Source organism: Aliiroseovarius sp. S1339 (assembly GCF_023195695.1).
In the GTDB taxonomy this organism is placed as follows: domain Bacteria; phylum Pseudomonadota; class Alphaproteobacteria; order Rhodobacterales; family Rhodobacteraceae; genus Aliiroseovarius.
Genome location: NZ_JALPQG010000003.1, coordinates 55,192 through 111,057 on the forward strand (window position 1 = coordinate 55,192; position 55,866 = coordinate 111,057).

At 57.4% G+C, this 55,866-nt stretch carries 57 protein-coding genes (1 of these 57 only partly in view); 25 read left to right on the forward strand and 32 right to left on the reverse strand.

The features are described from left to right. The 3 genes in view from MUY35_RS05090 to MUY35_RS05100 are tightly spaced (at most 10 nt apart) and all read right to left on the reverse strand, a layout consistent with a single transcriptional unit that may run on beyond the window. Positions 1-302, reverse strand: the beginning of a protein-coding gene (locus MUY35_RS05090) for an alpha/beta hydrolase (RefSeq protein ID WP_248364421.1). Its footprint begins 616 nt before the window's first position; only the first 302 of its 918 coding nucleotides appear in the window; the start codon lies at positions 300-302; the stop codon falls past the left edge of the window. A 10-nt stretch (positions 303-312) separates the two neighbouring features. After that, the gene (gene arsJ, locus MUY35_RS05095) at positions 313-1,575 is read right to left on the reverse strand and encodes an organoarsenical effux MFS transporter ArsJ (RefSeq protein WP_348984500.1); all 1,263 of its coding nucleotides are present in this window, start codon (positions 1,573-1,575) and stop codon (positions 313-315) included. After that, complete coding sequence (locus tag MUY35_RS05100) at positions 1,572-2,576, reverse strand: ArsJ-associated glyceraldehyde-3-phosphate dehydrogenase (protein WP_248364423.1); 1,005 nt, start codon at positions 2,574-2,576, stop codon at positions 1,572-1,574. Before MUY35_RS05100 ends, arsJ begins: the two co-directional genes overlap by 4 nt. 274 nt (positions 2,577-2,850) lie before the next feature. On the opposite strand from MUY35_RS05100, the gene MUY35_RS05105 reads away from it, so the two are divergent. The 9 genes from MUY35_RS05105 to MUY35_RS05145 all read left to right on the forward strand — a co-directional run bounded on the left by MUY35_RS05105 (position 2,851) and on the right by MUY35_RS05145 (position 11,254). Next, positions 2,851-5,676, forward strand: coding sequence for a molybdopterin oxidoreductase family protein (locus MUY35_RS05105; protein ID WP_248364425.1), 2,826 nt, complete (start codon positions 2,851-2,853; stop codon positions 5,674-5,676). Continuing rightward, positions 5,676-6,407, forward strand: coding sequence for a 4Fe-4S dicluster domain-containing protein (locus MUY35_RS05110; protein ID WP_248364427.1), 732 nt, complete (start codon positions 5,676-5,678; stop codon positions 6,405-6,407). The genes MUY35_RS05105 and MUY35_RS05110 overlap by 1 nt, the downstream gene beginning before the upstream one ends. Positions 6,408-6,419: 12 nt before the next feature. Next, on the forward strand, positions 6,420-7,289 hold the full coding sequence (locus tag MUY35_RS05115; protein ID WP_248364429.1) for a DmsC/YnfH family molybdoenzyme membrane anchor subunit: 870 nt from the start codon (positions 6,420-6,422) through the stop codon (positions 7,287-7,289). A gap of 65 nt (positions 7,290-7,354) precedes the next feature. Further along, positions 7,355-7,966 carry a ribonuclease D gene (locus MUY35_RS05120; RefSeq protein ID WP_248364431.1) on the forward strand — a complete coding sequence of 204 codons (612 nt, stop codon included), beginning with the start codon at positions 7,355-7,357 and terminating at the stop codon, positions 7,964-7,966. 84 nt (positions 7,967-8,050) lie between these two features. Beyond that, positions 8,051-8,674 carry an LPS export ABC transporter periplasmic protein LptC gene (gene lptC / locus MUY35_RS05125; RefSeq protein ID WP_248364432.1) on the forward strand — a complete coding sequence of 208 codons (624 nt, stop codon included), beginning with the start codon at positions 8,051-8,053 and terminating at the stop codon, positions 8,672-8,674. Beyond that, positions 8,674-9,168 (forward strand): LptA/OstA family protein, encoded by a 495-nt coding sequence (locus tag MUY35_RS05130; RefSeq protein ID WP_248364434.1) that lies wholly within the window; start codon positions 8,674-8,676, stop codon positions 9,166-9,168. Before lptC ends, MUY35_RS05130 begins: the two co-directional genes overlap by 1 nt. Beyond that, positions 9,168-9,929, forward strand: coding sequence for an LPS export ABC transporter ATP-binding protein (gene lptB, locus MUY35_RS05135; RefSeq protein ID WP_248364436.1), 762 nt, complete (start codon positions 9,168-9,170; stop codon positions 9,927-9,929). The genes MUY35_RS05130 and lptB overlap by 1 nt, the downstream gene beginning before the upstream one ends. Before the next feature lie 246 nt (positions 9,930-10,175). Continuing rightward, entirely contained in the window at positions 10,176-10,751 is a 576-nt protein-coding gene (gene raiA, locus MUY35_RS05140) for a ribosome-associated translation inhibitor RaiA (RefSeq protein WP_248364438.1), read from the forward strand. A 38-nt stretch (positions 10,752-10,789) separates the two neighbouring features. Then, the gene (locus MUY35_RS05145) at positions 10,790-11,254 is read left to right on the forward strand and encodes a PTS sugar transporter subunit IIA (RefSeq protein WP_248364440.1); all 465 of its coding nucleotides are present in this window, start codon (positions 10,790-10,792) and stop codon (positions 11,252-11,254) included. 7 nt (positions 11,255-11,261) lie between these two features. Here the strand turns inward: MUY35_RS05145 and MUY35_RS05150 are convergent, their stop codons facing one another. The 7 genes from MUY35_RS05150 to cysQ all read right to left on the reverse strand — a co-directional run bounded on the left by MUY35_RS05150 (position 11,262) and on the right by cysQ (position 19,216). After that, a complete protein-coding gene (locus tag MUY35_RS05150; RefSeq protein WP_248364442.1) occupies positions 11,262-12,680 on the reverse strand; it encodes a sulfotransferase family 2 domain-containing protein in 1,419 nt (472 codons plus the stop codon). A gap of 4 nt (positions 12,681-12,684) precedes the next feature. Beyond that, the gene (locus MUY35_RS05155) at positions 12,685-14,382 is read right to left on the reverse strand and encodes a beta-1,6-N-acetylglucosaminyltransferase (protein WP_248364444.1); all 1,698 of its coding nucleotides are present in this window, start codon (positions 14,380-14,382) and stop codon (positions 12,685-12,687) included. Further along, complete coding sequence (locus tag MUY35_RS05160; protein WP_248364445.1) at positions 14,379-15,389, reverse strand: glycosyltransferase family 2 protein; 1,011 nt, start codon at positions 15,387-15,389, stop codon at positions 14,379-14,381. The genes MUY35_RS05155 and MUY35_RS05160 overlap by 4 nt, the downstream gene beginning before the upstream one ends. 40 nt (positions 15,390-15,429) lie before the next feature. Beyond that, complete coding sequence (locus MUY35_RS05165) at positions 15,430-16,467, reverse strand: glycosyltransferase family 2 protein (RefSeq protein ID WP_348984501.1); 1,038 nt, start codon at positions 16,465-16,467, stop codon at positions 15,430-15,432. A gap of 6 nt (positions 16,468-16,473) precedes the next feature. Then, positions 16,474-17,370 carry a UTP--glucose-1-phosphate uridylyltransferase GalU gene (gene galU, locus MUY35_RS05170; protein ID WP_248364447.1) on the reverse strand — a complete coding sequence of 299 codons (897 nt, stop codon included), beginning with the start codon at positions 17,368-17,370 and terminating at the stop codon, positions 16,474-16,476. Positions 17,371-17,610: 240 nt separating this feature from the next. Continuing rightward, the gene (locus tag MUY35_RS05175) at positions 17,611-18,414 is read right to left on the reverse strand and encodes a manno-octulosonate cytidylyltransferase (RefSeq protein WP_248364450.1); all 804 of its coding nucleotides are present in this window, start codon (positions 18,412-18,414) and stop codon (positions 17,611-17,613) included. 4 nt (positions 18,415-18,418) lie between these two features. Further along, positions 18,419-19,216: a 3'(2'),5'-bisphosphate nucleotidase CysQ gene (cysQ, locus tag MUY35_RS05180; protein ID WP_248364453.1), complete on the reverse strand. Its 798-nt coding sequence runs from the start codon at positions 19,214-19,216 to the stop codon at positions 18,419-18,421. Here cysQ and MUY35_RS05185 point away from each other — a divergent pair. Next, a complete protein-coding gene (locus MUY35_RS05185; protein ID WP_348984502.1) occupies positions 19,189-20,169 on the forward strand; it encodes an ABC transporter permease in 981 nt (326 codons plus the stop codon). The two genes, cysQ and MUY35_RS05185, sit on opposite strands and share 28 nt — an antisense overlap. Here MUY35_RS05185 and MUY35_RS05190 read toward each other — a convergent pair. Then, positions 20,166-20,810 (reverse strand): alpha-ketoglutarate-dependent dioxygenase AlkB, encoded by a 645-nt coding sequence (locus MUY35_RS05190; RefSeq protein WP_248364456.1) that lies wholly within the window; start codon positions 20,808-20,810, stop codon positions 20,166-20,168. The two genes, MUY35_RS05185 and MUY35_RS05190, sit on opposite strands and share 4 nt — an antisense overlap. 193 nt (positions 20,811-21,003) lie before the next feature. Here MUY35_RS05190 and dnaK point away from each other — a divergent pair, with 193 nt between their 5' ends. From dnaK to radC, 3 genes are all read left to right on the forward strand, one after another. Then, positions 21,004-22,917 (forward strand): molecular chaperone DnaK, encoded by a 1,914-nt coding sequence (dnaK, locus tag MUY35_RS05195; RefSeq protein ID WP_248364459.1) that lies wholly within the window; start codon positions 21,004-21,006, stop codon positions 22,915-22,917. 63 nt (positions 22,918-22,980) lie between these two features. Continuing rightward, entirely contained in the window at positions 22,981-24,126 is a 1,146-nt protein-coding gene (gene dnaJ, locus MUY35_RS05200) for a molecular chaperone DnaJ (protein WP_248364461.1), read from the forward strand. Between the two features lie 52 nt (positions 24,127-24,178). Next, on the forward strand, positions 24,179-24,952 hold the full coding sequence (gene radC, locus MUY35_RS05205; protein WP_248364463.1) for a DNA repair protein RadC: 774 nt from the start codon (positions 24,179-24,181) through the stop codon (positions 24,950-24,952). A gap of 2 nt (positions 24,953-24,954) precedes the next feature. Here radC and MUY35_RS05210 read toward each other — a convergent pair whose 3' ends face one another. Both MUY35_RS05210 and secA read right to left on the reverse strand, forming a co-directional pair. Next, positions 24,955-26,514 carry a phosphate ABC transporter substrate-binding/OmpA family protein gene (locus MUY35_RS05210; RefSeq protein WP_248364464.1) on the reverse strand — a complete coding sequence of 520 codons (1,560 nt, stop codon included), beginning with the start codon at positions 26,512-26,514 and terminating at the stop codon, positions 24,955-24,957. A gap of 87 nt (positions 26,515-26,601) precedes the next feature. Next, positions 26,602-29,274, reverse strand: a complete 2,673-nt coding sequence (gene secA, locus MUY35_RS05215; protein WP_248364465.1) for a preprotein translocase subunit SecA — start codon at positions 29,272-29,274, stop codon at positions 26,602-26,604. A 179-nt stretch (positions 29,275-29,453) separates the two neighbouring features. Here secA and MUY35_RS05220 point away from each other — a divergent pair, with 179 nt between their 5' ends. From MUY35_RS05220 to MUY35_RS05235, 4 genes are all read left to right on the forward strand, one after another. Next, the gene (locus tag MUY35_RS05220) at positions 29,454-30,350 is read left to right on the forward strand and encodes a peptidylprolyl isomerase (protein ID WP_248364467.1); all 897 of its coding nucleotides are present in this window, start codon (positions 29,454-29,456) and stop codon (positions 30,348-30,350) included. 18 nt (positions 30,351-30,368) lie between these two features. After that, on the forward strand, positions 30,369-31,670 hold the full coding sequence (gene argJ / locus MUY35_RS05225; protein WP_248364469.1) for a bifunctional glutamate N-acetyltransferase/amino-acid acetyltransferase ArgJ: 1,302 nt from the start codon (positions 30,369-30,371) through the stop codon (positions 31,668-31,670). 19 nt (positions 31,671-31,689) lie between these two features. Next, positions 31,690-32,088, forward strand: coding sequence for an 8-oxo-dGTP diphosphatase MutT (mutT, locus tag MUY35_RS05230; protein ID WP_248364470.1), 399 nt, complete (start codon positions 31,690-31,692; stop codon positions 32,086-32,088). An 89-nt stretch (positions 32,089-32,177) separates the two neighbouring features. Then, positions 32,178-32,318: a hypothetical protein gene (locus tag MUY35_RS05235; protein ID WP_248364473.1), complete on the forward strand. Its 141-nt coding sequence runs from the start codon at positions 32,178-32,180 to the stop codon at positions 32,316-32,318. 87 nt (positions 32,319-32,405) lie between these two features. Here MUY35_RS05235 and infB read toward each other — a convergent pair whose 3' ends face one another. From infB to pip, 5 genes are all read right to left on the reverse strand, one after another. Next, positions 32,406-34,916, reverse strand: a complete 2,511-nt coding sequence (infB, locus tag MUY35_RS05240; RefSeq protein ID WP_248364474.1) for a translation initiation factor IF-2 — start codon at positions 34,914-34,916, stop codon at positions 32,406-32,408. Continuing rightward, positions 34,913-35,551 carry an RNA-binding protein gene (locus MUY35_RS05245; protein ID WP_248364476.1) on the reverse strand — a complete coding sequence of 213 codons (639 nt, stop codon included), beginning with the start codon at positions 35,549-35,551 and terminating at the stop codon, positions 34,913-34,915. Before MUY35_RS05245 ends, infB begins: the two co-directional genes overlap by 4 nt. Before the next feature lie 22 nt (positions 35,552-35,573). After that, positions 35,574-37,199, reverse strand: coding sequence for a transcription termination factor NusA (gene nusA / locus MUY35_RS05250; RefSeq protein WP_248364478.1), 1,626 nt, complete (start codon positions 37,197-37,199; stop codon positions 35,574-35,576). 4 nt (positions 37,200-37,203) lie between these two features. After that, positions 37,204-37,788 (reverse strand): ribosome maturation factor RimP, encoded by a 585-nt coding sequence (gene rimP / locus MUY35_RS05255; RefSeq protein ID WP_248364479.1) that lies wholly within the window; start codon positions 37,786-37,788, stop codon positions 37,204-37,206. 132 nt (positions 37,789-37,920) lie between these two features. Beyond that, positions 37,921-38,910: a prolyl aminopeptidase gene (gene pip / locus MUY35_RS05260; RefSeq protein WP_248364481.1), complete on the reverse strand. Its 990-nt coding sequence runs from the start codon at positions 38,908-38,910 to the stop codon at positions 37,921-37,923. A gap of 56 nt (positions 38,911-38,966) precedes the next feature. Here pip and ubiG point away from each other — a divergent pair, with 56 nt between their 5' ends. Continuing rightward, positions 38,967-39,719 carry a bifunctional 2-polyprenyl-6-hydroxyphenol methylase/3-demethylubiquinol 3-O-methyltransferase UbiG gene (gene ubiG / locus MUY35_RS05265; RefSeq protein WP_248364483.1) on the forward strand — a complete coding sequence of 251 codons (753 nt, stop codon included), beginning with the start codon at positions 38,967-38,969 and terminating at the stop codon, positions 39,717-39,719. An 11-nt stretch (positions 39,720-39,730) separates the two neighbouring features. On the opposite strand, the gene MUY35_RS05270 is transcribed toward ubiG, so the two are convergent. From MUY35_RS05270 to MUY35_RS05290, 5 genes are read right to left on the reverse strand one after another with little or no spacing between them, the layout of a single operon-like run. Then, positions 39,731-40,516: a GNAT family N-acetyltransferase gene (locus tag MUY35_RS05270; protein WP_248364484.1), complete on the reverse strand. Its 786-nt coding sequence runs from the start codon at positions 40,514-40,516 to the stop codon at positions 39,731-39,733. After that, positions 40,513-40,959, reverse strand: a complete 447-nt coding sequence (locus tag MUY35_RS05275; protein ID WP_248364486.1) for a MarR family transcriptional regulator — start codon at positions 40,957-40,959, stop codon at positions 40,513-40,515. The genes MUY35_RS05270 and MUY35_RS05275 overlap by 4 nt, the downstream gene beginning before the upstream one ends. Further along, positions 40,959-41,777, reverse strand: a complete 819-nt coding sequence (locus tag MUY35_RS05280; RefSeq protein ID WP_248364488.1) for a carbon-nitrogen hydrolase family protein — start codon at positions 41,775-41,777, stop codon at positions 40,959-40,961. Before MUY35_RS05280 ends, MUY35_RS05275 begins: the two co-directional genes overlap by 1 nt. Before the next feature lie 3 nt (positions 41,778-41,780). Further along, positions 41,781-42,038, reverse strand: a complete 258-nt coding sequence (gene grxC, locus MUY35_RS05285; protein ID WP_248364490.1) for a glutaredoxin 3 — start codon at positions 42,036-42,038, stop codon at positions 41,781-41,783. 48 nt (positions 42,039-42,086) lie between these two features. Next, positions 42,087-42,803, reverse strand: a complete 717-nt coding sequence (locus MUY35_RS05290; RefSeq protein WP_248364492.1) for a ComF family protein — start codon at positions 42,801-42,803, stop codon at positions 42,087-42,089. A gap of 30 nt (positions 42,804-42,833) precedes the next feature. Between MUY35_RS05290 and MUY35_RS05295 the strand changes: the two genes are divergently transcribed. Next, on the forward strand, positions 42,834-43,667 hold the full coding sequence (locus MUY35_RS05295; protein WP_248364494.1) for an SAM-dependent methyltransferase: 834 nt from the start codon (positions 42,834-42,836) through the stop codon (positions 43,665-43,667). 51 nt (positions 43,668-43,718) lie between these two features. After that, entirely contained in the window at positions 43,719-44,753 is a 1,035-nt protein-coding gene (hemH, locus tag MUY35_RS05300; RefSeq protein ID WP_248364495.1) for a ferrochelatase, read from the forward strand. Positions 44,754-44,756: 3 nt separating this feature from the next. Here the strand turns inward: hemH and MUY35_RS05305 are convergent, their stop codons facing one another. After that, positions 44,757-45,677, reverse strand: a complete 921-nt coding sequence (locus MUY35_RS05305) for a hypothetical protein (protein ID WP_248364497.1) — start codon at positions 45,675-45,677, stop codon at positions 44,757-44,759. A 97-nt stretch (positions 45,678-45,774) separates the two neighbouring features. On the opposite strand from MUY35_RS05305, the gene hslV reads away from it, so the two are divergent. Genes hslV through MUY35_RS05320 form a run of 3 tightly spaced genes read left to right on the forward strand, consistent with a single transcriptional unit; the run spans position 45,775 to position 48,787 of the window. Next, positions 45,775-46,332: an ATP-dependent protease subunit HslV gene (gene hslV / locus MUY35_RS05310; protein ID WP_248364499.1), complete on the forward strand. Its 558-nt coding sequence runs from the start codon at positions 45,775-45,777 to the stop codon at positions 46,330-46,332. Continuing rightward, on the forward strand, positions 46,329-47,636 hold the full coding sequence (gene hslU / locus MUY35_RS05315; RefSeq protein ID WP_248364502.1) for an ATP-dependent protease ATPase subunit HslU: 1,308 nt from the start codon (positions 46,329-46,331) through the stop codon (positions 47,634-47,636). The genes hslV and hslU overlap by 4 nt, the downstream gene beginning before the upstream one ends. Before the next feature lie 56 nt (positions 47,637-47,692). Further along, on the forward strand, positions 47,693-48,787 hold the full coding sequence (locus MUY35_RS05320; protein WP_248364505.1) for an alpha/beta fold hydrolase: 1,095 nt from the start codon (positions 47,693-47,695) through the stop codon (positions 48,785-48,787). 3 nt (positions 48,788-48,790) lie between these two features. Here MUY35_RS05320 and MUY35_RS05325 read toward each other — a convergent pair whose 3' ends face one another. Genes MUY35_RS05325 through MUY35_RS05335 form a run of 3 tightly spaced genes read right to left on the reverse strand, consistent with a single transcriptional unit; the run spans position 48,791 to position 51,074 of the window. Next, positions 48,791-49,384: a Smr/MutS family protein gene (locus MUY35_RS05325; protein ID WP_248364506.1), complete on the reverse strand. Its 594-nt coding sequence runs from the start codon at positions 49,382-49,384 to the stop codon at positions 48,791-48,793. Positions 49,385-49,386: 2 nt separating this feature from the next. Further along, on the reverse strand, positions 49,387-50,415 hold the full coding sequence (locus MUY35_RS05330; protein ID WP_248364507.1) for an MltA domain-containing protein: 1,029 nt from the start codon (positions 50,413-50,415) through the stop codon (positions 49,387-49,389). Beyond that, positions 50,415-51,074 carry a Tim44/TimA family putative adaptor protein gene (locus tag MUY35_RS05335; protein ID WP_248364508.1) on the reverse strand — a complete coding sequence of 220 codons (660 nt, stop codon included), beginning with the start codon at positions 51,072-51,074 and terminating at the stop codon, positions 50,415-50,417. Before MUY35_RS05335 ends, MUY35_RS05330 begins: the two co-directional genes overlap by 1 nt. 105 nt (positions 51,075-51,179) lie before the next feature. On the opposite strand from MUY35_RS05335, the gene MUY35_RS05340 reads away from it, so the two are divergent. Continuing rightward, complete coding sequence (locus MUY35_RS05340) at positions 51,180-51,680, forward strand: FxsA family protein (RefSeq protein WP_248364509.1); 501 nt, start codon at positions 51,180-51,182, stop codon at positions 51,678-51,680. Here the strand turns inward: MUY35_RS05340 and idi are convergent. Further along, entirely contained in the window at positions 51,660-52,181 is a 522-nt protein-coding gene (gene idi / locus MUY35_RS05345) for an isopentenyl-diphosphate delta-isomerase (protein WP_248364510.1), read from the reverse strand. The two genes, MUY35_RS05340 and idi, sit on opposite strands and share 21 nt — an antisense overlap. 104 nt (positions 52,182-52,285) lie before the next feature. On the opposite strand from idi, the gene secB reads away from it, so the two are divergent. Then, entirely contained in the window at positions 52,286-52,777 is a 492-nt protein-coding gene (gene secB / locus MUY35_RS05350; protein WP_248364511.1) for a protein-export chaperone SecB, read from the forward strand. Positions 52,778-52,792: 15 nt separating this feature from the next. Here the strand turns inward: secB and dnaQ are convergent, their stop codons facing one another. From dnaQ to MUY35_RS05370, 4 genes are read right to left on the reverse strand one after another with little or no spacing between them, the layout of a single operon-like run. Beyond that, entirely contained in the window at positions 52,793-53,524 is a 732-nt protein-coding gene (gene dnaQ, locus MUY35_RS05355; protein ID WP_248364513.1) for a DNA polymerase III subunit epsilon, read from the reverse strand. Then, a complete protein-coding gene (gene coaE, locus MUY35_RS05360) occupies positions 53,517-54,116 on the reverse strand; it encodes a dephospho-CoA kinase (RefSeq protein ID WP_248364515.1) in 600 nt (199 codons plus the stop codon). The genes dnaQ and coaE overlap by 8 nt, the downstream gene beginning before the upstream one ends. Continuing rightward, on the reverse strand, positions 54,113-54,949 hold the full coding sequence (locus MUY35_RS05365) for a shikimate dehydrogenase (protein ID WP_248364517.1): 837 nt from the start codon (positions 54,947-54,949) through the stop codon (positions 54,113-54,115). The genes coaE and MUY35_RS05365 overlap by 4 nt, the downstream gene beginning before the upstream one ends. Beyond that, positions 54,946-55,545: a Maf family nucleotide pyrophosphatase gene (locus MUY35_RS05370; RefSeq protein WP_248364519.1), complete on the reverse strand. Its 600-nt coding sequence runs from the start codon at positions 55,543-55,545 to the stop codon at positions 54,946-54,948. The genes MUY35_RS05365 and MUY35_RS05370 overlap by 4 nt, the downstream gene beginning before the upstream one ends. Between the last annotated feature and the right edge of the window lie 321 nt (positions 55,546-55,866).

Genomic DNA, 55,866 nt, shown 5'->3' on the forward strand with positions numbered 1-55,866 from the left:
CAAAGCTCGGCGCAGACATCATCATGGCTGTCCAATCCGCCAACGACGAAACCGCCGCCGTGGAAATAGATCACCGTGACATCATGTGCCCCACATTCGTAAATGCGGATTGGCACTGATCCTGCGCGATCGTCCTGCGCTGAAACGCCGTCTGGATAGCCTGTGAAAAACGCCCTGCACATGCGGTCATAGGTGGCCCGCTGCGCGGCAATACCTGCCGAGATCGTGTCGGGGGGGTAATAGCCCTCGGTCTCGTGGATGAAGGCCCAGGTTTCGGCGTCGATCAGTGTGTCGTAATCCATGGTGGGAAGGCTAAGATGCACAGTTCGCTTTCGCAAGGCGTCCCATCGACAGCCAGCTTGCGGTTGCCATTGCGGCCGCAGTGGCCAAACACAGGGCCAGCCCGCCTTGTTGATAGCTGAACCCGGACAAAAGCGTCCCCAACAGGCGTCCGGCGGCGTTCGACATGTAGTAAAACCCAACATCCATCGTCACACGCTCGGCCTTGCTGAACGCCAAGATCAGGTAGGAATGAAGCGAGCTGTTGACGGCAAAAACAAATCCGAAGACCAGCAAACCGGCAACCAATAGCGGGGCCAACAGCGGGCCGGGAAACAGCGAAAGGATCGCCAGCGTCGCGATTACCAACGTCAAGATTCCCGCCCAAACCACCGCTTTATGCACCATGTCGGCCTCGGACCGCATTCGGGCGTTCAACAAGCGTGGCGCCCAAGCTTGAACCGCGCCATAGGCGATGATCCATATCGCCATGAAGGAGCCGACGAAGAAAAACGCCGCCCGCTCACTGATCGCGGCACTGTCAGAAAGCACACCATAAAAATAAACGGGGATGCCAACCACGAACCAAACATCCCGCGCGCCAAACAGGAACATTCGGGCAAGTGACAGCCGATTGATACGCCCGTCTTTCGACAAGACTTGCGAGAATTTTGCGGACTTGGACCCCGCTGGCAGACCTGTCGGCATGAATCTGATCAAGGCAATCAGGATTACCAAAAGAAGAACCGCCATCGCAATCAACGAAGGCGCGAACCCGATCAGACCCAACAATCCGGCGCCCAGCAGAAATCCCAGACCTTTCACGGCGTTCTTGGAACCAGTCAGCACAGCAACCCATTTGAACAGCCCGCCTTGCCCCGTTGGTGCCAGCAGTTTAACCGCACTTTTTGCCGACATCTTTGCCAAGTCTTTTGCCACACCTGACAGTCCCTGCACCGCCATGACATAGGCCACTGATACCCCCATCGCCCAGATAGGTGACAGCTGCGACAGCGCAAAAAGGGCCATAACTTGCAAGGTTAGACCCGCATATAGCGTTGACGCCAAGCCAAACCGGGCCGCAATCCAGCCTGCGGACAGGTTGGTGACGATCCCCATAAACTCGTAAAGCAGGAACAGCCATGCCAGCGTAAACGGCGAAAAACCAAGCGAATGAAAATGCAGCAGAACCAACATGCGCAACGCACCATCGGTCAGCATAAACGCCCAATAGGCTGCGGTGACGGCGATATATGCGTTAAGGCCGCCGGGCCGATCCGTCTTGCTTGTCGTCACATTGACGCCCCGACCAGACGGGCCACGTCTGCAAGGCGGCAGGCATAACCCCATTCGTTGTCATACCATGCATAGACTTTAAGCTGCGTGCCGTTGACCACCATCGTCGACAAAGCATCAATGATCGCGCTGCGCGGATCATTGGTGTAATCGGCTGACACCAAAGGCCGTTCTTCGTATCCCAGAATATCTTTCAAACCGCCTTTAGAGGCTGCTTTGAACAGGCCGTTGACCTCCTCCACTGTGGTTTCGCGCTCAAGCTCGAACACGCAATCGGTCAGCGATGCATTCAGCAGCGGGACGCGTACGGCGTGGCCATTCAGACGACCCGTCAGTTCGGGAAAAATCTGGGTGATGGCTTTGGCCGATCCAGTGGTCGTTGGGATCAGCGAATTCAGCGCCGAGCGGGCGCGACGCAGATCTTTGGCCGGGCGATCCACAATGGTTTGTGTGTTCGTCACGTCGTGAATGGTCGTGATCGACCCATGCTTGATACCAAGATGTTCGTGGACCACCTTAACGATCGGCGCCAGACAGTTGGTGGTGCAGGACGCCGCCGTTACCAGATCATGGTCGTCATACAGGTCGTGATTCACGCCATAAACGATGTTCAGCGCGTTCGACTCCTTTACCGGCGCTGACACAACAACCTTCTTCACACCGGCCGCGTAATAAGGGGCCAACTTCTCATTCGTTTTGAACGCGCCGGTGCAGTCGATCACCAAATCAACGCCAAGTTTTTGCAGCGGCAGGTCCTTAATTGACCATCCGCCCGTCATCCTCATCTTCTGCCCGTTGACCGAGACGCTGTCGTGATCCGCGTCGAATGTGGCATCCCAACGGCCATGGACCGTGTCCCATTCCAGCAAATGCGCGTGTTGCTCGGCGTCGCCAACCGGGTCATTCAGCAGCACGACCTCGCCCGGTGCGCCATTGTCAATCTGCTCACGCAGCACCAGCTTTCCCATGCGTCCAAGCCCGTTGATTGCGATGCGTGTCATGGTGGGGCCCCTTGTGCGGTTGGCAAATAATCAGCCTTCGCGGGATAAACCCGCCGGGTAACAGCTATATGACACCGCCATCAACAGGGCCAGAGCGCTGACGTCGCGCAATGTCGCGAAGCGTTCTGGCCCTAAACCCATCGTCATCTGGACCTACCGATAAGGGGGGCTGGCTGTTTGGCTCTTGGAACCAGTTTAGAAAGCGGCGAACATCCCGTTTCTTCACAATGATTTGTCTTCGAAGAAAAGACCTCGCGACAGGGCCATCAGGTATATGACCAAACCGGAAAGCATCCAGATTGATACGTCGCCGCCGGTTTCGGACGAGGTGCGCAAGACGACTTGTTATATGTGTGCCTGCCGTTGCGGGATCAACGTGCATATGAAGGACGGACAGGTGGCCTATATCGAAGGCAACCGCGATCATCCTGTGAACAAGGGCGTGCTCTGTGGCAAAGGATCCGCCGGGATCATGCAGCATTATGCCCCGTCACGGCTGCGCGCGCCTTTGAAACGGGTCGGTCCACGCGGATCGGGCGAGTTTGAAGAGATCAGTTGGGACGAGGCCTTGGACATGGCCGCCGGGTGGCTGGGCCCGTTGCGGGAAAACGACCCCAAACGGATGGCGTTTTTCACTGGACGCGATCAAAGCCAAAGCTTCACGTCATGGTTCGCACAAGCTTACGGCACGCCCAACTATGCAGCCCACGGGGGCTTTTGCTCGGTCAATATGGCAGCGGCGGGTATCTATACGATGGGCGGCGCATTTTGGGAGTTTGGACAGCCCGACTGGGATCGCACCAAAATGTTCATGCTTTTTGGCGTGGCCGAAGATCATGACAGCAACCCCATCAAGATCGGTCTTGGCAAGCTGAAAGAACGTGGCGCGCGTATCATCGGCGTGAACCCGATCCGGTCGGGATATAACGCGATTGCGGATGACTGGGTGGGCATCACGCCGGGGACAGACGGGCTGTTTATCCTTGCGCTGGTCCACGAATTGCTGCGGGCGGGCAAGGTCGATCTGGCCTATCTGTCGCGCTACACCAACGCGGGTTTTATCGTGAATGAAGAGCCTAACTCGCCTGAAAATGGCCTTTTCTTACGTGGTAAGACTGGTAAGCCACTAGTCCTTTGCCGCGACACTGGGAAGCTTGCCGATTACGACGCGCCCGGTGTTATGCCTGATCTGGCGGGAAGCTATCGCCACGCAGGCATCTCGCATCGCCCCGTGTTCCAGCTTCTCGCCGAACGCTATCTGTCGGGCGACTATGCCCCCGATGCGGTGGCCGAGCGGACGGGCATAGCGGCAGATCGCATCCGATCAATCGCGGCAGAGCTGGCGCGAGTCGCGTTCGAGGAAGAAATTGTGCTCGACCAGCCGTGGACAGACTGGAAAGGGCAGAAGCACGACAAGATGATCGGACGGCCGGTCAGCTTCCACGCTATGCGCGGCATCTCGGCGCATTCAAACGGGTTCCAGACCTGTCGCGCGCTGCATATGCTGCAAATCCTGCTCGGCTCGGTCGAAGTTCCGGGGGGATTCCGGTTCAAACCGCCCTATCCGAAACCACCCGAGGCGCACCCAAGGCCGCATGCTGGCGTCACGCCCGGCCAACCACTGGATGGCCCGCATCTGGGATATCCGATGGGGCCGGAGCATCTGCTTTTGGACGACAACGGAAACGCCAAACGCATCGACAAGGCGTTCACATGGGAAAACCCGATGTCGGCGCATGGCTTGATGCATATGGTGATTTCAAACGCCCATGCTGGCGACCCCTACAAGATCGATACGCTGTTCATGTATATGGCGAACATGGCGTGGAATTCGTCGATGAACTCGACCGAGGTCATGGGGATGCTGACCGACACGGATGATAACGGCGAATACGTGATCCCGCACATCATCTATTCCGATACCTATAGCTCCGAAATGGTAGCGTATGCCGACCTGATCCTGCCTGACACGACCTATCTGGAGCGTCACGATTGCATCAGCCTGCTGGACCGCCCGATTTGCGAGGCGGACGGGGCCGCCGATGCGATCCGCTGGCCCGTGGTTGAACCCGACCGCGATGTGCGAGGGTTCCAAACCGTGTTGATCCAGCTAGGGGCAAAGCTTGGTTTGCCGGGTTTCGTCACGGATGACGGGTCCGCGAAGTTTAAGGACTACGCCGACTATTTGGTCAACCACGAACGCCGTCCGGGAGTTGGCCCGCTGGCTGGATGGCGCGGGAAGGATGGCACGGGAAAGGGGCGAGGAGAGCCTAATCCAGCCCAAATTGACCGATATATCGAAAATGGCGGATTCTGGGTCGATCATATTCCGACCGAGGCGAGCTTCTATAAACCGTGGAACAAGGCCTATCAGGAATGGGCGGTGGACCGAGGTATTTTCGACGCTGAAGCGCCCTATGTCTTCAATCTTTATGTCGAGCCGATGCGTAAATTCCAACTGGCCGCTGAAGGCCACGGCGACATCCAGCCGCCCGAACATCTGCGTGCGCGTATTCAAAAGACGATGGACCCGCTGCCGATCTGGTATCCGCCATTTGAGGACAGCAATGTCGATACGGATGAATTCCCGATCCACGCCCTGACCCAGCGCCCGATGCATATGTATCATTCATGGGGCTCGCAGAACGCATGGCTGCGCCAGATCACCGGCAAGAATTTCTTGTATCTGCCCACCGATCTTTGGGCCGAACATGGCTTTGCCGACAGCGACTATGCGCACGTCACCTCGGCCCACGGATCAATCACAGTGCCTGTCGCCCATCACGCGGCGCTAAACCCAAAGACGGTCTGGACATGGAATGCCATCGGCAAGCGTAAAGGCACTTGGGCTTTGGATGACCACGCGCCGGAAGCGACCGAGGGTTTCCTTCTGAACCACCTGATTCATGAACTTCAGCCACCGAAAGGCGACGGGCTAAGATGGGCGAATTCGGACCCCGTAACCGGACAGGCCGCGTGGTTCGATTTGCGCGTAAAGATTGTCAAAGCAGACCCTAAACCAGCGGAAAGCCAGCCAGCGCACCCACCGATCAAGTCGCCCGTTGGCAAGGGCCCAAATGTTGTTGCAAGGAAGATCTAATGACGGCACTTCCTGAAAAGACCGACAAGAAACTTGGGCTGGTCATTGATCTGGATACCTGCGTGGGTTGCCATGGCTGCGTGACCGCGTGCAAGGGCTGGAACACACAAAACTATGGCGCGCCGTTGTCGGATACGGACCCTTACGGCGCGGACCCCGGCGGAACCTTTTTGAACCGGGTGTTTTCCTATGAAGCGCAGGCTGAGGGGCAGCCTGCCCAAACCGTCCACATGCCGCGATCCTGCCTGCATTGTGACGATGCGCCCTGCGTGACTGTCTGCCCGACCGGGGCTAGCTATAAAAGGTCCGAGGACGGGATCGTTCTGGTCAACGAAGATCGCTGCATCGGCTGCGGACTATGCGCCTGGGCCTGCCCCTATGGCGCGCGCGAGATGGATCGCGATGCCGGTATCATGAAGAAATGCACGCTGTGCGTCGATCGCATCTACAACGAGAACCTGCCGGAAGAGGATCGCGTTCCCGCCTGCGTGCGCACCTGTCCCTCTGGCGCGCGGCATTTCGGGGATCTTGGCGACCCGGACAGCGATGTTTCAAAACTGGTGGCGGATCGTGGTGGATACGACCTGATGCCAGACCTTGGCACCAAGCCCGTGAACAAATACCTGCCACCGCGCGCCAAGGATACGCTGAACACCCAACCGCTTGAGGTGATCGCGGACGAGCCGCAGGGGTTCCTTGGCTGGCTAGATAAAGCGCTCGAAAAGCTCTGACGGAGGAAACGGATGCATCCCGCACCCAGTGTTATCATTTTCACCACGCTGTCAGGGCTTGGGTTTGGCCTGTTCTTTTGGCTGGGGCTGGGCGTGCCGGATGTCAGCGGTGGGACCGCGTTCGCGTTTTTCGCGATTGCCTATGCGCTGTCTTGTGCCGGGCTGCTGGCCTCGACCTTTCATCTGGGCAATAAGAAGAACGCGATCTATGCGCTCAGCCAATGGCGCACAAGCTGGCTGAGCCGTGAAGGGATTGCGGCGATCCTGACCTTGTTCCTATTCGCGCTGGTTGCTGTGCCGCGCATCTTTCTTGGGGCAGAAATGGCGATTTCCGGTGTATTAGGATCTATTTTTGCGCTTCTGACCGTTTTCACAACCTCGATGATATACGCGCAACTGAAAACCATTCGGCGCTGGCACCAGCCGCTTACGCCCGTCATGTTTCTGCTGCACGCCTTAGGCGGCGGTGCGCTATTGGCGGGTGAGGCGAAGATCGCCGGTTGGTTACTGCTGGCGCTGACCCTTGTCCTGCTCGCCATGTGGCGGATCGGCGACCAACGCGCCGCCGCGCGCGGCACAACCGGGGACGCCACCGGGTTGGCCCATCTGGGTGAGGTGCGGATGCTGGAGAGCGGCCACACCGCGCGCAACTACGTGGTGGACGAGATGGTCTATCGCGTTGGCCGCAAACACGCCGCGAAACTGCGTATGATTGCGCTGGGTCTGGCGGGCGCATTGCCCGCAGCCATATTGCTTCTAACGCCGCCCGGTCACATCACCGCCTTTCTGGCGCTTGCCCTGCATCTGACAGGCGCCGTCATTGGCCGCTGGCTGTTTTTCGCTGAAGCCGAGCATGTCGTGGGCCTGTATCACGGCAAGTGATCCCTTCTTATTGAACCCGGCCCCCTCTGCGCCTATCAGGGGGGAAACGGATAATGAGGGCACACATGGCCAACCATCTTTACAAGCGCGACCTTCCCGATGGGCTGGACCTTGGTCCGGTCGTCGCCATTGACTGCGAAACGATGGGCCTGAACCCGCATCGCGACAGGCTGTGTGTGGTGCAAATGTCGTCGGGCGATGGGGATGCGCATCTGGTGCAGGTCGAAAAAGGCCAGACCAGCGCGCCAAACCTTGAACGGATGCTGGCGGACCCGGATGTGCTGAAGCTGTTCCACTTTGGTCGGTTCGATATCGCGGCGCTTCTGAACGCGTTTGGCGTGGTCACGGCCCCTGTCTATTGCACCAAGATCGCGTCGAAACTGATCCGCACCTATACCGACCGCCACGGGCTGAAAAACCTGCTTGAACAACTGCTGAAGATCGACATTTCAAAGCAACAACAGATGAGCGATTGGGGCGCGGAAGAGCTGACCGCCGCCCAGTTGGACTATGCCGCGTCGGATGTCCTCTATCTGCACCGGTTGCGCGACGAACTGAACCAGCGGCTCGACCGCGAAGGCCGCACCGAGATGGCGCAAGCCTGCTTCGATTTCCTGCCGATGCGCGCGCAGTTGGATTTGGCGGGCTGGCCTGAGATTGACATTTTTTCCCACTAACGCGGCCAATCCGCGCCCCGGTTGCTTGGATCAGCCGGATTGGTGCCTAGATAACAAACACAGCTAAGTCATTTCCGAGGTCGCATGGACCGCTCCGACAACAGTTATTCGCGCTTTATTTCCTGGCTGAAGGTTCTTCTGCCGGTCAGCGCGCTTGCGCTTTTGTCGACGATGTTCCTGATCTCGAAGTCCGTCGACCCGACCACGTCGCTGTCTTATGCCCGCGTCAATCTGGAAGAGCTGACCGGCGAGCAACGCATCGACAGCCCCCGCTTCTCCAGTGTGACGGACGATGGCGCGGCGATAACGTTTTCAGCCAAAAGCGCCGTGCCTGACCCTGATAAAACAAATGTGTTTACCGCCGAGGTGCTTTCCGCCCGAATTGAGACGCCAGATGGCGGTGCGGTAGACATTGATGCGGCCAAAGCACTGATCGACGGGTCGTCAAACATCGTTGATCTTTCGGGCGGCGTTACGCTGGTAACCTCGACCAACTATGAGATTGCGACCGACGGGCTGACCACCGCGATGGACACGACCTCTGCCAAAACCAACGGTCCGGTCGAAGCAGAGGGCCCGATGGGGCACATCATCGCCGGGCAGGCCGAACTGACGCGCCAAGGGGATGACAACGCCACCTATCTTCTTGTTTTCAAAGAGGGTGTAAAACTGGTATATCAACCCCAGACAGAGGGGGAAGTTAAGTGATGAAGTGTGCGCGTATCGCGGCCTGCTTGCTGGCACTAAGCCTGCCTGTCACGGCAAATGCTCAGGCTCAGGTCGCCTTTGGCGGTCTGAAACATGACAGCACCCTTCCCGTTGAAATTGCAGCCGACCAACTGAATGTCGATCAGGCCGATGGTTCAGCCACGTTCTTAGGCAATGTGCAGATCGGACAGGGCGAAATGCGCCTGTCGGCGGGCAAGGTTAGGGTCGAATACGCAACCGGAGCAGACACCACGGGCGAGATTTCGCGCCTGTTGGCCTCGGATGGGGTGACCTTGGTCAATGGCGCTGAAGCTGCTGAATCCCGCGAGGCGATCTATACCATCTCAAGCGGTGTGATCGTGATGACCGGGGGCGTGATCCTGACACAGGGGCAGAATGCGCTGTCTTCGGAAAAGCTGACGGTGAACCTTCAGGCGGGCACCGGTACGATGGACGGTCGGGTCAAATCGATCATCCAGACGGGCGCTGACTGATGGCTGATGCACCCGATCTGACGGTTGAAAACGGTGATGCCGGGCTGCGCATCATCGGATTGCGCAAAAGCTATCGCAAAAAACCTGTGATTCGCGACGTGGATCTGGAACTTCACCGCGGCGAGGTCGTGGCGCTGTTGGGGCCGAATGGCTCTGGCAAGACAACCACCTTTTACGCCATCGCCGGGCTGATCACGCCGGAAGCCGGACAGGTCATAATCGACGGGCGCGATGTCACTTTATTGCCGATGTATCGCCGGGCGAAATACGGCATCGGCTATCTGCCACAAGAGATGTCGATTTTCCGGGGCATGTCGGTCGAAGATAACATCCTGGCGATCCTTGAAATCTCGACCCCCGACCGTCACAAACGGCGCGAACGGCTGGAAGAGCTTTTGAACGAGTTTTCGATCAGCCACCTGCGCCGCGCGCCAGCATTGGCCCTGTCAGGCGGCGAGCGTCGCCGGGTTGAAATCGCCCGCCTTTTGGCATCGAATCCCAAATATTTGCTGTTGGATGAACCTTTTGCGGGTGTGGATCCAATTGCCGTTGGTGAAATCAGATCACTGGTTCATGATCTGAAAGATCGTGGCATCGGCGTGCTGATCACCGACCACAACGTGCGCGAAACGCTCGAGATCGTGGACCGCGCCTATATCCTGCATGACGGGCATGTTTTGATGAGCGGCACGACCGACGAAGTGGTGCGCGATGAAAACGTCCGGCGGGTCTATCTTGGGCAGAATTTCTCGATCAAATAGAGAAATCGCGCGGTCATATGGTTGACAAGCCCCCACGACTCGTCGCCAAATGAAGGTAATGCGTCAACACTTCATCTTTCGTGACAGCCGCCCCCGCAAGGGGGCAAAAACGATGGATTGCCCAAGTGAGTTTGGGCGGGAAAGGTTGTGTAAGTCGCTTATAACACTATATAATTTTGACAGGATTTCGCGCCTTCCCGGTCGGGGCAGGCGTATTGGAGCCTGCAAATACCATAGGAGGTATGGATGCAATATCAAATCAGTGGCAAGCAAATCGACATTGGTGACGCGCTTCAGGTTCACGTGAAAGATGAACTGAGCGGTGTTATTCAGAAGTATGCCGAACGGCCGACCAATGCGCAGGTGATCTTTTCGAAAAGTGCACATGAGTTTGTGTGTGAAACGATCGTGCATCTTTCCACTGGACTGACCGCGCAGGCAAAGGGAACGGCAACCGAAATTTACGCCGCTTTTGACCACTGCGCCGACAAAATGGAAAAGCAATTGCGCCGCTACAAGCGTCGATTGAAAGATCATCACAAGGATCGTGTGGACCCTGTTGAAGTTTTCGGCGGAGCCTCGTATATCCTCGCCTCAGAAGAAGGTCAGGACGAAGCGGACGACGCAACACTCCAGCCCATGATCATCGCCGAAATGGAGACGCGGATTCCGTCGCTCTCGGTTGGCGAGGCTGTCATGCAGATGGAACTTGCGCATGCGCCCGTCTTGGTTTTCCGCAACGAGAAAACCGAGGGGATGAATGTGGTCTACCGCCGTGATGACGGCAATGTGGGCTGGATTGATCCCAAAAACGCAGTGTAAACCTCCCGCCCGATGGTGGGCGGGGAAAGTTGTTGGCAATGGAACTTTCAAGCATCCTTAAGCCGTCGGCCGTTAAGGTCGTATCAACGGTATCCTCCAAGAAACGCCTGTTTCAGGATCTTGGGGATGTGGCGATGGAATGTTACGGCATCGACGGGGGCGACGCCTTCGCTGCGCTGCAACAACGCGAAACCCTGGGGCCCACCGGTGTGGGCCGCGGGGTGGCTTTGCCACATGCGCGTCTGCACGGCTTGAACGAAGTCGTTGGCTGCTTCATCCGCGTTGAAACACCGTTTGATTATGACGCGGTGGACAAGCAGCCTGTTGATCTGGTCTTTGCCCTGTTCGCCCCGGAAGGGTCGGGTGTCGACCATCTGAAGGCGCTGGCGCTGGTGTCGCGGACTATGCGGGATGCGTCGATCTGCACAAAGCTTCGGGCCAATTCGGACGCCGCGACGCTTCACGCGCTTCTGACCGACAGCCTGTCAAACAAAGCGGCCTGATCGCGCCTTAGTCCTGTTTGCCCCAAGGGCGAAATCCGAACATCACATAATCGCGCTGATACAGTTTGCGTACGGCATCCTCGATGTCGTCCGAATAGACCTGCGCTAACGGGAACGGCGCGTCTGGTTGAGTTGCAGGCAGGTCGGTTGCGGCATCAACGGCCACTTCGGACAGAAGGTTGTCTAGCCCGGCGGTGAGCTGATCTTCTCGCAGGATATGATCCGGCAGCGCAAAATCAGCAAAGCCCTTTATCGTTTCTGTTTGCGAGGCCCAGCTTGGATCGACACTGACCCCGGTCTGGCCGCTCAGGGTTTTGCCAACAAAGCCTATGAAATTCAGGAAGGCCGCCCGGTGCGCCGCCAGCGACCACGGCGCGTCTGGCTCGTCCGGCAGCGCCACGTCGTAGTTGTTTCGAAGTGCGTGTTTCAAGTCCCATTGGGGGTCGTCACCCCGCACGACAAGAAGATCACAGAAGGCCGTATGCAGCCGCGCGACCGGATGGCGCAGCACGGTGAAACTGCGATGCGTCTTGTGTCGCCGCTTCCACTGGCGCAGCGTCTTTTGCGAAAAGTCGCGGGTTATCGGCCCGGTGCCGTCCATCCAGCCCGCTATCTGTTCTGTCGGGCCGCCTGCGATCGGTAAGAACACAAGCTGCAAGACATCCGACGCCAGATAGGATTTCAGGGCAGGGGGGCGGCTTGGTTCGAAATTCGGGATCTTGTGCAGATCGAAAACGTCAATCCGCCCAACGGTCGAGGCCAGAAGCTCGAACTGCTGCACCTTTTCAGATAGGGGTTCGGGGTTTTGTTTCTTGAACGTGGTGGCAAATTCGGTGATCTGGGTTTTTTCGCCCAGATACCGCGCCAGACCATTGATTACCTCTAGCTGCTGCGCTTCTTCATAGTCGATATAGAAGGCCGTCTGACCCGCGCGCTGCAATCGGTCTTTGATTTTCAACTGGAAGCTTTTAATTCGATAAAACAGCTTTTCGAATTCTTCCGGGATGAACCGAGCCTGCGCCTTGCGGGCATCTTTTGCGTCGCTCAACTGCCATTGATCCGTGGCCATCGCGATTCTGCGCGATACATAGGCGTCGACCATATTGCGGGTCAGGACGATCTTGGCGCAACGCGGATCGTCGATCAGGGCGTCAAAGACGCGTGGGTCGTGGTCATGAAAAAAGCGAAATCCGGGCAGGCCGTCGGTTTCTGATTTCATCCGGGCCAACAGCGACATGGGGTCGGCGTCGCGCATCTGCACGGTGACGCCAAATAGCTCGTCTGTTTCTGGGGTGACCATGAAATAGGGGTTGAACGCCTCGCCATAGCATTGAAGGCCGGGGAGCTGGTCCAGATTGCTTTCCAGGAAGTTAGAGCCTGTGCGCATCTCGGCGAATATGATGAAACAATCGAACGGGCTGGTCATGGGGTCATTTCACCAAAAACGGTTTGTGCTGAACTTGACTGTCAGGGACAAGATCGTGTCCGGCCGGGAAGTCGCCCATCAAATATGGGTGCATACCTTGGTTCTTCAAATCTTGCAGGAACTGGCCAAACCCATGAAGGGGCCTCATCTTCGGAAAGTTGGACAGGCGGGTGGCGGTGCGGGGTCCAATATCGTCCACAACAGCCTGCAATGGTTCTGCTGGTTTCAACACAAAGTCCGCCAGCGACCAGACATGCGTGCGTGCGCGTGCATAGCCGGATCGCAACGCGTTAAGGTGATCGCTTTCGATCTTCTGCAAGCGCGCAGCCTCGCGTCGGATATCCGAGAAGTTCTGGTTTGAATGAAACAGTTGCACAGCCCACGCGCCGGACACCACATAGACGCGCGCGTTCGGGTCCTTGGCGATGACCCAGGACACATCCTGATTGTCACGCGGGCCATATTGGAAGCATTGGCGCTCGCCTCGGGTGTTCCAGATCAAATTGGTCAGAAAGGCTTTGGCGTTATAATCCCGCAAACTTGCCGCGTCGCCGAGCGCACCAAAATAGTCAGGCGTATCACCCGCAAAATGGACCCTATCCCGTGCGAACAGGTGGCCGTGGACGCGCGCGCTTACTGTGTCAGTCAGCCAGGTGTCGAAACCGTCGAACAGCTCTGAAAACCCTTCCAGAACGGTGTAGCGGGCCGCCGTTACGTTGCCTTCATAACCGTCTTTGGGAAAGCGGCTGGGCATGTACAGGCCCGGACGACCCTTGGTCCGCCGTTCGATCGCTTTAGTAAAAATACGGTCGATCTTGCCGGGATTTGGTTCCGCCCCAGTGATGACGTCATTCTGGTCTGACAAAAAGCTGTCATACAGCTTGTCAGCGTTACGCCACGCTTTGCGCGCCACAAAACAGTCTGATCGGCGCAGAAGTTGAAGATGATCGTCGTAAAAGATGTGCGGTTTCCCTTGGAAGTCAAACTTCGACAGCGTCAGCGACCGGCTTTCGATCCGCGTCGAATGACGGCGGGCCAGGGTCTGATAATAGCTTTCGTCAGGGATCCAGACCCTTTTGAAATACCGGTCATAACCCGCGCGGTTGGGGTCGTTCAGGATCTCAGACAGGGTTTTGCGCGTCAAGCACCACCACTGGCTGCCAAGATGCGGCACAAGCCCGGCGGGGATGGTGCGTTTGGTGCCAAGCCGGCGTTGAATTTCGACATAACGGTCAAACAAGCGCCGATGGCGCTTCCACGAAAACGGAAACCGCAGGGTGAAGCGTTCAATGTCCAGCCCGCCGATAGTCCAAGGCACATCCTCGGTCGTGACGCTTTCGATGAAGTCGGTTTGCGGCCGGTTGCTCAGATAGTCCAGCATTTCGGAAATCGGGCGTAACGGCAAACAACTGCCCGAGGCCAACAGGATATGGCGCACATCCGGGAAGGCCTTCAACATCAGTTCAGACGCTGTCTGGCTGGCCTCCACCAACGACCACCTACCCCATTCGCAATGTTGGCGTTTGCAAAACCGCACGTTGTCCAAATCACTCAGCGCCGTCACGAAATCGGTGTAGTCGTCATCTGAAACGCAATCATCAACGTGGATGACCACGGGACATCCGTTTTTCGCCCAGTGACGCACCAATTGCTCGGCCCGATCCAGCGCGTCGTGCACCAGCATGACGATTCCCAAGCTCATGCCCAGTTCCCCTTGGACATGAGCCCCAGCATTTCCAGCTGACGCCAGTTCAGATACTTCTCGCTCCAGTTGCACCACAGGTCCGTGTCTTCCTTGGTGCCGCTGTGATAGGCGCGGTATTCATAGCTGTTGGCATAATGTTGGCCGCGCTCCAACTCCTCCACCGACTTCGCGCCGAACGTGTCGAGGAACTTGGCGTGTAGCAAACAACCCGACGCCTTTTCGCCCCCCCATTGGTCGTAAACAAGGTTCAACCCGCGCGGCAATAGAGCGTGGGTCGAGCTGACATAGGCATAGTGCCGGTTCCATTTGACCAAAGGGATTTTGTTCAGCGCAGGGGCCTTGATCGGGTTGTCGCGAAAGAAGGCACGTGCGCGCGGGCCGCCTTGAATCCACAGATTTCCGTATTTCGGATTCTTGGTGATGGTGTAGTTGCCGCTGTCAAACCAATTGGCGATTTCGAACGGATCTTGCCCGGCAGCATAGGGCAAGGCGTCCATCGGACCCTTAGGGTACATGTCCAGAAGCATCGTTCCAAAAGACCGGACCTGAGAGGTGTCAAGCCAATCGGTCAAAGCCCGCAAGGGGCGCGTGTCGCAGAACGGATAGACTAAAAATTCGTCAGGATCGACCACCAGCGCCCAATGGCCATGTGCGTATTTGCGTTGCAGCCACCCCAGCCAATGCACACCAAAATTCGCATTCTTATAGCTGGCATTGGTGGTCCAAAGCGAGACATCGGGTTGCTCGGCCAGATATTCGCGCCCGCCATCGTCCGATCCGTTATCGACCATGAAGAAATGATTCACACCAAGGTCACGGTAATAGCTCAGGAAATACGGCAGGCGAATGCATTCATTGCGGATCGTTGAAAAGGCCAGAATATCGTCCGACCCGACCGCATCCGTGCGATTGGCGACTTCGGTCAGCTCGCGGCGTTTGCGCAAGGCGCGAAGGTGGCATTGCTTGCGTTTCAACCGCAGTCGGTATGATGTCCAGACGCTCAATACTTTCCTCGTATCTGACCGGTTTCACGCTAACACTTGTTTAAGCCCAGCCGCCATTGGAAAGAAGCCCCAATTCCATCAACTGACGCCAATCCTGATAGGCTGTCGCGCGGTCGTGCCACAGATCGGGGGCGGTCGCGAGCCAGTCGTAATAGGCATTGAAGTCGTCTGGTTGGCCGAAATGTTCTTTGCGCATCTTCTCTTCGCGTGATCGGGCGACAACATCGGGCATGAACTTTGTGTGCAGCAAAACCCCCGACAAGCGCGTGTCGCCAGAAATGCATTCGGGGCCGTCCCACTCAAGATTCAGGCGCGGCGGAAGAAGGGAATGAGTTGAATTCATATAGGCGAAGCGTCGATTCCAATGCACAAGGGGCAGCTTGTTCAGGGTCGGGGCACGTGCGGGTCGATCTGCAAAAAACACCCGATCACGCGGGCCGCCTTGCACCCAAAGGTTTTGCGCGGGCAACTGCCGTTGGACGCGATAGGGGCTGGCATCAAACCACCGCAGAACTTCAGTTGGATCTTGATCGGGCGTATGGGTGTGCTGATCCAGCGGTCCTTTGGGGTAAATGTCCAGCATCAGGGCGCCCAGCGCTGTCGCGCTGGTCTGTTCCAGCCGTTCGGTCAAAGCCTGAAGGTTTCGGGTGTCGCAATGGGGATAGATCAACAACTCATCCACATCGACGCACAGGCACCACGCACGGTGGCCATAGCGAAACTGAAGCCATGTGGTCCAGTCCACACCAAAGCGCGAGGCCTTATAGCTTGCGTCGGTGCGCCACAGCGAAACGTCGGGTTGGCGGGCGAGATACGCCTCGGACCCATCATCGCTGTTGTTCAGGACAATGAGGAAATGACCCACACCCAGTTTGCGATAATGCGATAGGAAATGCGGCAATCGCGCGTATTCATTGCGGGCGGTGGTGAAGGCGCGAACCATCCCCGGCTCGATCTGATCGGTGCGGTCCACGACAACCTTCAGATCGCGACGCGACCGGATGGATCGCCAGATAAGGCGACGACGTTTCAGCCGCATCCGATAGGCCGTCAAAAGGTCCAAACGTGGCTTCGGCACAGGCGGCTACTCGGCTGCCTTTTGTTGCGCAACGATGTCATGCAGATAGCTTGAAAGCTCTTCGCGCAACTCTTCACGCGCGAGCCCGAAGGCCACGGTTGCCTGCAAAAAACCCGCCTTAGAGCCACAATCAAAACGCTGGCCGCGGAAGCGATAGCCAAATACATCCCGGCCTTTCTTGATTTCGGCTGCAATCGCATCGGTCAGTTGAATTTCGCCGCCCGCACCGGATTTCATCCGGTTCAGGCTATTGAGCACACTCGGGGTCAGGATATAGCGGCCGATCACCGCGAGGTTGGACGGCGCCTCTTCAAGGGTTGGCTTTTCAACCATGCCTTTGATCGAAACCAACGCGCCCCTATCTTCTTTCACGTCAAGCACGCCATAGGCGCTGGCCTTTTCAGCGGGCACTTCCATCGCGGCCACCATGCAGCCGCCGGTTTCTTCATAAGCCTCAACCATCTGTTGCAGGCAGGGCTTTTCGGCCGCAATCACGTCATCTGGCAAAATGACGGCAAACGGTTCGTTGGCGATCAGGCGATGTGCGCACCAAACCGCGTGGCCCAGACCCAGCGCCTTGTGTTGACGCATATAGGCAATCGCGCCGCTTTCCATGTTGGTGTCTTTCAGAATCTCCAACAGGGCGTCCTTACCCTTTTTGCGCAGCTCTTGTTCCAATATCGGGGCGTTGTCGAAGTAGTCCTCCAACGCACCTTTGCCGCGCGAGGTGACGAAGATAAATTCCTTGATCCCGGCCGCGCGCGCCTCGTCAATCGCATATTGGATCAGCGGGCGGTCAACCAACGTCATGATCTCTTTCGGGATCGACTTCGTGGCGGGCAGGAAACGCGTTCCCAACCCGGCAACCGGGAAAATGGCCTTCGTGACCTTTTTGTGCGTCATTAAAACACCTCTGTTGTTACCAATTCACCCGAATGAAAATACAATGGGCAACCAACTACTTTACCTATGCAGGCTTAACTTACGTGCTGATCACCAATGGGCGAAAAATCTGACAACTTCATGGCAATTGTTTACGATATTGGGTCAATAGGCTGGTTTTCTCAAGATCATTCCACTTTTCGTTGAAAAGGCGCGGCCCCTTGCCGCTTGCGAAAGTTAGGCTATCGACGGCGATCATTTTCACGCCACCCCAAGGTCGTTCAGAATACTCTCGATTCTTGTGACATCTTCGGGGTTGTTCAGTTCCCAGAACTGCTGGCCGCGCGCGTAGACCTCGATACATTGCACCGGGCGGTCGCGTTCCAGAAAGCGAAGCTGCTCTAACCCTTCAAGCTGTTCAAGCGGCCCCGGCGCCCAGCGGGCATAGGCTGCCAGCGCGGATGGGCGATAGGCATAGACGCCCACATGGTGAAACACCGGGGTCGGGTCATGATCGCCCCAATCATTGCCCGTGGTGTATGGTATCACCTCTTTCGAGAAGAAAAGCGCTTTGCCCTCGGCACCGAACACGGCGGTCGTTGCCCCAACGCGACCTGCGCGACGATCGTCCAGAAACCCTGCCAGCGCGCGGCCATTGCACCGCAAAACGGGTGTGGCAACTTCGGCGGTTGGGTGGGCCTTCATGCCGGCGATCAGGTCTTCGACGAACCAAGGCGGGGTCAGCGGGGCATCGCCTTGCAGGTTCACCACAATGTCATAGCCGCCGCCCAGCGCATCCAATGCCTCGGCACAGCGTTCGGTGCCATTTTTGCAGGTGGACGAGGTCATCACCACTTCAGCCCCGAAGCCTTCAGCCTCGGCGCGGATCCGGTCGTCATCTGTGGCCACAATCACGCGATCCACGCCCTGAACCGCCTGCGCCGCATCCCAACTGCGCTGGATTAGAGACTTTGCCTGCCCCTTCGCCCCCCGCAAAGGCACCAACGCCTTGCCCGGATATCTGACCGAGGCATAACGCGCTGGAATGACGATCAGAACACGCATCGTGTCAGGCTTTCTTCAGCGTCACACCCGGCGCATAGGCAATGAAAAACGGGTTCTCATAGATCGGTTTGCCATAGGTCAGGGGCGTGTGGTCATCAAAACGCACCACGTCGCCGCCCGCGCCTTTTAGCACTGCATGACCCGCCGCCGTATCCCACTCCATCGTGCGACCGACGCGGGGATAGATGTCAGCCTCGCCCGTTGCGACAAGGCAGAATTTCAACGAACTGCCCGCCGATTTCATATCTTTCACGGCATATTTGTTGATGTAGTCATCAGTGGCCTGATCACGGTGGGATTTGGACGCCACAACCATCAGGGCAGCATTGTCTGGGGATGACACCGATATCGGTGACAGCTTTCCAACCGTGTCTTTGTCGAACGGCCCTTGTTCCTCGACGCTGTTACCGTCGGCGCGGGTAAAGAACATCCGACCCTTTGCGGGGGCATAGACCACCCCGCGAATGGGCGTTCCGTCGACGACATAGGCAATATTCACCGTGAAATCGCCGCGCCGGTGGATGAACTCTTTCGTGCCGTCCAGAGGGTCAACAATCAAAAACGCGCTTGCCTGTTGGCCGTGGCTATCAGCTTGTTCTTCGGTGACCAAAAGCACATCCGGGAACACCGCACGCAACCCCTTTGAAATCAAAGCGTCTGCCGCTTCGTCAGCGGCCGTCACCGGGCTGTCATCCGACTTTGAACGCACGTCAAAATCATCCGAGTCGTAGATTTTCATGATCACGTCACCGGCGTCCAGCGCCAGGGTCCGCATTGTGGTTTCCAGAAGGTCGAAATCCAATGGCTTGCTCCTTACCTGCGCCAAAGCGCGGTGCAGTTGATTACATAATTTCGCCCACTTATGATGTTTGGGTAAAGGAACGGCAAGATTTCCCTGCAAGAATTTCCCCGCGGCGGGTAAAAGGCAGAACCATGTTTGAAGTCAAAGTGAACAGAACGCGGCTGGGGGCCGCCATTTCGATGATGTCGGTGATTTATCACGCGACCGTCTATGATCTGCGCAAAACTCACCCCAACGCTCTTATTGGTCTTATGATCAATATTTTTCAGTCTTTGATGATGGTCGCCGTTTTTTACGTGATGATGAGCGTGCTTGGCCTAAGGTCCAGCGCCCTCAGGGGTGATTTTCTGCTTTATATCATGTCGGGCGTTTTTATCTTCATGGCCAACATCAAAACCATGAAGGCCGTTTCGTCGGCGGCTGGGCCAACATCCAGCATGATGTTGCATGGACCGATGAATACCCTTGTGTCCATTATCGCTGCTGCTTTGGGCGCGCTATATGTCCAGATCTTGTCGATCATCGTAATTCTCATTATTTATAGTCTGGCCGTCAATCCGGTCGAAATTCATGACCCTGCCGGTGCCAGCATGATGCTTTTTCTGGGGTGGTTTAACGGCGTTTCCGTCGGAATTGTTTTCATGGCACTCAAGCCATGGTTTCCGCAGTTCACGGCGATGGCCAGTATGTTTTATATGCGGGTCAATATGTTTGCCTCGGGCAAGATGTTCGTGGCCAACACTTTGCCTTTCTTCATGTTGGCGTTGTTTTCGTGGAATCCTCTGTTTCACATCATTGATCAGGCGCGCGGTTTCGCATTCATCAATTATTTTCCGCACTATTCAAGCTGGCAGTATCCGTTGATCGTGTCGATTGTTCTGACTTTTCTAGGCATGATGGGCGACAGCTATAGCCGCAAATACGTATCCGCCAGTTGGGATGCGCGCCGCTAGGTTTGGGGCTCGCCCGGTGTGGCGATGTCCACCACCCTAAGCGTCAGGTTGATCCGCCCGTGGTCCCTAAGCAGGTCGGACGATCCAAACCGCAGGCGATCAACGCCGTGATAGGCCAGCCGCGCCGCACCATCCATCACCACCACATCACCGGATTGAAGCCAGGTCGATTGGGTAGGCCCTTGACGGTCCGCGCCGCCAATCCGAAACAGCGCGTCATCGCCCAAACTGATCGACACAACCGGATATGAAAAGTCGCCTTCGTCGCGATCTTGATGCATTCCCATTCGCGCAGCTTCACCGTAATAATTGATCAGACAGCAATCGGGGTGCCGCTCGGTGTTGGCGACGGCACGCCACACATCCAGCACCAAATCGGGAATATCGGGCCACGCGGCACCTGTTGGATGGCGCGCCTCGTAACGATAGCCGCGCCGATCCGACACCCAACCCAACCGCCCAGCCGACGTCATCCGCACGGACATTTGCTTACCGGAACGCGTGACAGGGTGGAAAAGCGGTGCAGTTTTGACGACCTGACGCAGCGCTGAAACAAGCGTATCCTGTGCCGACCGATCCAGCATCCCCTTGAAAAGTTTCGCCCCACCCAGATCCAAAGGGGGGCTGTCAGGCGCTATCATGGTCAAATCCCTGAAAATGACTCACTTTTTTACGCATTCCTCACCCCTTGAAAGCTTGCAGGCCTTACCTCCCCTACTTATATACCCCGAGACGCTGGATTGGGGCACGCCCAACCGGTCATAAATCTGGGATCTGGGGCTGATGCTTTGCAAGGTCAGCTCCCACAACATCGCCAAAGAGAGGATTTTGAGCATGGCCAAAGTCATCGGTATCGACCTCGGCACCACAAACTCATGTGTTGCCATCATGGACGGCTCGCAACCGCGAGTCATTGAGAACGCAGAAGGCGCACGCACGACGCCTTCGATCGTCGCCTTCAAAGACGACGAACGCCTTGTTGGCCAGCCGGCAAAACGCCAGGCGGTCACCAACCCCGACAACACCGTCTTCGCTGTGAAGCGCCTGATCGGTCGCAACATGCAAGATCCGGCTGTCGAGAAAGATAAAAAGCTGGTCCCTTACGCCATTGTCGATGGCGGCAATGGGGACGCATGGGTTGAGGCTGCCGGGCAGAAGTATTCGCCCTCGCAAATCTCGGCCTTCATTCTGGGTAAGATGAAAGAGACGGCAGAAAGCTATCTTGGTGAAGAAGTGACGCAAGCCGTCATCACCGTTCCCGCCTATTTCAACGACGCCCAGCGTCAGGCCACGAAAGACGCCGGCAAGATCGCTGGCCTTGAAGTGCTGCGGATCATCAACGAACCGACTGCCGCTGCGCTGGCTTATGGTCTGGACAAGAAAGAAACGCAAACCATCGCGGTCTATGACCTTGGTGGCGGCACGTTCGACGTGACCATTCTGGAAATCGACGACGGGTTGTTCGAAGTGAAATCGACCAACGGCGACACGTTCCTTGGTGGTGAAGACTTCGACATGCGCATCGTTCAGTATCTGGTCGATGAGTTCAAAAAGGAAAACCAGGTTGATCTGTCGAAAGACAAGATGGCTCTGCAGCGCCTGAAAGAAGCCGCTGAGAAAGCCAAGATCGAACTATCCAGCTCGTCGCAAACCGAAATCAACCAGCCCTTCATTTCGATGGGCTCGGATGGCTCGCCCTTGCACATGGTCATGAAGCTGACCCGCGCCAAGCTGGAAAGCCTTGTGTCAGACCTGATCAAACGCTCGATGAAGCCCTGCCAAGCCGCGCTGAAAGACGCTGGCCTGTCGAAAGACGACATTGACGAAGTGGTTCTGGTCGGCGGTATGACCCGTATGCCAAAGGTCATCGAGGAAGTGTCCAAGTTCTTCGGCAAGGAACCCCACAAGGGCGTGAACCCCGACGAAGTTGTGGCCATGGGCGCCGCCATTCAGGCTGGCGTTCTGCAGGGCGACGTCAAAGACGTTGTTCTTCTGGACGTGACGCCGTTGTCGCTGGGCATCGAAACGCTGGGTGGTGTGTTCACACGCTTGATCGACCGCAACACGACGATCCCGACCAAGAAGTCGCAGATATTCTCGACCGCGGAAGACAACCAGAACGCCGTGACCCTGCGGGTGTTCCAAGGTGAGCGTGAAATGGCCGCGGACAACAAGATCCTTGGTCAGTTCAACCTTGAAGACATCCCGCCCGCCCCGCGCGGCCTGCCTCAGATCGAGGTGACCTTCGACATCGACGCCAACGGCATCGTTGAAGTGGGCGCCAAGGACAAAGGCACCGGCAAAGAGCACAAAATCACCATCCAAGCCTCTGGTGGTCTGTCGGATGACGACATCGAAGCTATGGTGAAAGACGCCGAAGCCAATGCCGACGCCGACAAAGAGCGTAAAGAGCTTGTCGAAGCCAAGAACCAGGCTGAAAGCCTTATCCATTCGACTGAAAAGGCGATGGAAGAGCATAACGACAAGGTCGATCCGACCACGATCGAAGCGATCGATCTGGCGATTGCCGCGCTGAAAGACGTGATGGAAGAAGACAATGCCGACAAGATCAAGTCCGGCATCCAGAACGTCACCGAAGCGGCCATGAAGCTGGGCGAGGCGATCTATAAGGCGCAGCAGGAAGAAGCGGCTGGCGAAGAACCCGAGGAAGCCGACGGCCCCTCGGCGGTGGATGACGACATTGTCGACGCCGACTTCGAAGACCTCGACGACGAAAACAAGCGTTAAGTCTGTTTAGGTAACGGGCGGGGCTGCAATGGCGGCCCTGCCCCCTCCCAAAGGGAGCTCTCCATGTCAAAGCGTGATTATTACGAAGTTCTCGGGGCGTCGAAGGGCGCGTCGGCGGACGAGTTGAAGAAAGCCTATCGCAAGAAGGCGAAAGAGCTGCACCCCGACCGCAACTCGGACAACCCAAACGCAGAAGCCCAGTTCAAAGAAGCGAACGAAGCCTATGAGGTCCTGAAGGACGCCGATAAAAAGGCGGCCTATGACCGGTTTGGCCATGCAGCCTTTGAAGGTGGCATGGGCGGTCGGCCCGGTGGTGGACACCCCGGCGGCAATGGCGATTTCGCCAGCGCGTTTTCAGACGTGTTCGACGACCTGTTCGGCGATTTCATGGGTGGTGGCCGTGGCGGCGGCGGGGTCCGTGCGCAACGCGGATCGGACCTACGCTATAACCTGCGTGTGACGCTGGAAGAAGCATATTCGGGCCTGCAGAAAACCATCAACGTACCGACCTCGGTTTCGTGTGAGGAATGCACCGGCACTGGGGCTGAAGCCGGGGCCGAGCCCACAGTTTGCCCAACCTGTTCGGGCATGGGGAAAGTGCGCGCGCAACAAGGTTTCTTCACCGTTGAGCGGACCTGCCCCACCTGTCAGGGCACCGGTCAAATGATCCAGAACCCCTGCAAGAGCTGCGGTGGCGCGGGTCGCACGCATAAAGAACGCTCATTGTCGGTGAACATCCCGGCGGGCGTCGAAACCGGCACGCGTATTCGCCTTTCTGGTGAAGGCGAGGCTGGTCTGCGCGGCGGACCGACAGGCGATCTTTATATCTTCATCGACGTCGCCGAACATCCGATCTTTGATCGTGAAGGCGTGCATCTGCATTGTCGCGTGCCCGTTTCTGTGACGTCGGCCGCGCTGGGTGGCGATATCGAAGTGCCGACCATCGACGGTGGCCGGTCGCGGGTGAAAATCCCATCTGGCAGCCAGTCTGGGCGGCAGATGCGTCTGCGTTCCAAAGGGATGCCGGGCCTGCGCGGCGGACCAACGGGCGACATGTATATCGAACTTGCCGTCGAGACGCCGGTTAACCTGACGTCGAAGCAAAAAGAGCTTCTGCGCGAGTTTGAAAAGCTGTCGGAAGAAAACAACCCGGAAAGCTCGAGCTTCTTTACCAAGGTGAAAAGCTTTTGGGATGGAATGAAGGGTTAACACCTTAGGGTTGTTAACTTTTCATTCACCACTTCTGGTGCAGTCTGCTCTCATGACAGAGAGCAGACAATTCCAGTTTCAAGAAATGCCGCAAGCGCTGTTCGACACTGACGAAGCGCCCATTCTTCCCGTAGCGGTGAAGGACGGTAAGTTGCCGTCCTATATCAAAGATCACCGAAAGCGCCTGCGCGCCCGGTTCATGGATGGCGGCGCGCAAGCAATGCCAGACTATGAGCTGTTGGAGTTGGTTCTGTTCCGCGCCATCCCGCGCCAAGACGTCAAGCCACTGGCCCGTGCACTTCTGGACACGTTTGGCGATTTCAACCGTGTGGTCACGGCCCCCTTGCAGCGATTGCGTGACGTGCCGGGTATTGGCGACGCGGTCATTACCGAGTTGAAGATTGTTGAAGCCTCGGCGCACCGCATGGCGCGCAGTCGGGTGATTCAGCGGCACGTCATCTCGTCCTGGGATGCGGTGCTGGATTATTGCCACACAACCATGGCGCATCGTGACACAGAACAGTTTCGGGTGCTGTTTCTGGATCGCAAAAACGTGCTGATCGCGGACGAAGCGCAGGGCAATGGCACGGTTGATCATGTCCCGGTTTATCCGCGCGAGGTAGTTAAACGCGCGCTGGAACTGAATGCGTCAGCGGTCATTCTTGTGCACAATCATCCATCGGGCGACCCAACGCCATCTGACAGCGACATTCAAATGACCAAACAGGTGAACGACGCGGCGACCGCGCTGGGGTTGACGCTGCATGATCATCTGATCATTGGCAAATCAACGGAACTCAGCTTTCGCGGGGCCGGTTATCTATAAAATCAGTCGACCCAGATTTCGACCCGGCGATTAACGCCACGCCCCCAAGCGCTGTCGTCGCAGGCCATCGGCATCGCTTCGCCAAACGCTTCGACTTGCAGGCCAACTCTGTCCTGGTCAAACGCTTCTAGTTGCGACAAAACCTGTTTGCGCACGGCGGTGGCACGTTTGCGGGCCAGATTAAGGTTCTGTTCAGCCGTGCCTTGGCCGTCCGAGAATCCGACAAACACCACCTGATGGCCGTCAAACCGCCCGCTTTCCAGCGCCTTCACCAACAGCGCGATGTTGGAGCGCGACGGCGCATCCAGCAAGGTAGAGCCGCCTTCGAAACGGAAGCTGATCGACAGGCGATCTTTGCCGTCGAAACTTTCGACCATACGTTTGAGTTCGGACAGCGCAACTTCGTTACCCGAAGCTGCAATCGCGTTGGCCATCCGGTCACCCTGATCCTGAATCGGAATGCGCGTCAGTGCCTGATCTACAAAACCGGCCCGACGGGTCACAAATTGCGCGCTGTCGGTTCTGAGGTATGACAGAAACTCCCGCCCCAAAAGCGGCAGGCGACGTTCGGGCAGGTAAAGATACATCGGCATGGTCAGCGGATAATCCTCGGCCTTGATCGACTGGGCCGAGGCTTGAACCTTGAACCCGCAGGTGCCGCTAAGCTGCACGACCTCGCCGTTTCCGGGCCGCATGAACGATGTGATCGCGATGCCAAACGGGTCGCGCGCGATGGCGTCGGTCAGCGCTTTGTTGGACGGATGAAACCGAACACGGTCAGACAGGGTCACACCGCTTGCGGCAATTACGTTTTGCATGAAGGCGGGGCCAAACCCTTCTTCAATGTCCATCAGATAGGGCGTGATGGGGGCATCTTCGCCGCCCAGTTCGTTCCAATTGCTTATCTTGCCGGCATAAATCGCCGCGAGTTGCGAGATGGACAGCTTGGTCACCGGATTGCCCGGCGACACAATTGGCACCAACGCGTCCAACGCGATGACCCGGCTTTGCCGCGCGATCCGCAGATCGCCCAACCCGGCCTCGCGCGCCATGCTGCGTTCGCGGATCGACGCCTGGCGCATCGACAGCACCATATCGGCCTGCTGCCCCAGGAGGTCGGCAAAGCCTTCCGCGCTGGTGGTCAGTTTGATCGTAATGCGAGCCTGTTCCTGCCCAGATGCGCCATCATACAGTGTATAGAGCGTGCCGACCCCCAACACCTCTTCCCGCTTCAGGGCATATCCTTGTCGCAGCGCGAAGCCTTCGACAAGCGCTGGGAACAACACCTCGCCCATGCTGTAGGCGCCTGAGATGGTCAGTTCAGCAACGAAAGGTCCAAGGCTCGGGCAGCCCGGCCCTTCGCAAGTCACGCCAGAGCTATCGACGGTCAGAATGCCGAATTCGGTATCGACTCGGTAAAATTCGCCATCAAATGTTAGAAGGGTTCCGGTCAGTTCAATCGAGCCATCGCGCGAGGTCAGCGTCACGTCTTCAGCGAATGCCGAAAACCCCGACAACAGCGCCAAAAATGCAGCCGCGACAATCGCGTGCGAAAAGTTCATGACAGACCCCAACCCGTGCATATCCGTTGCGCAATCATCCGGATTGGCGCGCAAGATTTCAACCGTCGATGTGGGCAGCACACCTGCTTAGGCCAGCCGGCCGTGGCAATGCTTGAATTTTTTACCCGAGCCACAAGGACAAGGATCATTGCGCGACGGGTTGCCCCAGCTGGCGGGGTTGTTTTCGTCAAACCCGTCTTTGGCATCCTGCGCATCATCTGCTGCCTGCGCCAGCGCCTGCTGTTGCTGAAGCATCTTCTGCATCATCGCCTGCTGTTCTTCTTCAGACATTGGACGGATTTGTGCCAATTTCTGCGTCACATCCAAGCGCAGGCTATCAAGCATGCTTTCGAACAGCTGGAACGCCTCGTTCTTGTATTCGTTCAGGGGATCGCGTTGGGCATAGCCACGGAACCCGACGACAGACCGCAGATGATCAAGCGTCAGAAGATGTTCGCGCCACTTGGCGTCGATGGTTTGCAAAACCAACTGCTTTTCGATCGAGCGCATGGTCTCGAGCCCGAAATCAGCAGCCTTCTTGGCCATGTATTCGTTGGACGCATCGTAAAGCCGCTCGCGAATACTGTCGTCATCGACGCCTTCTTCGGCGGCCCAGTCAACGACCGGAACCTCAAACCCAAGGTTTTCAATGATGGCGGCCTGCAGGCCCTTGGTATCCCACTGATCTGCATAGGATTTTGGCGGCATATGTGTATCAACCAGATCGTCGATCACCTGGTGGCGCATGTCGCCCACGATCTCGGACAGATCCTCGGCTTCCATGATTTCGCGACGCTGACCAAAGATGGCTTTGCGCTGATCGTTCATCACGTCATCGAACTTTAGAAGTTGCTTACGAATGTCAAAGTTGCGACCTTCGACCTTTGCCTGCGCACGTTCCAGCGACTTGTTCACCCACGGGTGAATGATCGCCTCGCCTTCTTTCATGCCAAGCGTCGACAGCACTTTTTCAAGCCGTTCGGATCCGAAAATACGCATCAGGTCATCTTCCAGTGACAAGAAGAACGACGACCGACCCGGGTCACCCTGACGGCCAGACCGGCCGCGCAGCTGGTTGTCGATCCGGCGGCTTTCGTGACGTTCGGTCGCCAAAACAAACAGGCCACCGGCATCTTTCACGGCCTGTTCGTCCGCCGCGTGGGCGGCTTCGATCTGGCTGCGAATTTCATCTGGGTTGCCATTCGGGTCGGCGGCGATGGCTTCCATCACCTTGAATTCGACATTGCCGCCCAGTTTGATGTCGGTGCCACGGCCCGCCATGTTGGTGGCGATGGTAACAGACCCTAACTTGCCTGCATCAGCCACGATTTGCGCTTCGCGTTCGTGCTGGCGGGCGTTCAGAACATCATGTTTAATGCCCGCTTCAGTCAGAAGCCGTGACAGTTCTTCGGATTTGTCGATCGAGGTCGTGCCGACCAGCATCGGCTGGCCTTTTTCATTGGCATTGCGAATTTCTTCGACCACGGCGGCGTATTTCTCGGTTGTGGTGCGATAGACGGCGTCGTGGTCATCAACACGCGCGATAGGGCGGTTGGTCGGGATTTCGACCACGCCCAAGCCATAGATCTCGTCAAATTCATCGGCTTCGGTCAGCGCCGTGCCGGTCATACCGCAAAGCGTGTTATACAGCCGGAAATAGTTCTGGAATGTTACCGAGGCCAGCGTCACGTTTTCGGGCTGGGTCTTGCAGCCTTCCTTGGCTTCAATGGCCTGGTGCAGACCTTCGGACAGGCGGCGGCCTGCCATCATACGGCCAGTGAACTCGTCGATCAGCACGACCTCGCCATCGCGGACGATGTAATCTTTGTCCCGCTGAAACAGCTTATGGGCGCGCAAGCCTTGGTTCACATGGTGAACGAGAGTGGTGCTTTCAGGGTCATATAGTGACTGTTCTTCCGGCAGCAGACCGCGCTCGTGCAAAATTTTCTCAAGAAATTCGTTGCCGTCCTCGGTGAACGTCGCGCCGCGGTTCTTTTCGTCGATTGTGTAGTGCTCTTCTGTCAACTCGGGAATCAGGGCGTCGATAGTGACATAAAGTTCCGACCGATCTTCAGACGGACCAGAAATGATCAGGGGCGTGCGCGCTTCGTCGATCAGGATCGAGTCGACCTCGTCCACAACGGCGAAATTATGCCCACGCTGATACATGTCTTTCAGGTCGGATTTCATGTTGTCGCGAAGATAGTCGAACCCAAGCTCGTTATTGGTCGCATAGGTGACGTCAGCAGCATATGCCGCGCGCTTTTCGTCGTCGGCCTGATGCGGATAGACCACGCCGGTGGTCAGACCCAATGCGCCATACACCTTGCCCATCCAATCAGCGTCACGTTTGGCCAGATAGTCGTTCACAGTGACGATATGCACGCCTTTGCCGGACAGCGCGTTCAGATAGGCAGGGAAGGTCGCAACCAGCGTTTTACCTTCACCAGTTTTCATTTCCGCAATGTTTCCTCGGTGCAGGAAGATGCCGCCGACCAGCTGAGTGTCAAAGGCGCGCAACCCAAGCGCACGCTTGGCGGCTTCACGACAGTTGGCGAACGCTTCGGGCAGGATCGCTTCCAGCTTCTCGCCGTCTGCTACACGCTTTTTGAATTCTTCGGTCTTGGCGATGATGCCGTCATCCGTCAGGGCGGCATATTCTTCCTCAAGCGCGTTAATTTTTTCGACGATCGGGCGGGTCGCTTTGATCATTCGGTCATTGGGGGTGCCAAAGACCTTACGCGCGATTTTTCCAAGCATGTTTTTGTGCCTCAATGCGGTTCTGACGCTGGTGTGACCAGAGGGAACTTGCTCGTCCCTGCCCAGCCGCCTATCTAGTTGCCCAAGAACCAGCGCTCTCAAGCCTTCAAGCGATGTAAGCGTCGGGTGGAAAACTGTCAATGTTGCCGGGGACTCCGGCCCGTTTTGAGGACAAATACATGTTGAAACGCAACGCCATTATTCTAAGCGCCGCTTTGTCGGCCACTTTCGCCTTCCCGCTGGCCGCTCAGGATACTGACACCCCGGCCGCACTGGAAGCCGAACCAGCAGTCGAAATGATCGACGTGAAAGGTGACACCGTTATCGCCACGGTGAATGGTGACGACATCACCATGGCGCATGTCGTCGCCGCCCGGATGAGCCTGCCCGAGCAGTTCCAATCCCTGCCCGACGATGTTCTGCTGCCCGGTATTGTCGAACAACTGATCCAGCAGGCTGTTTTGGGTCAGGCGATGGGCGAACTTAGCCACCGCGCCGAAATCCGTCTGGAAAACCAACGGCGCGAGCTGGCGGCGAATGACAAGGTGGACGAGCTGGTTTCCAGCGCCGTCACAGATGAGGCCCTGAAAGTGGCCTATGACGCGCAATATGCCAATGCTGAGCCGACACAGGAATTTAGCGCGTCGCATATTCTGGTCGAAACCGAAGACAAGGCGAAAGAACTGATTGTCGAGCTTGATGGCGGTGCCGACTTTGCCGAGTTGGCGAAGGAACATTCCACCGGACCATCGGGTCCCGGTGGCGGAGAGTTGGGCTGGTTTGGTCCCGGCATGATGGTCAAACCGTTCGAAGACGCGGTGATGGCGATGGAAGACGGCAAGATCTCGGCCCCTGTTGAGACTCAGTTTGGCTGGCACGTAATCAAGCGGAACGAATCCCGCACGAAAGGCGCCCCGGCGCTGGACGAGGTGCGTGAAGAACTGGCCGTTCAGATCGAGACCGACGCGGTTGAGGCAGCGCTGAAAGCGCTTCTGGATGCCGCCACCATCGACCGTATCGCGCTTGAGGGGATCGACCCCGCCGCATTGCGTGATATGACGCTTCTGGACGAATAAAACCGGAAAGGTGCGGGTATGGGCAAGAAAGCGAAGATCAAGGGGCTGAAGAAAAAGCTGCGCAAGTTAAAGGCGCGATTGGTCGCTGCCCAATCCCATACCCATGCCATTTCCCCCCTCGCGCCCGCGTCATTTCCTGACCTGCCAGTCATCGGCGGCGCGCGATTCTCAGCCGCCAAAGCGGGTGTGAAATATGCAGATCGGCTGGACGTCATGTTGGCTGAATTGCAACCCGGCACAACGATCGCGGGTGTGTTCACCAAGTCGGCCACACGGTCCGCTCCGGTTCTTGATTGCCAGGCGAAACTTGGTGCCGATACCAGCGAAGGCGCCGCCATTTTGGTCAACGCCGGAAACTCCAACGCCTTCACGGGTGCGACTGGGGATGGGTCGGTTGACGCCATCACCACGCAGGTCGCCCGAGCATTGGCTGTGCCTAAAAATAGGGTCTATACCGCCTCAACCGGTGTTATTGGCGAGCCTTTGCCTCATGACAAAATCATCGCTCGTATTGATGAGATGAAGGGCACGCTGGTGCCTGACGGACTGAAATATGCCGCAGAGGCTATCCGCACCACGGATACCTTCGCCAAAGGCGCCAAGGTCGAGGTCAAGATCGACAACCGCATTGTTCACATCGCAGGTATCGCAAAGGGGTCGGGCATGATCGCGCCGGACATGGCGACGATGCTGGTGTTCATCTTCACCGACGCGAAAATCGATCAGGCCGACTTGCAGGCGATGCTGTCTGACCTGACCGAAACAAGCTTCAACAGCATCACGGTGGACAGTGATACATCAACCTCAGATACGCTTTTGCTGGCGGCGACGGGTGCATCCGGCGTCGAAGTCGATAAGAAAAATTCGGCTTTCCGGTCGGCGCTTCATGATGTGATGCTGGATCTGGCACATCAGGTAGTGCGTGACGGCGAAGGCGCGACCAAGTTTGTCGAGGTGCGCGTGACCGGTGCAAAATCGGACGCAGACGCCCGCACCCACGCTCTGGCTATTGCGAACTCACCACTGGTGAAAACCGCGATCGCCGGGGAAGACCCCAATTGGGGGCGGGTGGTGATGGCGATCGGGAAATCTGGCGCCTATGCTGATCGCGACATGCTATCAATCCGCTTTGGTGACGTTCTGGTCGCAGAAAACGGATGGGTATCGCCGCTCTATCGCGAGGAAGATGGTGCGCAGTATATGAGGCAGGACGAGCTGTTGATCGCTGTCGATCTGGCTGTTGGCAACGGCGAATCATCGGTCTGGACCTGCGATCTGACCCATGGCTACATTCAAATCAACGCCGATTATCGGTCATAAGCCGGGCAGGGGACGCGGTATGAAAGTTGTTCTTGTCTCGGCCGTGGCGCTGATTGACCGCGATGGGCGCGTTCTTTTGGCCCAGCGTCCCGAGGGAAAATCGATGGCTGGCCTGTGGGAATTCCCTGGCGGCAAGGTCGAACCCGGCGAAACGCCTGAACACGCATTGATCCGAGAGCTTAAGGAAGAGCTTGATATCGACACATGGGCGTCGTGCCTCGCGCCGCTGACCTTCGCCAGCCATAGCTATGATGACTTTCACCTATTGATGCCCGTCTTTGCTTGCCGCAAATGGGAAGGACAGCCAAAACCGCAAGAAGGTCAATCGCTTAGCTGGGCGCGGGTCGATCAGTTGCGGGACTATCCCATGCCACCCGCCGACCTGCCGCTGATCCCCATTCTGCGCGACTGGCTGTAAACCGCGCACCCGTTCACAAACATGTGATATCGAACAGCGTTCCTGCTAAGGTTCCGCTGAATCAATGCCGATGAATTGGGGGAATTCAGATGTTGCGGACGATTGTGCTTGGAAGTTGTGTAATGGTGCAGGGTCAGTATGTACGCGATCTTTCCGATGGACGTATCGTCGTTCGGGTCGAAGACCGCCTGTTCTCGGGGCACCCGGTTAAGCAGCGCAAGGCAGCTTAACCAATAATCAGTTTCGTTTGCCAGTTGGCGAATAAAAAAGGGGACGGTCAAACCGTCCCCTTTTCTGATTTGTTGTGCCGTGAAGGGTTACTCCAACGTGCGTTCAACTTCTTCACGTTCGAAGATCTCAATCACGTCCTGCGGGCGGATGTCGTCGTAATTCTCAAACGCCATACCGCATTCCTGACCCGACTGAACCTCTTTCACTTCGTCCTTGAAGCGTTTCAGCGTTTTCAGCGTGCCTTCGTGGATCACCACGTTGTCGCGCAGCAGGCGCACACCGGCTGATCGACGCGCCACACCTTCGGTGACCAGACAGCCAGCAACTTTGCCAACGCCCGACACCTTGAAGACTTCGCGAATTTCGGCATAACCAATGAAGTTTTCGCGCACTTCGGCGGACAGAAGGCCCGACGCCGCCGCTTTTACATCATCCACAAGATCATAAATGATCGAGTAATACCGGATCTCGACGCCTTTTTGGTTGGCCGAGGCGCGGGCCGATGCGTTTGCACGAACGTTGAAGCCGATCACTGGCGCACCCGACGCTTCGGCCAGGCCGATGTCGGATTCCGTGACCGCGCCAACACCATAGTGCAGAACGCGCACGCGGACTTCGTCGTTGCCGATCTTTTCCATCGCCTGAACGATGGCTTCGGCAGAACCCTGCACGTCGGCTTTGACCAGAATGGGCAGCTCGGCGACGTCTTCGTCGGCCTTCGCCTTCGCCATCATCTGTTCCAGCGTGGTTGCGGCACCCGCTGCAGCGCGCTTGTCCTTCGCCGCCTGGTGGCGGTATTCGGCAATCTCGCGCGCCTGAGCATCGGTATCCACGACGTTCAGAACGTCGCCGGCTTCGGGCGTGCCGTTCAGGCCAAGCACCTCGACCGGAACCGAGGGGCCAGCTTCTTCGACACGCTCGCCCTGGTCGTTGACCAGCGCACGAACCTTACCATACTGCTCGCCCACGACGAAGATATCGCCCTGTTTCAGCGTGCCGTTCTGGACCAGAACCGTCGCAACCGGGCCGCGACCCACATCAAGCTGCGCTTCGATCACAGCGCCGGATGCGGCGCGTGTCGGGTTGGCTTTCAGCTCTAGGATCTCGGCTTGCAGTGCGATTGCTTCCAGAAGCTCGTCGATGCCTTGCCCAGTGACCGCCGATACCTCGACGTCCTGAACGTCACCCGACATCTTCTCAACAATCACTTCGTGTTGCAGAAGCTCTGCGCGCACCTGATCGGGGTTCGCAGACGGCTTGTCGCATTTGTTGATTGCCACAATCATTGGCACTTCGGCAGCCTTGGCGTGGTTGATGGCTTCGATGGTCTGCGGCATGACAGCATCATCGGCTGCCACAACCAGAACCACGATATCCGTGACCTGCGCGCCACGGGCCCGCATCGAGGTAAACGCGGCATGGCCGGGTGTATCAAGGAAGGACAGCACCGCACCATTATCGGTCGTTACCTGATAGGCGCCGATGTGCTGGGTGATGCCACCTGCTTCGCCAGCCGTAACTTTTGCATTCCGGATTGCATCCAGAAGCGAGGTTTTGCCGTGGTCAACGTGACCCATGATGGTGATGACAGGCGGACGGTCGACAAGATCTTCGTCCTTGTCTTCAACCTGGTCGATCACATCTTCAACGTCAGCGTCAGAAACGCGCACGACTTTGTGGCCGAACTCTTCGATGATCAGCTCGGCAGTGTCTGCGTCAATCGACTGGTTTTGCGTGACCATCATGTCCATGTTCATCAGCGCCTTCACGACGTCTGCGACACGCTCTGCCATACGGACGGCAAGCTCGGATACTACGATGGCTTCCGGCAGTTGCACGTCGCGAATGATCTTTTCGCGATCAACATTCTCGCCCATCGCTTTTTGACGCGCACGTTCTTGCTTACGACGCATCGACGCAACCGAGCGGTGGCGATCACCGCCGCCACGAAGCGCTTGGTTCAGGGTCAGCTTGCCCGACCGACGGCCATCATCACGCCCAGCACCCTTGGTGTTGCGGTTTTGACGGTCAGCCGTTGGGCCGCCACGGTCATCTTTCTTGCGCGGGCCCGAAGGTGCCTTGCCGGGACCGCGTTGCTCGGCGGCCTGCGCGGCTGCGGGGTCAGCGGTCGGGGTTGCGGCAGGCTGCTTGGCGCGGGTCTTGGCCTCTTCGGCCTCGCGTTTCTTGCGTTCGTCCTCGTCCGCCTTGGCTTTCAGCGCTTCTTCACGCTCACGTTCTTCGCGTTCTTTGGTTTCCGCTTCCTCGCGACGGCGGTTGCGCTCTTCTTCGCGCGCCTTTTCGTCGGCAGCGCGCGTCGCGGCTTCTTCCGTCTCGCGGGCCTTAGCAGCCTGCAGGGCCTTCATGCGGCGATCCAGCTCTGCGTCCGAGATGCCAGCGGGGCGTTTTTTGGGATCGCCAGCCGCAGGAGAGGTCGCACCAGCACCAGAAGTCGCACCCGGCTTGGGCACGACAATACGCTTGCGTTTCGTTTCGACCACGACGTTCTTCGTCCGCCCGTGGCTGAAGCTTTGCTTCACCTGACCGGGGCGAGCTCCGCCACGCAGTCCCAGGGTCTTTTTACCGTCATTATCGCTCATCTGGTCTTCGTACCTTTCCGGTGACCCTTGCCACCGTCGTTGTCTTGCTCGCGCAGCGCCTGTAGTTTCTTGGCTTCCTCTACAACACGGGATGCCAAACCACCAGACGCAAGCGCGCCATGTATCACATTTTCACGGCCAAAGGCCATACCCAGCTCATCCGCCGTCAGGCAGGTAAAGAACCGATCTTCACCGGGCGGCGGGCGAAGCTTCGACTTGCCCCGCTCGGACCCGTCTGAGGCCTGGATCAAGACGGCTGCCTGTTCCTTAACAAGCCAGTCTTTCACCTTCTCAAACCCGGCGACCGCACCCCCCGCTTTACGCGCGAGGCTGATCAGATGGACCACACGTGACGCCAGCGCTTTTTCAAGCATCGCCAGCAAATCACCGGGCACAGTCACCTGCTGTTTGGCCGCCCGCGAAAAAAGCCCCTTGGTGGCGGCTTTCGTCAGCGCGGCGCGGTCGGCCGATACCCAAATTCCGCGCCCCGGCAGTTTGCCCAACAGATCGGGCACCACACTTCCATCCGGCCCCACGACAAATCGGATCATCCCGGCTTTGGGCTGGGTTTCTCCGGTCGCGATACAGCGCCGTTCCGGCTCTTCCGGCCGAGACTTTTGGCCACCGCGCGTCATGCGCCGTTCCCGAGACCTGCGATCAGGCCTCGGCCTCCTCGGCGACGCCCTCGTCTTCACCTTCGACTTCGGTTTCTTCCGTCTCTAAGTCAGCCGGATCGACCCATCCCAGCATGATGCGGGCGGTCATGACCATGTCTTGAGCCTGTTCCAGCGTTATGCCGAATTTTTCAAGCGAGCCGTCGTCTTTTGACCGCTCACCGTCCACGGTCGTCCAGCCGCCGGCCAGTTCCCAGTCCGCGCAAGTGGCGAAATCTTCCAAGGATTTCACACCATCTTCGGCCAACGCCTCGACCATTTGCGGGGTCAGACCTTCGAACGCGATCAGGCTGTCTTCGACGCCCAGCGCGCGGGCATTTTCCAGCGCTTTGGCGTTCTGCGCTTCGATATAGTCGCGCGCACGGGCCTGAAGCTCTTCCGCGGTCGCATCGTCGACGCCGTCGATCACCAGAAGCTCGTCCACCTCGACATAGGCGACTTCTTCCAGATTCGAGAAGCCCTCGGCCACCAGAAGCTGAGCAAAGAATTCGTCCAGATCCAGTGTTTCCATGAACAGCGCCGTGCGGGTTGCAAATTCGGCCTGACGACGTTCGCTTTCTTCGGCTTCAGTCATGATGTCAATGTCGAGGTTGGTCAGCTGCGACGCAAGACGCACGTTCTGGCCGCGACGGCCAATGGCCAGTGACAACTGCTCATCCGGCACGACAACTTCGATCTTACCAGCTTCTTCGTCCAAAACCACCTTTGTCACCTCAGCGGGTTGGAGCGCGTTCACAAGGAAGGTCGGCTGGTCTTCGTTCCACGGGATGATGTCGATCTTTTCGCCCTGAAGCTCGTTCACAACGGCTTGCACGCGCGAACCACGCATACCAACACAGGCACCGACAGGGTCAATCGAGTTGTCATACGAGATCACAGCGATCTTCGCGCGCGACCCGGGGTCACGGGCGACAGCTTTGATTTCAATGATGCCGTCATAGATTTCTGGCACCTCCATTTTGAACAGCTCGGCCATGAACTCAGGCGCGGTACGGCTCAGGAAAATCTGCGGGCCACGGGCTTCGCGGCGCACATCCTTGATATAGCAACGGATACGGTCGTTCGGCCGATAGCTTTCTCGACCGATCTTTTCGTTGCGGCGCAGGATGGCTTCGCCAGTGCCCACGTCAACGATGACGTTGCCATATTCTTCGCGCTTGACCTGACCGTTGATGATTGTGCCGGCGCGGTCTTTGAATTCTTCGAACTGACGATCACGTTCGGCTTCGCGGACCTTCTGCAAGATCACCTGCTTGGCAGACTGCGCGGCAATCCGACCCATTTCAACCGGCGGCACCTCTTCTACAAACGTGTCACCGATTTTGGGATCGTCCATATACTGCTTGGCCTGATCAACTGTGAATTCGGCTTGATAGTTCTCAAGCTCTTCATCTTCAACCACGGTGCGGACGCGGGTGAACGTGGCGCGACCAGTCTTGCGGTCAATCGCGACGCGGATATCCATTTCGGCGCCGTAACGCGACTTGGCAGCCCGCGCGAGGCTTTCTTCCATCGCTTCGATCACCAGCGCCGGGTCGATCATTTTTTCACGCGCGACGGCCTCGGCGGTCTGAAGCAGCTCCAGCTGGTTTGCAGAAGTAATTGCCATGGATTCAGTCCTCCTCAGAACCGGTGATATCTTGAATTTCATCAAACTGGGCTTCGTCGATCTGCCCGGCATCTTTACGTTGGCGCAAGACCTCACGAATAAGGTCGTCGGTCAGAACCAGTTTGGCTTCTGACAACCAATCGAAATCAAGGCCAATGGTGACTGTTTCACCCTTATTCTCAATCTCGATCAGAATTTCGTTGCCTTCGACGCCTGCTAAAACGCCCTTGAAGCGCTTGCGGCCGTCGATCAGCTCGGATGTTTCGATCTTGGCGACATAGCCGTTCCAAATGTCGAAATCTTTCAGGCGGGTCAGGGGGCGGTCAATACCGGGCGACCCGACTTCCAGCGTATAATTGTCGTCGATCGGATCTTCGACATCCAGTATCGCACTGACAGCGGTCGAGATATCGGCGCATTCGTCGACTTCAATACCACCTTCGGGGCGCTCGGCCATGATCTGCAAGGTCGGCGTGTTGCCACCCATCAGGCGCAAACGCACAAGCTCAAAGCCCATCCCTTCGATCACGGGATCGACGATATCGGCCAGCCGACGGTCAATTGCTGCTTTGGCAACTAGGTTGCTCACACGCATCTCCAAAACAAAAAAACGGGCCAGCGGGCCCGTCGAAATTTCCGGTGGGCTTCGGGGGTGGAGGCCGAAGCGCCGCTGTTAAAAAGGGATATAGGTCAGTTATTGCCGGGATGCAAGCTGAGTCTCTTACACACCTAACGTATCGCGCTGGCGCGCCAGTTTTTCCATCGTATGGACCAGCTCATCCGCGATGCCGCGTTCGGACAGCGCGTGACCCGCCATATGGATCATTCGCAGATCAGAGGTCGGCCAACGTTGGTGCAATTGCCATGCGGTTGTCGGCGGGCAGATCATATCGTGGCGACCCTGCACGATCGTGCCGGGAATATGCGCAATCCTTGGCATATCGCGCAGAATCTTGCCGTCCTCGCCCAGAAAAGCGCCGTTGGTGAAATAGTGGTTTTCAAGCCGCGCAAACGCGCGTGCGTAATCTGCTGGGCTGTCGATCATCGTGCCGGTGTTCTGGATCGAGGCGAGGGCGTTTTCCCATCCCGTCCATGCCTTGGCGTACCGCGCCTCATCCCGCTGGTTGCCGCAAAACAGTCGGCGGTTATAGGCCGCGATCATGTCGTGACGTTCATCTTCGGGAATCAGTTCTTCGAAACGCGCCCAAAGCTCGGGCCAGAATCGCCCAGCGCCGCCTCCATAAAACCAATTCAATTCGGCCTGCGTGGCAAGAAACACCCCGCGCAACACCAGCCACGCAACGCGTGTCGGGTGGGATTGGGCATAGACCAGCGCAAGCGTGGCCCCCCAACTGCCACCGAAAACGACCCAACGGTCGACGCCAAGCGTCAGGCGGATATGTTCGATATCGCGCACCAGGTGCCACGTTGTGTTCGCTCCGATACTGGCATGAGGGCGCGACCGGCCACAGCCGCGTTGATCAAACAGGATGATCCGATAATCTTCGGGGTCGAAGAACCTGCGCATTGCCGGGGACGACCCGCCGCCCGGCCCGCCATGCAGAACAACCACTGGAATGCCATGCGGATTGCCACTTTGTTCGACATACAACTTGTGGCCGTCGCCCACGTCCAGCATACGCCGATCATATGGGTCGATCGGGGGATGAAGCCTTGGGGTGGCGTTGTTTTTTCCTGCGGCCTTGTCCATATAACCTCTATATAATGGCGGGGCCGCGCCCGCTATCAGAAAGAAAGCCATCTGCGATGAGTGCTGAAACCCAAACCACCGTTGACCCTGCCGAAATTGCTAAGTTTGAAGCGATGGCCGCCGAATGGTGGGACCCCACTGGCAAGTTCAAACCGCTGCACATGATGAACCCGGTGCGTCTGGATTATATCACAAACCAGATCGCAGCAGAGTTCGGGCGTGATCTTGTGGATGTCGAGCCGTTTGAAGGCCTGCGTTTATTGGACATCGGGTGCGGCGGCGGTCTGTTGTCTGAACCCATGACCCGTTTGGGGGCCGACGTGGTGGGCGCAGATGCGGCGGCGCGCAATATCCCGGTGGCTCAGCTTCATGCCGAACAAATGGGGCTGGATATCGACTATCGCCACACCACCGCCGAAGCGATGGCCGATGCGGGTGAACAATTTGACGTCGTGTTAAACATGGAGGTGGTCGAACATGTCGCCGACCCGCAGGCTTATCTAACCGCGTGTCAAAAGCTTCTGAAGCCCGGCGGGTTAATGATCACCTCTACCCTGAACCGGAACCCGAAAAGCTTCATGATGGCCATTGTCGGTGCCGAGCATGTGATGCGTTGGCTGCCCAAAGGCACGCATGAATGGTCGAAGTTTATCACGCCAGATGAATTGGCCGAACTGATCACCAAAGCTGGCCTGACCGAGGTGGACCGCAAGGGCATGGTGTTCAATCCGCTGGGGTGGAGTTGGTCTATCTCAGACCGGGATCTGTCGGTGAACTATGCTTTGGCCAGCGTAAAGCCGAAAAGCTGACACCCGCAGGATCAGTCGCTTGGTGGCTTGTAGGCGCTGACCGTCGTTTCCGCCAATTCAAAACCCCCGCGACGATAAAGGCGGCCTGCGTCACTATCGGCGTGGGCGACAATCACCGCCACAGCGTCGGGCGCGCGGGACTTTGCCCAATCTAGGCTGGCACACAGCAAGGCAGAACAAATGCCGCGCCGCCGGTAATCCTCGTGCGTTTGCACCGACTGGTAACGAATCAACGTGTCGTCATGAAAGATGCCCATATCGCCCGCCAGCCTGTCGCCCACGAACGCGCCGAACCATTGACCCAAACCCTTGGCAATCTGTGCCTGCCGGGCACGTGTTTTGTTGCGCAGATAATCGTCCATGCCCCGTTCGGGTGCGCCTTCATTGATAAGGTCGGACTTGGCAATTGCTTCGCACTGGGCCCAATCATCCCTTTCAACCAAAGGTCTGATCACCACCCCGTCAGGTACAGCGACCCTGTTCAGTGCACCACTCAGCGCCAGCGTGTCTGATTGCTCGACCCGCAAATCTGCGCCTTCAAACACCTGTTCGACCACACTGCAGGGCAAGTTGGGAATGTCCCAGCCCAAGCAAATATGTTCTGCGTTGGGAAGGTCGGCGTGAAACTGGGCGATCAATTGTTCCGCGTCCGTTGGTGGGTCGAAAAACACAATACGATTTCCAAACCAGAAATTCGGCTCGTCCGGGGTGGTTTGCACGATCCGGTCAGGGAAATTGCGCACGTTGCATTGACCCGCCTGCACCATCAGGTCGGTTGCAAACTCAAGTGCCTTCATTCCATTTCGCTCAACAGCTGCCTCATTTCGCGCAGGACAGGCAGGACATTTCTGACATTTTCGGTGCCAATCTTCGTGACCATGTTGCCAATGATCGGTGTAATGACTTGCAGTGCAGCGTCGCGCGCTGACCGTCCTGAGGGCGAAATAGTCACAAATTTTCGCCGCGCGTCATCCCAGTCTGGGCGGATATGCACATGGCCCGCCCATTCCAGTTTGCTTAACGTATTGGTCATGGCGCCGCGCGTCACATTAAATGCCTTCGCCAATTGTGCCGGGCTTTTTTCTTCGTTCAGCCGCGCCAGATGGTTCAGAACAGAAAAGTGGCTAAGCTCCATCCCTTTTGGCAGCGCTTTAGACAGGCGATTGCGCGCAAGCTGGTCAGCCATGAACATTTCACTGAACAGGGCAACCGAAAGGGTTTCAACCGAGCTTTCTGACATCAGGGACCTTCAAATTCACGATCATGGTCAAGTGACGGCACGCGTCGGCGCGATCTTTCCACGTCGGCAAGGTCAAGATCAACCATTGTGATGCCGGGCGCATCGCCGCCATCGGCCAAAACCTCGCCCCATGGTGACACAATGAGCGAATGCCCATGGGTCGCGCGCTTCGGTCCGTTTTGGCCACATTGCGCTGGGGCAAGAATAAAAACGCCGTTCTCAATTGCGCGAGCACGCAACAGGCTTTCCCAATGCGCGGCACCGGTCACCGGGGAGAAGGCGGCAGGGGCCGTGATAATCGTGGCGCCCGCTTTGGCCAGCTTCCGATAAAGGTGCGGAAAGCGCATGTCATAGCAGATCGTCAAGCCAATCTTGCCAAAGGGCGTATCGGCAACAATTGCCTTATCGCCCGGACGATAGGCGGCGCTTTCGCGATAGCTCTCATTTTCGTCGATCTGCACATCAAACATATGGATCTTGTCATAGCGCGCGGTGATCGTCCCTTCGGGTGTAATCAGGAATGACCGATTGGCGAAGCGCCCGTCCGCGTCGCCAGTCTTGATCGCAAGCGAGCCGATTAGAAGCCATATGCCCAGCGCCTTCGCTTCGGCCTGCATGGCTTTCAGAAAAGGGTCTTCGACTTCGAGGTGCAGCACAACATCCTGATGACGTCGGCTGTTGGACAGAACGTTGCTAACTTCAGGGGTTAAAACAAACTCGGCCCCGGCCCCAGTTGCGTCGCGGATCATGGCGCGCACAGTTTTCAGATTTGCATCCGGGTCATCGCCCGCTGTGAACTGGATCAGCGCAGTTTTCATAGTCTAACCCGCCAGCAATGGATCAAGTTTGCCGTCCCGGTCCAGCGCGTAAAGGTCATCAAACCCGCCGACATGCACCTCGCCAATGAAGATCTGAGGCACCGTATGGCGACCATTTGCGCGGCGCATCATCTCTTGCCGTTTTTCAGGGTTCATCATCACGTCGATTTCGTCAAACCTCGCATCCTTGCCACTCAAAAGGCGTTTGGCGGCGTGGCAATAGCCGCACAGCTGCGTGGTATAGATGGTGACTGGCTGCATGGGATGCTCCGTTTCGTGACAGGCCAGCTTGGCCAGAACGATACGAACCTAAGTGTCGCGCGTCACGCGGGCAAGGGCCAGCACGCTGACGTGATTTGCACCAGCGTCAAAACAGGCGCGGGTCGCGGCATCAAAGCTTGCCCCCGACGTCATCACATCATCCAAAAGCAAGATATCCCGTCCCGAAAGCGCGCCGCCCTTCTTTGGATGAGGCCAGATCGCGCCCTGCATATTGGCATAGCGCGCATCCACATCCATCCCGTCATGCGGTTGCGTGCGCTTGGGTCGCACAAGCGCGTCTGGCGCGTGATCTACATGCAATGTTTTTGCGAGGGCATGGGCAAGCTCGACCGATTGATTGTAACGCCGGCGCAACAGCCGGGACCAATGGATCGGCATCGGAACAATCAGGGTATCGTCGGTCAGCAAAGACGCAGCCGCACGGGCCAGCCAAGGGGCAGCCGCACGGGCAAGTTCGGGCCGGTCACCATGTTTTAGCGCTAAGATCACTCGTCGCGCGTTATCTTTGTAGATCATAGCCGCGCGGCCCTGCGACCAAGGTCGATCCGCCGCAAGGCAAGCATCACAATGCACCGCGTCGCCGTCATCTTCGCCGGGCAGGGGATCACCGCACAGATCGCAGACCAACCCTTCGATAAACGGCGTCTCGCGCCAGCACGCGCCGCAGAGCGCAAAATCCGTGTCGGTCGGTGCATCGCAGCTGATGCATTGCGGGGGATAAAGAAGGCCAAGCACCGATTGCATTTTCCAACCTTCCAACTATGGTCCGCGCCCATGACACAGACCGACCCCAATACGCCGCCCCGATTGACCAATCGCGACCAGCTAGCCCGAAACCGCGCGCGTGCGACGCCTGAAGGCTTGTTTTTGCAAAACCTTGCAGCGGACGAGGTGCAGGATCGCCTGACAGAGGTTAACAGAACGTTTACCAAACCGGCCGTCGTGACGGGTTTTCCAGAAATCTGGGGCGAAACCTTTCCCAACGCGAAAATTGTTGCGGATAATAATACGCTTGATCTTGAGGTCGGCGCGCATGATCTGGTCATCCACGGCCTGTCGCTGCATTGGGCCAACGACCCAGTCGGGCAGCTTATTCAGGCCAAACGCGCGCTGACGCCCGATGGCCTGTTCATGGGTGTGATGTTTGGCGGTCAAACTCTGGCCGAACTGCGCGCCGTCCTGTCCGAGGTCGAGATTGAGACCACCGGTGGCCTGTCGCCCCGCATCCTGCCTATGGGCGAAATCCGCGACCTTGGCGCATTGCTGCAGCGCGCGGGCTTTGCCCTGCCTGTTGCCGACAGCGATCTGCGCGAAGTGACTTATGGCAGCGCCACAGCCCTTATCCGCGACCTTCGATTGATGGGAGAGCGCAATGCGCTGGATCAGAGACATACTGCGCCCCTTTCACGCGCCTTCCTAACCGCCGTCAACAACCGCTATGCACAGCATTTTCCGGCAAGCTCGGACCGTATCACCGCCAGCTTTGATTTGGTGTTTCTGACCGGCTGGGCGCCGGATGAGAGTCAGCCAAAGCCACTTCGGCCCGGATCGGCCGCTGCACGACTGGCCGACGCGCTTGGCACGGACGAGAACAAATTGTCCGATTGACACCAGACCTTTGGCCCGCGATTGATCCAAGGTGCGAAACGGAGCGTAAACATGATTATGAAAAGACCTGCTGATCACCCCACACTGCCCGCCCGTAAGGTCGGCGTTCTGTTCGCCAATCTAGGCACGCCCGACGGTTATGATTACTGGTCCATGCGCCGCTATCTGAACGAGTTTCTGTCCGACAAGCGGGTGATCGACTACCCCGCATGGAAATGGCAGCCGATTCTGCAGGGCATCATCCTGACAAAACGTCCGTTTTCGTCAGGCGAGGCATACAAGTCGATCTGGAACGAGGAACAGGGCGAAAGCCCCTTGATGACCATCACCAAGCAGCAGATCATCAAACTGCGCGCCGGGTTGGAAAAACGGTTTGGCGCTGAAGTTGTGACTGATTATTGCATGCGCTATGGCAACCCATCCACCAAATCTAAGGTGCAGGAAATGGTGGCGGCAGGTTGTGACCGCATTCTGTTTTTTCCGCTTTATCCTCAATACGCGGGCGCGACGATGGGCACCGCAAACGATCAGTTTTTCCGCGCCCTGATGGACGAGGCTTGGCAGCCCGCCAGCCGCACCATCCAGCCCTATTTCGACGATCCCGCCTACATCGACGCGCTGGCCCAATCGGTCGAACGCGGGTATGCGGCGATGGAGACGAAGCCCGATTTGCTCGTCGTATCCTACCACGGAATGCCGGAACGATATCTGAAGCAAGGCGATCCCTATCACTGCCAATGCCAGAAAGGCACGCGCCTGTTGAAAGAGCGGTTGGGATGGAGTGACGACGACATCACCACCACCTTCCAATCGGTCTTTGGGCCAGAAGAATGGCTAAAGCCCTATACGGTGAAAGAGGTCGCGCGGCTGGCTGAAACCGGCAAGAAAAGCATCGCCGTTATCGCGCCAGCCTTCTCGGCTGATTGCATCGAGACGCTTGAGGAAATTCAGGAAGAAATTCAGGAAGCGTTTGTTGAGGCGGGTGGCGAAAGCTTCACCTATATCCCATGCCTGAACGACGATGACGCCCATATTGAAGCCCTTATTGGTGTGGCGGAACGCAATCTGGCTGGTTGGATAAAATAGTCTCTAATCCACCTGCCAACCGCGTTTTCGTAGGGTGTTTAGAATTTGATCCTCGCAATCTTCGGCATCGGCGCGGATCGCGTTCATCATCGTGAACCAATACAGGTAGCGGTCGAAATCCGGCTTCATGTTCTGGACTGTATCGAACGCCTCTTGCGCACCCAACTCGTGCACGTTGGCAGCGATGTGGTGAAAATCAATCCGCCCAAACAGCACCGCAGGCTTTCCGAAGAAATAGCCAAACAGCGCGGCGGAAGAATTCTGCGACACAACAAACCGACAGGTCGCCAGCGCTTGCTCCATCTGCCCGGTTGTGACCGTTAGGTTTGGGTAACGATCGCATAGGGCATCCAACGCGTCACGCTCGGCCTGTGTGTAAACCTCAGCGGGGTGCAATCCGGCAAGCACGGGCACGTTTGGGAAATAGGTCGTGACTTGCTCGACCATCTCGACGGGGCTGGCTGCCTGAAAACTTCGGTGGTGCAAAAGCCGCCCCTGAAGCGGGACATAGATCGGCCCATCCTTCGTCACTTGCGACGCGGCGCCCTTGAACAACCATTTGCGCCACTTATCCGCCCAGTCTTTCGCGACTTCAGCTTCAACCTCGGCTGGATCGAATGTTTTCTGAGCTACCTCGAATTCCCACCGCTTCGCCGATGCCTCGATCCGCCAAAACGGATAGAAATAGCTTCGCCGCATGGTCAGGGCGTTCGCATGTAATGGGTCGTCCATCAAAAATAGGGAATAGCCATTGCGGGCTGCGGATTTCAGCCGCTCCAAGTCACTATTCTTGCGCAATTCCACCCGGAAGCCCTGTTTCTCCAAAGCGTGCGCGATTTTGTTCACAAAGTTGAACTTACCCTGACGGGCGTGCCGCAACGGCTCTTGGTCAAGATAGACGCGAAGGATTTTGGCAACCGACATGCGGCCACGCTAGCCCCCGATCCGCACAAGAACAAGCCGAGGTGCTTGTCTGACCCGACGCCCGCGTCCATATAAGGTGAAATTGAACGGAGGCGACATGGCAGAGACAGAATTTTCCGGCTGGCACGGCACGACAATCATCGGCGTGCGCAAGGGTGACAAAGTGGTGGTTGCGGGCGACGGGCAGGTCAGCCTTGGTCAAACCGTGATCAAGGGCACCGCGCGTAAAGTGCGCAAACTGTCACCCGGTGGATTTGACGTGGTCGCAGGCTTTGCAGGGTCAACAGCAGACGCCTTCACGTTGCTGGAGCGGTTGGAAAAGAAGCTTGAGGCGATGCCGGGACAGTTGGCCCGTGCCTCAGTCGAGCTGGCGAAAGACTGGCGTACCGACAAGTATCTACAAAAGCTGGAAGCAATGCTGATCGTCACCGATGGCAAAGAGCTGCTGGTCATCACTGGCGCGGGCGATGTGCTGGAGCCTGAACATAACGTCGCCGCCATCGGGTCGGGCGGCAATTTCGCACTGGCTGCCGCGCGCGGATTGATCGACAGCGATCTTGACGCCGAAGGGGTTGCGCGCAAGGCGATGGCAATTGCCGCCGAGATCTGCGTTTACACCAATGGCAACCTGACTGTTGAGGAAATCAGCCAATGACCGACCTGACCCCCCGCGAAATCGTCAGCGAGTTGGATCGCTATATCATCGGCCAAAAAGACGCCAAACGCGCCGTCGCCGTGGCCTTGCGCAACCGCTGGCGTCGCAAACAATTGGCTGATGACCTGCGCGACGAGGTTTATCCAAAGAACATCTTGATGATCGGCCCCACCGGCGTCGGCAAAACCGAGATCAGCCGCCGGCTGGCAAAGCTCGCCCGCGCACCATTCATCAAGATTGAAGCCACCAAGTTCACCGAGGTTGGCTATGTGGGGCGTGACGTAGAGCAGATCGTGCGTGATCTTGTTGACTCGGCGATCATGCAAACCCGCGAGCACATGCGCGAAGACGTGAAAACGCGCGCCGAAGCTGCCGCCGAAGAACGTGTGATCGAAGCCATTGCCGGAACCGATGCCCGCGACGCCACCCGCGAGATGTTTCGCAAGAAACTGCGGTCGGGCGAACTGGATGATCACGAGGTTGAAATTGACATCGCAGACAATTCGAACCCGATGCAAATGTTTGACGTGCCGGGTCAGCCGGGGCAGGGCGCGGGTATGATGAACCTTGGCGATATGTTCGGCAAAGCGTTCGGGCAACGCACCGTGAAACGCAAGATCAGCGTGCGCGACAGTTATGACCTGCTGATCTCGGACGAAGCGGACAAACTGCTGGACGACGAAACCGTGACCCGCGCCGCAATGGAGGCGGTTGAGCAGAACGGCATCGTTTTTCTGGATGAAATTGACAAGGTCTGCGCGCGCGCCGATGCCCGTGGTGCCGATGTTAGCCGCGAAGGGGTGCAGCGCGATCTGCTGCCTCTGATCGAAGGCACGACTGTTTCGACTAAGCACGGGCCGGTCAAGACTGACCACATTCTGTTCATCGCGTCTGGCGCGTTTCACGTGGCCAAGCCGTCTGACCTGCTGCCCGAACTTCAGGGTCGCCTTCCCATTCGGGTCGAGTTGCGCGCGCTGACGGAGGAGGATTTTGTGCGCATCCTGACCGAAACCGACAACGCGCTGACCCGCCAATACACCGCATTGATGGGCACCGAAGAGGTCGAGGTCGAGTTTACCGAAAACGGCATCGCCGCATTGGCTGCTATCGCCGCTGAGGTGAATCAGAGCGTTGAAAATATCGGAGCGCGGCGCCTTTACACGGTGCTTGAGCGGGTGTTCGAAGAACTCAGCTTCACAGCCCCTGATCGCGGCGGCGAAAAGATTGTGGTGAACAAGGCATTTGTTGACCAGAACCTTGGCGAACTGATGACGTCAACAGATGTAAGCCGCTATATGCTTTGATGACTAGGCACGCGGCGCGTCCTCGGGTATCCAATAGGCGACCGAAGGAGCCCCGCGTGCGTATCATTCATCATCTGGCACTTGTTCTGTTGCTTGTGTCCTGCGCGCCGCGCGGCGAACTTAACCTGTATGCCGGCGCTGGTAAGACCGGCGATCTGCAGCGAATCTTTGTTGGCACCACGCGCGAGATTGATGAAAGTGGCTTTCCCAGCGGCAATCGCAGCCGCGATCTGATCTATGGACGCTTTGATGTTTCTGTGCCTCCGGATCGAGAACCCGGCAGCATCGCTTGGCCGCGACGCCAAACAATTGACCCGTCCAAGCACTTTCTTCTTGATAACTATTCGCCCATCGCGACCCAGAAGGATTTCCGGGTGGCGTTGAGCCGCGAGCTCCGGTCGCGCCGATCAGAAGAACGCACGGCCATTGTGTTCGTCCACGGCTTTAACAACAACTTTTCAGAAGGCCTGTACCGTTTCGCGCAGTTGAGCGAAGATCTGGCGCTACCGTTTATACCGGTTCATTATTCGTGGCCCAGCGCCGGACACCCTTTGGGATATGGGTATGACCGCGACTCGATGCTGATCGCGCGTGACGGGTTAGAGGCAACAATCCGAACGGTCGCGGATGCGGGCGTGGACGAGATTTTGCTTGTCGGTCATTCGATGGGCGCGCTGTTGACCATGGAAACCCTGCGCCAAATGACCATTGCTGATGGCCAACGCAGTTTGCGCAAGATTGGCGGCGTCGTGTTGATTTCGCCTGACATCGACATCGACGTCTTTCGCGCGCAGGCTGATCGTATCGGGAAGCTGCCGCAGCCGTTCTATATCTTCTCATCAACGCGCGACATTGCGCTGCGATTGTCGGCTGGGCTGACCGGCCAGACCGCGCGGTTGGGCAACACCACCGATGTGCAAAAGCTGGCCGAGCTTGATGTGACGATGGTGGATATTTCAGCCTTCAGCGACGGCGATCTTGGTCACAACACCGCGCTTGCGTCGTCATCATTCCTGCGACTTCTTAACAGTGTGCCGGACCTTGGTGCTGCCTATGGCAAAGATCCCTCCTCGCGGGTCGGGCTGCTACCCGGAACGGTTCTGGTGGTTCAGAATGCAACACGCCTGATTATCCCAAATCTGGCGCAATAGGCACTATCTTCGCCGCCTCAGGTAAACGTAATACGCGCCTTGGCCGCCATGTTTCAGATGTGCCTCGGTTATTTGCAAAACGTGCGGGCGCAACGGCATGGTGCGCAACCAATGCGGCACCTGATGGCGCAACACCCCATGGCGCACAGGAATTGGCCCGCCATCATCGCGGTGCTTTCCCTTACCTGTGATAACCAACACCAGTCGGCGGTCCATCGCAACCGCATCCAGAATGAAGCGGGTCAGAACAGGGTGCGCTTGCGCGATTGTCATACCGTGCAGGTCAAGCCGTCCTTCCGGTGACAAGCGGCCCTTTTTCATCTTGCCAAATGTCTTGCGATCCATCGACAAAGGTTGGCTGGCAACGCTGTCGGACAGGTTGGGGGTAATGTTGTGCGATCGCGCGTCTGCTTTGGCACTTTCGCCAACGCGGAACGTCGGCGATTTCACCCGCGGTGGCTCTGGCGGCTTGCGGATCAATTCCACCGGGGAAGGTTCGGCACGCGGGCGACCGGGTTGAAGCCGCTCGGTGCTGTCCGCAACCTTTTTCCACAGCACCTTATCCTCGGTGCTTAAATGTCTTGGGCGACGCACCATGCCTATTCCTCGGGCAAGATGGCGAAGGCGCGCTGGATCGGCAGCAGCACGACCATACGACCGTCATCGCGAATCTGACCGGCCAGACGCCCGGCGCGTTCGCCCGTGCCCCAGAAAATATCAGCACGTTGCGCCCCCTTGACCCGCGACCCGGTATCTTGCGCCACCATCAGCCGATTGAACGGCTCGTCGCCTTTCTTTTCCAGCCAAACCGGCGCGCCCAGCGGTGTGTATTTCGGATCAATCGCCACAGATCGATGCGCGGTGATCGAGCGATTCATCGCGCCCAGCGGTCCTTTTTGAGGCGCTACCTTCCCGATCCGGCGAAAGAACACGTAAGACGGGTTGGTCATCAAAAGCTCGTGCCCCGCTTCCGGGTTGCGCTTCACCCAGTTCTGGATCACCTGTTGCGAAACCTGATGCGGCTCATAAACACCCTGCCGAACCAACTCGTTGCCCAGCGACAAAAAACTGTGACCGTTTGACCCGCCATAGCCAAGCCGGATGGTGCCACCTTCGGCAAGTCGGATCCGACCCGATCCCTGAATTTGCAGGAACTGAAGCTCGACCGGGTCTTCGACCCACGCGATTTCAAGCCCCCGCCCACGCAACACACCTGCTTCTTCGATATCGCGGCGTGGCAGCCAGGCTTCGCCCGCGTTCAGCTCTGGCGGCTTGCGATAGACAGGATACCGATAGCGAATGGATTCGGTGCGCGAGCCGCGGATTTCAGGCTCGTAATATGCCGTAAAAAGTGGGTCATTTCCGTCGCGGATCAGGACCGGTCGGAAGAACAGCTCAAAGAAGGTTTTTCCGTCTTCCTGCTGCGCGGCCAATGCACAGATGGGCCGCCATTGCGGTTCATCCAGATCGCGACAGGTGTCCAGAAAGACGGTCAGAGCCTCTTGGTGGTCATCGTGATCCCAGCCATCCAGATCGTCAAATGACAGAATCGCAATGTCAGCGTCTTCAAGCCCCGCCAGAGCAGGGGTGCCCAAAAGGGCCAGCGCAAATGCCAGCCCCCGAAACATCATCCACCTGTGGCGACAAGAAGCCAGTTGGGGTTGTCTGATCCCATAATGCGCGCGAAGGTCCAGACGTCTTTCTGGCGCTTCACCTCGTTCGGATTGCCTTCGATGATGTCGCCACCCTTGTCGCGCACGACCGAGGTTAGCTCGCCAATGAACCGCACCGTCACTTCACCTTCGCGGGTAGAAGGGTCAAATTCGGCGTCCACCAGCTTCAGCTCGCGCAGGCCAACGAATTTCGCGTCGACCGACAGGCCTTTTTTCTCGCGCGCTTCAACCACCGATGCGAATGTCTCGTAAACATCGTCGGCCAGGAAAGGCTTGATCTGCGCCATGTCACCAGCTTCGAACCCCATCAGGATCATCTCATAAGCACCGCGTGCGCCGCCCAGAAACTCGCTGACATTAAAAGACGGCTCGGCACCCTTCATTGCGGCCAGCGCTTGCGCGGCTGAACTGCCTTCTGGAACGTGGTCGGTAATATCGCTGTCGGGGCCGCCTTCGATGACCTCGAACTGGTCGCGCGACAGGCGGCGGTCGTCTTTCTTGGCCACCACGGGCTTCTCAAACCCTTCACGCGTGCCAAGCACATCGCGCAGCCGCAAAATCAAAAACAGGGCAATTCCGGCAAGAACCAGAAGCTGGATCAGGGGTGAGCTCATTTATACCTCTTTTCAAGCGCCATATGGTAACGCGCTAACCGGAGACATATGTAGGTGCTGTGCGGGGCCAAGTCCACCGCCCGAAACGAAAAGGAGACATGCCCCATGTGGCTTTTTGCGCTGTTCATCGCGGTTCCGCTGATTGAGATCGCCCTGTTCATACAGGTTGGGGGCGCAATTGGCTTGTGGCCAACGCTTGGCATCGTGATTTTGACTGCAATTGTAGGCACCCAATTGATGCGCGCGCAAGGTGCCTTGGCGATGTCACAACTGCGTGAAAGCTTTGGTCAATTAAACGATCCGACCGAACCTTTGGCGCATGGTGCGATGATCCTGTTTTCTGGTGCACTGTTGCTTACGCCCGGTTTCTTCACCGATTTCGTTGGATTCGCGCTGTTGATCCCCGCCGTGCGCCGTGCGGTTTACAAATGGGTCAGGTCACGCATTCAGGTTCAAAGTTTCTCGATGGGATCGCAAGATCCGCGCGGCCCCCATCCGCATCATCCGCAGGACGATGTAATCGACGGCGACTTTGAGGACGTGACCCCAAACAAAAAACCAACCCATCCCGGCGTCGAAGGCCCGTCAGGCTGGACCAAACACTGAGCTTGCGTGCTTTGACATGTAGATTTTTAGCCATGGGGTAAAAATGTCGGGTGTGTTTGCGATCTTTTGTTCCAACGCACCACGTGTCAGCCACTCAACCGCCTGAACTTCGGTCGGGTTCAGGGTGATTTGCGGCAAAGTGTCTGCGTGAATCACGAAAAGATCGACGACCTCGTGTTCAATCAGCCCGCCGCCAACGTCTGCGCGATATTCCAGCGTCTCGACCCATTTAAGGTTCAGACCGCTTATCCCCAACTCCTCATCCAGCCGCCGGATGGCGCAATCCTTCAGTGCCTCATCCCAATGGGGATGTGTGCAGCAGGTGTTCGCCCATTTATTCGGGGTGTGGTATTTGCCGGGCGCACGCTGTTGGATCAGCACTTTGCCCGCGTGAAACAAAAACACCGACACAGCTTTATGCTTCAAGCCCTTCACGTGGGCCGATAGCTTTTCAACCGGGGTCAGGGTGCCGTCAATCCAGGCGGGGATCATATCTTCCATAGCGATGAGATAGCGCCAATTGTCAGTTCGCGAAACCCCTTGGTTGAGGGCACCGGATCAAGGTGCTAAGCACATGCCAACAGTTTTTCCCGAAGGAGAATATTATGGCCGACGAAGCCAAAGCACCAACCGCCCCCGTCCAACCCAAGATGCAGGTTCTGGGCCAATTCATCCGCGATATGTCGTTTGAAAATATCCTGGCGCAAAAGGGTGTGCAGGGCGAAGTTCAGCCCGACATCAACGTCGAGGTCGCACTGGACGCCAAGAAGCGCCCGGTGGACAACCAGTTCGAAGTGATCTCGAAATACACGATTGGGTCGAAGAACAAGACCGGCGGCGAACAGCTGTTCCTGATGGAACTGGAATATGCCGGCATCTTTCAGGTCGAAAACGTGCCCGAAGATCAAATGCACCCGTTCCTGATGATCGAATGCCCGCGCATGTTGTTCCCCTTCGTGCGCCGCATTGTGGCCGACGTGACCCGCGACGGTGGTTTTCCGGCGCTGAACTTGGATACGGTCGACTTTTTGGCACTGTATCGTCACGAAATCGAACGCCGCGTGGCGGCCGAACAAGGTGACGCGCCCGTTAACTGATCAAAGCCGAACGGCTTACCGCAGGGTTTTCCAAAGCGCGCCGTCGCCCAGCTTTTCAACGAAAGCGTCATGGGCGGCGGCTTCTTTTTCGCTAACCGGCGAGGGCAGCGGCGTCGGGCGCGGTTGCGGACGCCACGCTCCGCCATTTCCATCTGTTGACGATGATCCGCGATCCGGCGCTAAGACCAGATCCGGTTGTCGACCTCCGATAAGCTCCAGATACACTTCGGCCAGAATTTCGCTGTCCAGCAGCGCGCCGTGCAGGGTTCGTGACGAATTGTCGATGCTGAACCGGCGGCACAGCGCATCCAAGGAAGCCGGTGCACCGGGAAATTTCTTGCGCGCGATGGCCAAAGTGTCGGTCGCCTGTTCCCATGGGATCGCGGGCAGCCCCGTCCATTTCAGCTCGGCATTCAGGAATTTCATGTCGAAGCTGGCATTATGAATTACCAGCTTGGCGTCGCCAATGAAATCAAGGAAGGCTTGCCCCACCGCTTTGAAAACGGGCTTATCGCGTAGCGTGACTTCACCCGCTGCCGCCGCACGAGGGGTCAAAAGCAGGTCGGGGCCAATGCCGTGCACGCCAAACGCCTCGTCCGGCATCCCGCGTTCGGGGTTGATATACTGGTGATAGGTCTTGCCCGTCGGCATGTGGTTATAAAGCTCAAGACAGCCGATTTCGACAATCCGGTCGCCGCTTTCGGGGTCAAATCCGGTCGTTTCGGTATCCAGCACAATCTCACGCATGGGACAAACGCTCCTTCACATCGGCGACAACCTGTTTCACGGCGGCCTGCGCGGCATCTAACGTATCCGTGGGGATGACCACATCCGCACGCGCACATTTTTCAGAATCCGGCATCTGTTTGGCAAGGATAACGTCAAACTGATCCTCGGTCATCGTGCCACGCGCCAAGACCCGTTCACGCTGTAATTGGGCAGAAGTAGAGACGACTGCGACCAGATCAACCTGTTCATGCGTCCCGGTTTCAAACAACAGCGGAATGTCCAAAAGGACGATTGGGGCCGCGGTTTCTTGCAGAAATCGCGCGCGGTCCTGCGCGACAAGCGGATGGACGACCGCCTCGATCTGTTTCAGGGCGCTTTCGTCCTGCGCAATCCAGTCTTTCAGCACCGTCCGATCAACGCCTCCGTCAACAATCGCGTCTGGACAGATCGCCCGCATTGGTTCGACCGCCGCGCCGACGGGGGCATAAATGCGGTGAACAGCAGCGTCGGCGTCCCAGATCGGCACGCCTTCTTGCGCGAACATCTTCGCGGTTGTGGATTTTCCCATGCCAATCGACCCGGTCAGGCCGATGATAAACGGGTCGCTCATAGGCCAAGCACCGCGTTGCGCAAGGCATCGTCGACCACGGGACGAAACCCGAACCAGCGTTCAAACCCCGGAACCGCCTGATGCAACAACATTCCAAGCCCGTCGACCGTGATACAGCCTGCCTTTTCGGCCTCGTCCAGAAAATGCGTGCGTAAGGGGTTATAGACAAGGTCGGTCACCACAGCGCCCGGCTTAAACCCATCCAGCGGAACGCGGAAATCGGGTTTGCCGACCATGCCAAGCGACGTCGTGTTGACCGCCGTCGCCGCGTCATCAAGCATGTTGCCGGCTTGCAGCCAGTCAAAAACCTTGATCCGCATTCCAAACTCGGCCCTTAACGCATCGGCGCGCGCACGTGTGCGATTGGACAGGCGTATTTCAGGCACGCCAACTTCGATCAGCGACGCAATCACTGCCCGAGCAGCCCCGCCCGCGCCAAATACTGCGGCAGGTCCAGCATCCGGCACCCAGTCCGGCGCGCTTTGGCGCAAGTTTTCTATAAACCCGTAACCATCTGTATTATCGGCGTAAATCTTGCCGTCAGGTCGGAAAATAAGGGTGTTGGCCGCCCCGATCAGCGCCGCCCGATCAGTCACCGTGTCCGCCATATTCAGCGCCGTTTCTTTATGAGGAATCGTCACATTCACCCCCACAAACCCTGCCTTGGGCAGCGTGCGAACAACGTGTTCCAGATCTTCGTTGCTAACATGCATCGGGATATAATGCCCGATGATGCCATTTGTTCGCAGCCAATGGCCATGCAGCCGGGGTGACAGTGAATGCTCAATAGGGTCGCCGATCACACCAGCCAAAGGAATACGTCGTTCACTCATATATCTAGATCTCCTCGCAAGATCAGGTATGACAGCAGCTCGGTCAGGGGCAAACCCAAAACGTTGAAATAATCGCCGTCAATTTTCGCAAACAATCGGACGCCTTCTTCTTCAAGCTTATAGGCCCCGACCGCATGGCGAATACTGTTCCAGTTACGAACGACGTAACTTTCAACATAGCCGGGCGACAGATCGCGCATACGAAGGCGCACAAACCCGACATGCCGCCACAAGGGTTTGCCGTCTTCATAAAGAACGGCAGCGGACAAAAGACGATGGGTTTTGCCAGACATCGCGGTCAGTTGCGCGATCCCCTCGTCTTTGTCGCGCGGCTTTGACAACACCGCGCCGCCCAGCTCGGCGACCTGATCGCATCCCAAAACCAAGTGGCCCGGGTTTTTCTCGCTGATCTTACGGGCTTTGAACTCGGCCAACGCATCGGCAAGGTCGCGCGGGCTGGCACCTTCGGCTTCCAGCGACGCGCGGATCGTATCTTCATCAATCCGGGCCGGTTGGGTGTCGATTTCAACGGCTGCATTTCGCAAAAGCTGGGCGCGAATTTCGGAGGCAGAGGCGAGGATCAAGGAAGCGGTCATGTGATAGCCCTGTGGAAAAGCTCTGTTTGTTCCGGTGTTCCAAAAAGTGGAGAACACGTCTTTTGCGGTGCGATGGGAAAACTCACGTCGTTCCTAAGATAGTTTTCGGATTTCTTCCACTGTGGAAAGTGAGTTTTGCTGCTTGAGGGTTTTCATCAATTGAGCAAATTTTATCCCTTTGCTTATCCCCATCCGAACAGGTCATTTTTCGCTTTCTTACATAAGGTTACGATATTCTACATGTACCGGGGTTCCAATATATCCACCTGTTGATAACGCGATGGACAAGTCATTAATCCCCATTATGCACAGCCCCTACAT

What these genes read in the sequence shown, in the direction of transcription:
- secB (WP_248364511.1), top strand. Translation starts at nt 52,286, where the DNA reads ATGGCCGACGAAGCCAAAGCACCAACCGCCCCCGTCCAACCCAAGATG.
- nusA (WP_248364478.1), bottom strand. Translation starts at nt 37,199, where the DNA reads ATGGCAATTACTTCTGCAAACCAGCTGGAGCTGCTTCAGACCGCCGAG.
- MUY35_RS05325 (WP_248364506.1), bottom strand. Translation starts at nt 49,384, where the DNA reads ATGGTGCGTCGCCCAAGACATTTAAGCACCGAGGATAAGGTGCTGTGG.
- MUY35_RS05330 (WP_248364507.1), bottom strand. Translation starts at nt 50,415, where the DNA reads ATGTTTCGGGGGCTGGCATTTGCGCTGGCCCTTTTGGGCACCCCTGCT.
- MUY35_RS05245 (WP_248364476.1), bottom strand. Translation starts at nt 35,551, where the DNA reads ATGACGCGCGGTGGCCAAAAGTCTCGGCCGGAAGAGCCGGAACGGCGC.
- MUY35_RS05290 (WP_248364492.1), bottom strand. Translation starts at nt 42,803, where the DNA reads ATGCAATCGGTGCTTGGCCTTCTTTATCCCCCGCAATGCATCAGCTGC.
- raiA (WP_248364438.1), top strand. Translation starts at nt 10,176, where the DNA reads ATGCAATATCAAATCAGTGGCAAGCAAATCGACATTGGTGACGCGCTT.
- MUY35_RS05115 (WP_248364429.1), top strand. Translation starts at nt 6,420, where the DNA reads ATGCATCCCGCACCCAGTGTTATCATTTTCACCACGCTGTCAGGGCTT.
- MUY35_RS05370 (WP_248364519.1), bottom strand. Translation starts at nt 55,545, where the DNA reads ATGACCGCTTCCTTGATCCTCGCCTCTGCCTCCGAAATTCGCGCCCAG.
- secA (WP_248364465.1), bottom strand. Translation starts at nt 29,274, where the DNA reads ATGCTTGGAAAAATCGCGCGTAAGGTCTTTGGCACCCCCAATGACCGA.
- MUY35_RS05210 (WP_248364464.1), bottom strand. Translation starts at nt 26,514, where the DNA reads ATGAACTTTTCGCACGCGATTGTCGCGGCTGCATTTTTGGCGCTGTTG.
- MUY35_RS05130 (WP_248364434.1), top strand. Translation starts at nt 8,674, where the DNA reads ATGAAGTGTGCGCGTATCGCGGCCTGCTTGCTGGCACTAAGCCTGCCT.
- dnaK (WP_248364459.1), top strand. Translation starts at nt 21,004, where the DNA reads ATGGCCAAAGTCATCGGTATCGACCTCGGCACCACAAACTCATGTGTT.
- MUY35_RS05190 (WP_248364456.1), bottom strand. Translation starts at nt 20,810, where the DNA reads ATGATAGCGCCTGACAGCCCCCCTTTGGATCTGGGTGGGGCGAAACTT.
- MUY35_RS05175 (WP_248364450.1), bottom strand. Translation starts at nt 18,414, where the DNA reads ATGCGTGTTCTGATCGTCATTCCAGCGCGTTATGCCTCGGTCAGATAT.
- galU (WP_248364447.1), bottom strand. Translation starts at nt 17,370, where the DNA reads ATGACGCACAAAAAGGTCACGAAGGCCATTTTCCCGGTTGCCGGGTTG.
- MUY35_RS05155 (WP_248364444.1), bottom strand. Translation starts at nt 14,382, where the DNA reads ATGAGCTTGGGAATCGTCATGCTGGTGCACGACGCGCTGGATCGGGCC.
- lptC (WP_248364432.1), top strand. Translation starts at nt 8,051, where the DNA reads ATGGACCGCTCCGACAACAGTTATTCGCGCTTTATTTCCTGGCTGAAG.
- idi (WP_248364510.1), bottom strand. Translation starts at nt 52,181, where the DNA reads ATGGAAGATATGATCCCCGCCTGGATTGACGGCACCCTGACCCCGGTT.
- MUY35_RS05150 (WP_248364442.1), bottom strand. Translation starts at nt 12,680, where the DNA reads ATGACCAGCCCGTTCGATTGTTTCATCATATTCGCCGAGATGCGCACA.
- infB (WP_248364474.1), bottom strand. Translation starts at nt 34,916, where the DNA reads ATGAGCGATAATGACGGTAAAAAGACCCTGGGACTGCGTGGCGGAGCT.
- MUY35_RS05100 (WP_248364423.1), bottom strand. Translation starts at nt 2,576, where the DNA reads ATGACACGCATCGCAATCAACGGGCTTGGACGCATGGGAAAGCTGGTG.
- MUY35_RS05120 (WP_248364431.1), top strand. Translation starts at nt 7,355, where the DNA reads ATGGCCAACCATCTTTACAAGCGCGACCTTCCCGATGGGCTGGACCTT.
- MUY35_RS05295 (WP_248364494.1), top strand. Translation starts at nt 42,834, where the DNA reads ATGACACAGACCGACCCCAATACGCCGCCCCGATTGACCAATCGCGAC.
- MUY35_RS05275 (WP_248364486.1), bottom strand. Translation starts at nt 40,959, where the DNA reads ATGTCAGAAAGCTCGGTTGAAACCCTTTCGGTTGCCCTGTTCAGTGAA.
- dnaJ (WP_248364461.1), top strand. Translation starts at nt 22,981, where the DNA reads ATGTCAAAGCGTGATTATTACGAAGTTCTCGGGGCGTCGAAGGGCGCG.
- hemH (WP_248364495.1), top strand. Translation starts at nt 43,719, where the DNA reads ATGATTATGAAAAGACCTGCTGATCACCCCACACTGCCCGCCCGTAAG.
- MUY35_RS05220 (WP_248364467.1), top strand. Translation starts at nt 29,454, where the DNA reads ATGTTGAAACGCAACGCCATTATTCTAAGCGCCGCTTTGTCGGCCACT.
- grxC (WP_248364490.1), bottom strand. Translation starts at nt 42,038, where the DNA reads ATGCAGCCAGTCACCATCTATACCACGCAGCTGTGCGGCTATTGCCAC.
- hslU (WP_248364502.1), top strand. Translation starts at nt 46,329, where the DNA reads ATGACCGACCTGACCCCCCGCGAAATCGTCAGCGAGTTGGATCGCTAT.
- dnaQ (WP_248364513.1), bottom strand. Translation starts at nt 53,524, where the DNA reads ATGCGTGAGATTGTGCTGGATACCGAAACGACCGGATTTGACCCCGAA.
- MUY35_RS05235 (WP_248364473.1), top strand. Translation starts at nt 32,178, where the DNA reads ATGTTGCGGACGATTGTGCTTGGAAGTTGTGTAATGGTGCAGGGTCAG.
- hslV (WP_248364499.1), top strand. Translation starts at nt 45,775, where the DNA reads ATGGCAGAGACAGAATTTTCCGGCTGGCACGGCACGACAATCATCGGC.
- MUY35_RS05145 (WP_248364440.1), top strand. Translation starts at nt 10,790, where the DNA reads ATGGAACTTTCAAGCATCCTTAAGCCGTCGGCCGTTAAGGTCGTATCA.
- MUY35_RS05340 (WP_248364509.1), top strand. Translation starts at nt 51,180, where the DNA reads ATGTGGCTTTTTGCGCTGTTCATCGCGGTTCCGCTGATTGAGATCGCC.
- MUY35_RS05280 (WP_248364488.1), bottom strand. Translation starts at nt 41,777, where the DNA reads ATGAAAACTGCGCTGATCCAGTTCACAGCGGGCGATGACCCGGATGCA.
- radC (WP_248364463.1), top strand. Translation starts at nt 24,179, where the DNA reads ATGACAGAGAGCAGACAATTCCAGTTTCAAGAAATGCCGCAAGCGCTG.
- MUY35_RS05105 (WP_248364425.1), top strand. Translation starts at nt 2,851, where the DNA reads ATGACCAAACCGGAAAGCATCCAGATTGATACGTCGCCGCCGGTTTCG.
- argJ (WP_248364469.1), top strand. Translation starts at nt 30,369, where the DNA reads ATGGGCAAGAAAGCGAAGATCAAGGGGCTGAAGAAAAAGCTGCGCAAG.
- MUY35_RS05305 (WP_248364497.1), bottom strand. Translation starts at nt 45,677, where the DNA reads ATGTCGGTTGCCAAAATCCTTCGCGTCTATCTTGACCAAGAGCCGTTG.
- MUY35_RS05110 (WP_248364427.1), top strand. Translation starts at nt 5,676, where the DNA reads ATGACGGCACTTCCTGAAAAGACCGACAAGAAACTTGGGCTGGTCATT.
- MUY35_RS05365 (WP_248364517.1), bottom strand. Translation starts at nt 54,949, where the DNA reads ATGAGTGAACGACGTATTCCTTTGGCTGGTGTGATCGGCGACCCTATT.
- mutT (WP_248364470.1), top strand. Translation starts at nt 31,690, where the DNA reads ATGAAAGTTGTTCTTGTCTCGGCCGTGGCGCTGATTGACCGCGATGGG.
- lptB (WP_248364436.1), top strand. Translation starts at nt 9,168, where the DNA reads ATGGCTGATGCACCCGATCTGACGGTTGAAAACGGTGATGCCGGGCTG.
- MUY35_RS05335 (WP_248364508.1), bottom strand. Translation starts at nt 51,074, where the DNA reads ATGAGCTCACCCCTGATCCAGCTTCTGGTTCTTGCCGGAATTGCCCTG.
- pip (WP_248364481.1), bottom strand. Translation starts at nt 38,910, where the DNA reads ATGGACAAGGCCGCAGGAAAAAACAACGCCACCCCAAGGCTTCATCCC.
- MUY35_RS05270 (WP_248364484.1), bottom strand. Translation starts at nt 40,516, where the DNA reads ATGAAGGCACTTGAGTTTGCAACCGACCTGATGGTGCAGGCGGGTCAA.
- ubiG (WP_248364483.1), top strand. Translation starts at nt 38,967, where the DNA reads ATGAGTGCTGAAACCCAAACCACCGTTGACCCTGCCGAAATTGCTAAG.
- coaE (WP_248364515.1), bottom strand. Translation starts at nt 54,116, where the DNA reads ATGAGCGACCCGTTTATCATCGGCCTGACCGGGTCGATTGGCATGGGA.